This is a genomic window from Brenneria salicis ATCC 15712 = DSM 30166 (assembly GCF_003315515.1).
GTDB lineage: Bacteria > Pseudomonadota > Gammaproteobacteria > Enterobacterales > Enterobacteriaceae > Brenneria > Brenneria salicis.
The window spans coordinates 1-57,671 of record NZ_QNRY01000005.1; the positions used below are offsets into that span (position 1 = coordinate 1).

Here is a 57,671-nt window from a genome sequence, read left to right on the forward strand (position 1 = left end):
TACGCAGGGTGGGCGCAGCTCTGCGCCATACCAGTCCAGCGGCAGGCAACCATCGACGTACGGTGGAAGCATGCAACTGACAGCCGGTTATCTCGCGGACTTTTATCGCCAGAAGCTCGGTACTCCAGCGGGAACGCTGATAACCAAAATCGCCGGGAGAATGCTTTACAAGCTCACGTAACAATGAGCAGATATGTTCAAACGGCCAGCGACGGGAACGCCCTGCGGGTAAAGACTTCAGGCCTTCAACTCCCGATAACGTAAACCAGTTAATCCATCGCCCCACCGATGAGCGTGCGCAACAGAGCGTTCTGGCGACATCGCTGACACGGTCGCCCCGATGCAGCATTAACAGGGCGAGCAGTCTTCGGGCATGATTCTTGTCGCGTGTTTTATGGATGGTTTTCTGCATCCGACGTCGTTCGGTACGGGGTATTGGTGCTATGATCGGCATCGCTCAGTCCGGTTGGTGATTTGTGATTTTTAGCGATTGATCAGATCGCTCAACTCGGACTGAGTTCCCTCAAAGTGATCTACTATTTGGAACAGCTATTTAGCCCTGATATTATGTGGTTAATCATCAAACACTCTTTAGTCATCATGGAGTACGAGAGTACAAATCTTAATGTCTATTAGGAAAATTCCCAACAAACTGAGCATGCTAATAATAAAAAATTATTGTTTAAGATTTTTATTTATGGCGGAATATTATCTCTGTAGTTTTAGTTACCATAACATATATGATATTTCCCTTAGTTCTCTTGCCAAAACGTCTTCATTGATAACCTGCTACAAACTTCATCAAGGCTGACAAAACCCTCTTTGTTTCCACCCACAATATTTTCACCAGCAAGCCACAGCCTTGAGACAGTGAGTTTGAAACCACTGTGTTACAGTAATGTTCGCATATGCCTGTCGAGTTATTGCATCAAAACGGCATTAAATGGTATTACACTTGCATCTATCCGATAGATTTTGGGATGCAGGAAGGCGAAAACAGCATGGTTCCTCTCACTGTTCGAGCCAACAGACCTATAGCCCGCAAGCAAGGTGGGTATAGAATCATGCGTGAGACGACCAAAGTAAAAATACAAGAGCGAGCATCATGACCACCGCAATTTCCGCCAGCCTTAGGGGGCGCCCAATTACCGCACAAGACGATGCCGCGATCGCCCGTGTTATCCGCTGCGTGTCGGCGGAATTCGGTTTGACGTCCGACAAAGGCTACACCGTATCCGATCCCGATCTGGATAATTTGTTTGCCTTGTACAATCAACCAAATAGCGCCTATTGGATTGTGGAATATGCAGGGGAAGTGGTTGGCGGCGTCGGCATTGCGCCCCTGACGGCAAGCGATGATGACGTGTGCGAATTGCAAAAAATGTATTTTTTACCCGTCGCGCGCGGCAAGGGCCTGGCAAGACAACTCGCTTTACAAGCATTGGAATTTGCTCGTCAGCGAGGTTTTGGTCGCTGCTATCTGGAAACCACGGGTCACCTGACCAGCGTCATCCGCCTCTATCAGTCGCTTGGATTCGAACGTATCCCTTATTCTATGGGTAATACCGGCCATACCGATTGTGAAGTGACCATGCTGAAAACGCTGTAATCAGCGCTCAGATCCCAACGGCCACATTTTGCTTTTGGGAATAGGGATACGTCTAATTAAAAGATAATGATAACCACCCCACATAGGGGGTGGTTGAGACACGATAAAATAACAACCGACGGTTAGTCGTTTCTATTCATTAATATTTTTTTATTATCCTGGTAAATTTTTCTTCGTAATTTTCAGCATTGGATATACCTCTGCCTTGAGTGATATTTATCGAAGCAGAAAGAAGATTATTCACTTTACCGCTTCGATCAAACTCAACATATAATCTCTCTGATGCACCAGATTCTGTGCTCTTTGCAAGGTCGTATAACGGGATATATGATGATGCATCTCTTGATATATCTGTTTTAGCATATACCCAAAGCAAGCTGCCCTCATCAGAAAAAAGTTATATCTTTAGGCTCGCCTAGTACCGAAACCATTTTCTCTTTTCCGTCTCCTTTATTAATATCCGAAAAAGCTAAATTTTTCGAATTGACGGGATCTTTCTCAAAAGCATTCTCTTTTCTGAAATCATTTATAACAACATCATGATTAATGGTTTTATTATCATCGCCATATGCGACATAAAGCTTCCTGTGGGCATAAGTACCACCAAAGCTATTAAGATTGCCATGATAAACAGCGATGGACTTTTTACCTTCAGGAAAGGTTTTATTTGTCAGCGCGCGCCCCGTATCTCTTTTGCCAAATATACTGTCAACCGATTCAATCGTTGATTTTCCGTCTATTATCTTGGCGTTTATTTGATTATCACTTAATGCCTTATCAGAAAGCGGTTTACTTCCATTCACCCAGGAGGAACAAGAGGTTAGAGCCAGAGCGAATACAGGTATCGTTAACAGTAAAAATTTTTTCATCTTATAAATCCCTTACATTTTCAATCTATTATATTTATATATTTACGTCAAAACGTAGTGAACAGCTAAATGAAAATTTTACTTAGCTTGCATTCATAATGCATATAAATTATTATCCTTCTAATATACTAAAAACAACCAGAATTATCTTATTAATCATAGATATGTATGACTTTTAATCTGAGGTAAGCATTTATTCAGGATTACTCAGCCTATTATTCTCGGATAGTTATTCGAACCTCGGCATCGTCCCCGTCACCAGTTTATGCATCGCATACTGGCGCTCTTCTTCCGTTATCGGATTCAATACGTTGCCGTTTTCATCCACCATGTTGGTATTGGTGTAAAGCGATGTCATCAATGCCCCTACATCCTGCAATCCTTTCGGCGCAATCGCCCTCAGATTGAAGTTGTTATTCTCGGTTGCATTCCGCCCCGCCTGCGCGCCCGCTACCACGCCCGATGTCGAGTCACCCGCCGTGCCTGCCGCCAGTCCGCCTGCCAGCAGAGACAGCGTTCTCACCATCTGTTTTTCGCTTTCTGTCAGTTCCGCCGCCGCTTTGCCCGGATACAGACGCTCCGTAATAACCCGCGCCGCCAGTTCTCCGCTCGCCGCACCCGCCAGAGCGCTGTTGCCCCCCGCTTCCGCCACGATACCCCCCAGCACCGCATGCGCTATCGTATTCGCCGCCACATTCACTTCGCCCTGCGCGTCCGTCGTCGCCTGCTTGATTACCGTCGCCAGATACGGCGCCGCCCCGCCCGTTATCGCCTGAGCGATGTTGCCCCCCGCCAGGCCCTGCACCGCCGCCGATACCGCCATGATGCCCTGACGTACCGCCCCGCCCGTGCCAAAACCGGTGTCCGCCAACGTCTGATTATAGGCTTTCTTATACTCCGTCTGGTAAATATACCCCCGGATATCCGCCTGTGTCGGGTTCAGATTCGGGTTTTCGCCTTTACCCAGCGCCTCTTGCGCCCATTGCCGGTCTTCGGCCGACAGATTCGAGGCCCGCGCTTCCGCCCTTTCCTTCGCCGCTTTCGTCGCGATTATCGCCCCTTCCGTAGCCGCAATATCTACCGCCTGATTGCTGATTTCCGCTATCAGTTGCATCTGCTGCAATCGGCGCTGCTCTTTCTCTTTATCAAATATCGCACTCAGCGTCTGATTGGCATGTTCGACATCGTTGCTCAACTGCGAGACGTCCTGCCGCTGACCAGCCTGGTCGCGGAGGGTCAGTTGACCGTCGCTCAGCGCCGCACGCGTCATGCTCCCGGCATTGCCGTCGTTGTTCCCGCTTATCAGTGAGTTGGAAGCCAGATTGCTTAACTTCTGCATCCCTATCGGCCCGCCGGTGCTGATGCCCACGCCGCTGTGCGAAGTCTCGAACGACGCTTTGTTCTCAATATCACTGAAGCCCAGCGTTCCCGTCTCCAGCCGGTTTTTCGCCGCCGCCGTCGAGCCGATAACCGCGCCATCCAGTTGAGTATGATTGCCGACGCGGACATCATAACCCCCTTGTCCGGCAAACAGTCCGGTCTGCTCCTGCACGCTTTGATAGTTGCTGCGCATTTTGTCTTTGCTCAGGCTGAAGCTGGCCGAACCACTGCCCGCGCCATAAATCGGGATGCTGACACCCGCGCTCATGCTCTGCTGTTTGCTGTTGTACACATCGCTGTCCTGCTGGCTTTGCAATAGCAAATCACGGCCCACCCGCGCCGTTATCTGTTCGCCGCTAACCTGTGCGCCTTGCAGCGTCGTATCGCGGCCACTGGTCAACTGTACCTGACGCCCCGCGTCCAGCAGCGTTTCCGTGTAACTCAGCCCTTCGCCCAGTTCGCGGCCTTTCGCTTTATTCATGCTGGCGTTCACGCTCAGGCTGGCGCCACCGCCGCCTACCCCAAGCTGAGGCCGATGCTGCCGCCTTTGCTCTGGTTGCTGCCTTGCGTATGCTGACTGTTCTGTGCTGACAACAGATTGATATCGCGTGCGGCATTCAACGTCACATCCTGAGCGGCACGCAATTCGCCGCCCTGCACCAGAATATCGTCGCCGGTGGCCGTCATCGCCAGATTTCGTCCCGCGTTCAGGCTGCTGCCCTGAGCGATATGCTGCTCAGTCGTCTGTTCTGATTTCGATGACTGGCTACCCAGCGAGATACTGACGCCCACCACATTATTATTGTTTGCATCCTTATCGCCCTCCGCCTCGGCCAAACGCCCGGCCTGCAACGCTTGCAGCCGATCATCTTCGGTGGATTTAGCAGTCTGCGCCGTCTGTACCGCCGTATTCAATGCACTGCCCACTGTGCCGCTCAGCGCCAGCGTCAGACCGCTTTGTTTCTGTTCGTCAGTCTGGCGCTGAGTCTGACGGCTTTGCGCAGCGCTGATCGTCACCGCTTTACCGCGCAGCGTGAGATCCTGTCCGGCGACCACATCGCTGCCGCGAATAGTCAATGCGTTACCGGCAATCAGCGTGGCGTCGCCTCTTTCACTGCCTATTGTGCTGGCTTTCTCGCTGTCGCCCTCACTGTCGGTGGTACGCTTCCGGCTGGCCTGACCGATGCTGAAACCGATACCGCCGCTCCCCATCAGGCCGGATTTCTTCTCTTCCCGCAGGTGGGTTTCCTGATGATTTTCGCGTGCGGTGACCACCGTGATATCTCGCCCTGCCGTCAGCGCCACGTCTTGCGTACCGGCCACCGCACCGCCGGAAATTCGCAAATCGTTGCCGGCGTTGAGCGCCACGCTATCGCCGCTGAACGTGCTGCCTGTCGCCGCTTGATCCTGAATGCTGTCATGCCGTTCGCTGGACTGCGCCGAGAAAAGTCCGCGGCTGCTCTGCTTGCTGTGTTCCGTCAGCGAATAAGCGGACTGACCGCTGAGCAGGTTGATGTCATTTCCCGCCTGAGCCTGTAGCCCTTGTTGCGCCGTTATCGAGGCTGCCACGGCATTCAGATCCTGTCCGGCACGCAGCGTAATTTGTCCGTTGGCGACGATCTGGCTGCCGATATCTTCACGGGCTGAATAGTGCCGGTAATTATTGCTGTCCCAATCGCTGTTGAGCGTTTCGGTGGTGGTCAGCGTTGTCAGATTCAGGTTATTGCCTGCGCTAAGGCGCACTGTGCCGTCGGTGCCGGCGTTGATGACCTGACTGGCCGTCAGATTGATATCCTTCCCTGCCGCCAGCGTCAGTTCGCCTTTATCATTCTGAACATACATCCCCGCGACGCGATCGAGGATACGATTGCTCTCACGCCCGTTCAGCGTGCTGGCGCTATTGGCTATTGATAGTGCCGCCCGCCAGCGCCGTCAGGCGGTCTTCCCCCTGGATCGCCCCGCCGATATTATTCAGGTCATCACGAACGCGCAGTTCCACCTGTTTACCTAATAGCGAACCGCCCTGATTGTTCAGCGCAGCCGATGAAATAAACAGCGTATCCCGCGCCGCAATGCGTCCGCTGTTCAACATGCCGCCCGCAAGACCGATGGAAACGTTATTGCCTGCCAGCATGCTGCCCGCGCCGATTTGCTCATTCGAGCGCACTTTGGCGTAAACCTGCGGCACCAATACCGATTGCGAGGTGCCATCCGGCAATGTGACCGATTTTCTGACCATCCACACCATATCCGTGGTGAGCAATGCCATCTGTTCCTGGCTTAACGCCACCCCCGGCGTCAGCGAAAACTGGTGGCCAAACGCGATCCCGGCATCCATCAGCGCCTTATATTGCGCTTCATCGCTGGTATAACCCGCCAGATAACGCTGGCCGGTCAACTGTGCGATCTGCTCGCGCACCTCGCGCTGTTCATAAAAACCGTCGCCCAGCCGCTTATCTTTGCCATCGGTTTGGTCGAAGGCTTTCAGCATATAGTCCGAACTCAGCCATTGTTTCTGGTTGGTAAAGCGCGGATCAGTTTCCACCAGATACCGGCTTTCCGCCGCAGGCTGAAGGGTAAACAGGCTGCTGCCCGGCAGTGTGGCGGTCGGCTGAATAGCATCCTGACCGACCGCGCTGGCGCGCAACGCCGTGACCGCATAACCCGAACCATTGAAGGAGGCGTTCTGCCGCCAGTCGCTGGCTTGTAGATCGATGGTTTCCACTTTCATTTCAGGGGCATAAGTATTGCCGCTGATCCCCTGCGAGGTCTTGGTGACGCCCCGCCAGTTCTTTTTCTTTCGGGCATACCAGCGCTCTTGCCAGCCGACATCGGTGGTGATGCGCTCGCCCGGCGTCGCCAGATTGCTCAGTTCCTTAACGCCGTCCATCAGCAAACCCGCGGCAATGACCCGGCTGTCGCTGTTGGTCATTCGCGCCGCCGTCAGCCACAGGTTGCCGCCGGACAGAATCTGGCCCGGTTCGCTCTCTTTCACCCGCGTCTCGCTAACAGTGCGGGTATACCTGTAGCGATAAAATCGCTCATCAGCGTAGCCATCCGGCATATGCGCGGTGTTGACGCCGTATTTATTGCGGGTGAACCAGATATCGCTCCAGTTATAGCGCGTGGTGTGTCCACTCAGCACCGCTTCGTCGATATAGCGGGTGGTCTTGACCGTTTCCGTGACCAGATGGTCGTTGACGTTATTGATCTGACTGGCGGACAGCGCCATGTCCCCCGCCGATTCAATCGTGGCGCTGTGGTTGTTGATCGTATCAGCCTGCCCCGTCGCCAGTCCCGCCGCTCCAGACTGCCGCCCAGCGCCATCGCGCCGTCGCTGTAGATCAGCGCCTGTTGCCGGTTATTCAATGTGCCGATGCCCAGATTCAATCCCTGCCGCGCCGCGATAGATCCGCCGATGCCGTTTTCATCCAGATTATTCAACGTCTGCGACTGCAGGCTAATCCAGTCGCCATAGACGCGGCCACTGCCGATATTGTTCAGCGTTACGGCGTCGATGCGCGTCTGGCCGCCATCAATCAAACCACAGTTGGTCAGCGTGTCCGTCAGGGTTAGCTGGGTTTTCAGGCTGCTGATTTCCCCGCCTGACTGATTGTCGAGGCGATCAGCGGTGAGCGTTAATGCATTACCGGACTGGATTTTCCGGTGGTTGGTCACCTCGCCCGCCACCGTCAAATCAAGTTTGCCATTGGCGATCACATCGCTGTGATTATCGAAACGCCGCGCGGCAGTCAGCGACATATCGCCGAGCGAGAGCAACTGCCCGTCACCGCTCAGGCTTTCCGCCCTCACCGCCAGCGATTTTCCGGCAATCAGCGTCCCCCCGGCGTTGTTGACGGCTTTCGCCGCCGCCACACTGAGTTGGCTGTCCGCGCTGATTTGCGCCTGACGGCTGGAAACCGATCCGGCGCTGGCGTTGAGCGTTACATTCGTCGCCTGCGTCTGGCTGCCATCGGCATTCACCTCAGCCGCCGCCATGCGCAGCGAACCACCCGCCAGATGCTGGCCGTTTGCCTCAATGCGTTGCGCCGCCGCCAGCGACAAATCGCCGCTATCCGCCACAGAGCCATCGCTATTGATCCCGGCCCCCAGCACCGCGCCTTGTTGGTTGCTGATCTTGTCCGCGGTTAACGCGGTATGGCGCTGCGCCGCCAGCACGCCCCGGTTGGCGGCTTGTTGCCGCGCGTTTACCGTAACGTCCTGCTGCGCATAGACTTTACCGTGATTATCCAGATTGCTTCCCGTGAGTTGGACATTCTGGGAGGCATTGATGCTGCCGCTGTTTTCAATGCGGCCATCCGCCGTGATGGTCACGCTGCCCGCCTGCCCGCCTGCCCGCCTGCCCGCCTGCGCGCCAATCGTCCCGGCGTTGCGCACGCCGACACCTTTTTCCGTGCCGATAAGCTGGATTTTACCGGCGTACATGCCGCCAAGTTGCGCCACATCCACCGCCAGTTTCGGCTGTTCCGGCGGCGTCACCGAGGCTGACGATGCGTTATCCGTCCGCCGCTCAACCTGTCGCAGATCGGCGCTGACGCGGTTGCGTCCGGTGGTCACCGTCAAATCATTGGCCCAAATCCCGGCGTTAATCTCCACCGTCGCGCGATCAGGTCGGTGTATCCCTGACGGCTGGTATCCATGCCCTGGCCCTGGATGCGAATGTTTCCCTTATCAACCTGATAGCCTTTCGATTGGCCGTTTTCCATCAAGGCTTTACCGGTGGTCAGCGTCGCCCGGTTCGCATTGATGAAGCCGCAACCGTCACAACTGATGCCCGCGGGGTTGGCGACCACCACCTGCGCTTTTTTCCCGGCGACTTCGATATAACCGTTAAGCTTGCTGGGATCACGCGAATTGACTTCATTAAGAATGATTTTGGCTTCGCCTTTCGCCAGCCAGGGGTTGCCCGTCACCCAGCCTCCCTGCTGCGTTTGCACCTGCTTCTGCGAATTGTTGAGGATCGCGCCTTGCTGGTTGACATCGAACTGGCTGTAGACATTTCGCGACACGCCGCCCGCGCTGGGCGTCTGAATATTGACCTGCGGCTTACCGTTCGCCGTCTGCAATATCGTCGGTTTCTGGTTACCGGGCGCATTGCGATCCGCCACGATATTCGCCTGCGCCGACGGCGCCAACATGACCAGCCCAACGCGCCGAGCATCAGGAACGTCAGCGGCGAAAGCCGCCCCGTCAGTTGACGTAGCGTCGTTCCGCGTCCGGCAGAAGCGGAACCGCCAACGCAGCCGCGGCAAAGCTCGGAAACCACCATCAAAACGCCACGCGCCCGGTTAAAAACGATGCGATAAAAATGCTTATTCATTTTCGTTATCCCTTAACAGAAAGCATTGCTCAACGAATACGTTAGTACTGCCAGTTCAGGTTGAAACCCAGAACCACCGGGCTGGTATCGAATCCGCCGGGTTTGGAAAACGGGACGCCCGCGAACAGGTCATAACCGGTTTTGAACGCGTTGCCGCGCAGACCAATCACCCCGCCCGCCAGATGACGCCCTGACAATATTTCCGTGCTGTTGTTGCTAATCTCGCCGTAATCCACGCCCAGATACAGTTCCTGATTCTGGAGCGGCGTGCGCCAGGCGAGTTCATTACGCACCAGCCAGCCATCATCGGCGCTGAGCGTCAGTTCACCGTCAAAGCCGCGCACCGTCCAGCGGTTGCCGATGGAAAACTGATCCTGCGGCGTCAGCCACGTGCTGGCGATTTGACGCTGGTATTGCACGTTGTAGCGAAAAGCCTCATCAAACAACGCGAAAGGCACTTCCAGTTCAGTGGAAAACTGCACGATTTTCGCCAGCCCGGTGCCTTCACCCCGCTCATCTTCCGGCGCGGGCCGCGCGCCGAACCAACGGGTGCCTCGCTGGTAGCTGACGGCGGCGTCCAGCGTCGCCTGCGAAATATAGTGGCGATGTTGCAAACCAAGCCGCCAGGCGGAGGTATTGCGCCGCTGCACCTCGACTTCCGTATCATTGATAAAATTACGCGATTCGCGGGTCAGCACCTCGTAACTGATTGAGGTTTTCTGGCTGCCGCTGCGGTGGAGAACACGGCTGAGTTGGACGTTGAGGCTTTCGCTCTCGCCGCGGTAGGTATAGTTTTCATTCAGACCGGCGATGGTCTGGTTATAGTCATAACCGCTGGCGGTGACGCCCGCCTGCCAGTAGCCAAAGGGAAGCAAGTAATGCGCAACGTAGCTTTTGCTGCTTTTCCCGCCGCGGCCTTGCAGATCGCGCCCGCCGTAGAGATAGAACGTATCGCTGAGAGAGAAAGGATTATCGAGGAACAGCGTCAAACCGCCCTGATAGCGACCGGTGCTCCTGGTGCCGGCATCATCCAGCGACGCGCCGATACGCCAGTGACGCGCCTGCTTATAGCTGACCACCACGTCGCTTTCACCCGGATTTTCTCCCGGAACCAGTTGCATGTCAGCCTGTGCGGTGGGGACGCGCTGTAGATTCTCCAGCCCTTGCTCAATATCGCGCAGATCAAGCAATCCGCCTGCACGCGCAGGCAAAGCGCTGTAGAGTTGAATATAACGATCGCTGTCCGGCGACAGCGTGATCTTGCTGACTTTACCGGCCATCACCACCAGTTTCAGCGTTCCGCTTTTTAAATCCTGTGCCGGCGCGAGTACGCGGGCGGTGACGTAACCGTGATCCACCAGACGGTTCTGCAACGCGCTCATCAACAGATTAATCCCCTTCGCGCCCAGACACTGGTTCACGGCCTGATCAGCCAGCCGCTGCAAGGGCAGCCAGCCGGGAAAATCCTGCGTTCCCTGTAATTCGACTTGTTTGATCGGGAAACAAGGGGTCATTTCCACCGGGAAATGTAGTCGGGTGAGGAACGCGCCCGGCGGTTGTAAACGGATGTCCGGCGTCTGAGGCGCCAGTTGCCGCGTCTGCGCGCGCTGCCGTTCCTGCTGATTGATTTGCTGTTGATTAATCTGCCGCTGCTCAATTTGCTGCGGATCGGGCGGGGTTGCCGCATTAACATCAGGCGCCAGGAAAGGTAAAAATATCGTAAGCTAGCGAGGCGTAAAAAATGACTTCCGGTGAAAAAGCAATTAATTAATTTATTGATTTCAAAATAAAAAAATAAAATTGAGCAATCCTTGTCATTTTTTCGATACCGAATGAAGTAAATAATTATTGGGATAAATAATTGGTTACATTTTCGCATCGCCTTTCAGCCTTCGAGAATGGGAAATATCTCATTCAGAGTTAACGACAAAGTAGGATGACAATCCCGCTGGTACATTCGAACAGCCAACAGGTCGCCTGGATTCAAACGCATCCCTTATTCCGGCGCTCAGCGCGTAAAAACAAAAACGCCGCGCATGCTTTCACATCCGCGGCCCTGAATAAGGCTGACAGCAAAGAATTAATGGCGTTTGCCGTCATCATCCTCGTCATAAAAATCTTCGTCTTCGCCGCCCTCACCCTCTTCGCCATCAGGATCTTCAAAGTACGTGCCCCAGCCATCGTAATTCACGCCATGACGTTCCGCCAGCGTCAACAGTTGCTCCACCTGCGCGTCGATTAATTCGGCATTCAAGGCCACTTCGCTGATCGCATCGCAGCACATCAGCAACACGCCGTCTTCCACTTCCAGTTCTTCCGCATCCGTGACTTCGTAGCCCAGTTTGAACACTTCCACGGCGACCTTTTCCAGTACTTCAAACTTCTCTGCTGAAAAATGATGCTCAATGGTATACAGCGCGTCTGGATCGCTGCCATCTTCCAGCAGTTCTTCGATGATCAGGCGTGTCTCTTCACGTTGTTCTTCCAGTAATTCGCGGTTTGCCATGCCTTAGTCCTCATTCAATCGACGTATTATTTCGTCATTGTCCCACAGCGTTGCCGCCGTCTCCACCATAAAGTTTGCTACCGGCACTTGAAATTGAATAATTACACATATAAAGTGAATTTTAATTCAATCAATATATTGGGCCGTATGGAGATGTCCGTCATGAGATCGTTCTACAAGCGTCACTTTTTAAGGTTAATGGATTTTTCCCCGGTAGAAATCGCCAGGCTTTTAACCCTGTCAATCAAATTGAAAGCCGATAAAAAAAGCGGCAACGAAACCCGCCACCTGCAAGGCAAAAACATCGCACTCATCTTCGAAAAAGATTCGACCCGTACTCGTTGCTCTTTCGAAGTTGCTGCATACGATCAGGGGGCGCAAGTCACCTATCTGGCGCCCAGCGGCAGTCAGATCGGTCACAAAGAATCCATCAAGGATACGGCGCGCGTGCTGGGCAGAATGTACGACGGTATTCAATACCGCGGCTACGGTCAGCAAATTGTTGAAACACTGGCGCAATATGCCGGCGTCCCCGTCTGGAACGGGCTGACCAATGAGTTCCACCCGACCCAGTTACTGGCTGATCTGATGACCATGCAAGAGCATTTGCCCGGCAAACCGCTGTCCGCCATGAAACTGGCTTATGTGGGCGATGCGCGCAACAACATGGGGAATACCATGCTGGAAGCGGCGGCGCTGACCGGGTTGGATTTACGTCTGGTCGCGCCCAAAGCCTGCTGGCCGGACGCCGGGCTGGTCGCCGAATGTCAGGCTGCCGCCAAACAAACCGGCGGCGTCATTACGCTGACGGAAGAGATTGCCGCAGGCGTGGCTGACGTCGATTTCATTTACACCGACGTATGGGTTTCCATGGGGGAAGCGAAAGAAGCCTGGCAGGAACGTATTACGCTGCTGAAACCTTTTCAGGTGAACATGGCGATGATTGCCGCCACAGGCAACCCACAGGTGAAATTCCTGCACTGCCTGCCGGCCTTTCATGACGACCAGACCACCCTCGGCAAACAGATGGCGGAACAATACGGTCTGCACGGCGGGATGGAAGTCACGGACGAGGTTTTTGAATCCTCACACAGCATCGTCTTTGATCAGGCGGAAAACCGCATGCACACCATTAAAGCGGTTATGGTGGCGACATTAAGTGAGGATTAGTATTTATCACGCCCTTGCTCAGCCACCTTACCGACACGATATATGTCAGTTCAGTGGGGGTTTCGTGCGCAAGAATAGCGGTATTTCCATGCAACGTCGTCGCACGCGCCCGACAAGGAGCGCTCAATCGCCGCGCTCCTTGACCTGTGGCTTTTGGCGGAACGGGGCCGCTACGCGGTTCCTTCGCCAAGAGTAAACCACGCCTGTAGCCTTCGTTTTTTTCCCTGAGTTATGTACGAGAATGGAATCAGGGAAGAAAATCACATTGTGCCGCATCAATCTTTACCACGGCTTTACGCACCCGCGCAGGTTCACCCACCGCACATAAGGGTTTGTGTACTTCGCCTGGGAAAAAAACCACGAAATCGCCTTCCTGCATCACAAACTGCTTTTCCTGTTCGCCAGAGGGCAAAAATGCGATGTCTTGATCCGCCAGCCAATCGGTATCCGGCTTGCCGCCGGGCAGATTGCTGAACGTCATGCCTTCCACGCCGGACAACACAATCTGGATGTCCAGATATTTGGCGTGATACTCGGCGCGGCGTTTTTCCGGCAAATCCGTGCTGTCGTTGGAAATCAGAATAAATTCGTTATCACCGTCAATGTCATGCTTGCCCAGCGGGGTATTTCCCGTGATGTGCCGTTTAACATATTCTATGGCGGCGCACAGTTTGGCAGGCAGGTAAGGAACCAGTTCAAGATGATGGATATTGCCAGTAATCATATATTCCCCGTTTGAAAGTGAAACCTTATTTTATAAAACAATGGTTTGAAAACGTTATACTCGCCAAATCCGGCGCTCGCCAGCGCCTTAACCCGAAAGAGTGAACCGCATTTCACTCTTCATTGCGAACTTCCTTCCGATCTTCATTTTTTATGTCGATGATATTCATTGCGCAACCGATTGCGATGGGTAAAAAATCACGTTTTCCGCTTGAATTAGCGTCCTTGGCGCGTATAATTTTCGACAATTTGCCGGGAGGGGCCATGCGCTGCTGCATCAATAAATCCGCTGCTTATGTTGGTTATCAACCACAACTGCCATCCGGCAGCCAGTCGGCGTTTTCCTTTCCGTTGCTCAACCAATCATGCAAAAAGGCCCCTCCGTTGAGGGGCTTTTTTTTGTCTGTCATTCATGGAAAACCAGACGCCGCATCTGTTTACTCGTTCTGTGTTTACCGGACCAACCGTCAGGAGAAAAACAAAAATGGTCAATCCGCTTTATCAAAAACACATCATTTCGATTAACGATCTCAGCCGAGAACATCTGGAGTTGGCCTTACAGGTCGCCGCCAGTCTGAAAGCCACACCTCAGCCTGAACTGTTAAAGCACAAAGTGATTGCCAGTTGTTTTTTTGAGGCATCGACACGAACACGTTTATCTTTTGAAACGGCGATGCACCGCCTGGGCGCGTCCGTGGTGGGGTTTGCCGACAGCAATAATACGTCGCTTGGCAAAAAAGGCGAGACGCTGGCCGACACCATTTCCGTCATCAGCCAGTACGTTGACGCCATCGTCATGCGCCACCCGCAGGAAGGCGCCTCCCGGCTGGCGACGGAATTCTCCGGCGGTATTCCGGTTCTTAATGCCGGTGATGGCGCCAACCAACACCCGACGCAGACGCTGCTCGACCTGTTCACCATTCAAGAAACCCAGAGCCGTCTGAACAATATCAATATCGCTATGGTCGGCGATCTGAAATATGGCCGCACCGTGCATTCGCTGACGCAGGCGCTGGCGAAATTCGAGGACAACCGCTTTTACTTTATCGCCCCGGACGCGCTGGCGATGCCGGATTACATTCTGACCATGCTGGCAGAGAAAAACATTCCTTACAGCCTGCATAGCAGTATTGAAGAGGTGGTGGACGAACTGGATATTCTGTATATGACCCGCGTACAGAAAGAGCGTCTGGACCCGTCCGAATACATCAACATCAAGTCCCAGTTTATTCTGCGCGCCGCCGATTTGCAGACTGCCCGCGCCAACCTGAAGGTTCTGCACCCCTTGCCGCGCGTGGACGAAATCACGACCGATGTGGATTCAACGCCCTACGCCTACTACTTCCAGCAGGCCGGCAACGGGATCTACGCACGTCAGGCGTTGCTGGCGTTGGTGCTGAATAGCGAACTGGTTCTGTGAGAATAAAGAGGAATAGCCATGACTCACGATAATAAATTACAGGTAGAAGCCATTAAATGCGGCACGGTAATCGACCATATTCCCGCCCAGGTGGGTTTCAAGCTGCTGACGCTGTTCAGGCTGACCGCCACCGATCAGCGCATTACCATCGGGCTGAATCTGCCGTCAAACTATTTGGGCCGTAAAGATCTGATTAAAATCGAAAATGTGTTTCTGACCGAACAGCAGGCCAATCAACTGGCGATGTATGCGCCGCAGGCCACCGTCAACCAGATTGATAATTATGATGTGGTGCGCAAACTGGTGCCGACGCTGCCGGAACACATCGACGGCGTGCTCACCTGCCCCAACAGCAACTGTATCAGCCGTAGCGAACCGGTGTCGTCCTCGTTTAGCGTTAAACAACGCGCGGGCGAAGTCCACCTGAAGTGCAAATACTGTGAGAAAGAATTCGAGCGCCAGGCCGTATTGCAGGATCACTAACGCCCACTGCCGGTTTTCTTTCATTGCCCCGCTGATGAGCATTGCCTGAGGCGGGGCTTTTTTGAATAATGGCAATGCTTTTTTGAATAATGGAAATGCTAGCGTCCCTTTTACATCCTAATCAGGAGATACCATGTCTCGCACTATCAGCACTGAACACGCGCCAGCCGCCATCGGCCCTTACGTACAAGGCGTCGATCTCGGCAGCATGATCATCACCTCCGGCCAGATCCCGGTAAACCCGAAAAGCGGTCTGGTTGCCGACAATATTACCGCCCAGACGCGTCAGTCGCTGGAAAATGTTCAGGCGATTGTGGAAGCCGCAGGCCTGAACGTTTCCGATATCGTAAAAACCACCGTTTTCGTCAAAGATCTGCACGATTTCACCCTCGTCAATACCGCTTACGAGGCTTTCTTCAACGAACATGAAGCGCCGTTTCCGGCTCGCTCGTGCGTTGAAGTCGCGCGTTTGCCGAAAGACGTCAAAATCGAGATTGAAGCGATCGCCGTTCGTCGTTAAGCCTTTATTGGTCACAACAGCATTCATAACGCTTTAACGCTTTAGAAACGCGCTATTTGGCGTAATGCCGAGCAGTCAGGGATCGGTTGAATGATCCAGTGGTGGTGTAAGAATCCGGGAATCTCAGGGTTTCCGGTTTTTTATGCAAATTGCTCAGGATCTTAACCTTGTCTCCCGCCACGGCGCCATTCATAACCTGGAACGCCATAGGGGTGTTGTCTCTGATAAGCACTTTTCGTGAATGACCGCCGGTTTAAACCGGCTGACTCATCAGCCCGTCATTATCCGCACAGTAAAAACCACGCTTATGTTTATGTCGATCAGTTAAGGAACAGGTGCATCGGCGTCGAAAAAAAGGCGTATACCGCTCTGGCGCCGACGCCTGTTAAGGATTCCCGTGGTGCAACCGACTCACAGAACGCCCCAGTAACAGGCAAAATCTTTTGCAAAATAATGAAAATACCCACTTTGTCGAAATGGCGCATTTTATGCATTAATCTATTATCGCTATTAAGCGAAATGCCTGGGGATGATGATGATAAGAATGAAACTTCCGACCGCGCCTTACTACGATGAGATGATCTCGCTGGAAGGCAAACAACGTCAACACTACAACTCCTATTGGCAATGGTTGCAACAGACCGATCAACAGGCCATCCGGCAGAAAAAGGAACAGGCCGAACTGCTGTTTCATCGTGTCGGCATTACGTTTAATGTTTATGGTGAAGAGGGAGGCACCGATCGTTTAATTCCTTTCGACAGTGTGCCGCGCATTATTCCTGCTCATGAATGGCGACAACTCGATCGCGGTATCCGACAGCGGGTACAGGCGCTGAACGCGTTTCTGTATGACATCTATCATCAGCAACATATTCTCAAGGCGGGCATTATCCCCAGCGAACAGGTGCTGGCAAATGACCAGTACCAGCCTTGCATGCAGGGTGTCAATCTGCACAACAATATCTACGCCCATATCACCGGTATCGATATGGTGCGCAATAGCGACGGCCATTATTATGTTCTGGAAGACAACTTGCGCACGCCTTCCGGCGTCTCTTACATGCTGGAAAACCGTAAAATGATGATGCGGCTCTACCCGGATCTGTTCGCCAGCCAGCATATCGCCCCGGTCGAACGCTACCCCAGCTACCTGTTGCAGACACTGCGTGAAAGCACGCCGGTTGATGATCCGACCGTGGTGGTGATGACGCCGGGCCGTTTTAACAGCGCTTACTTCGAGCATAGCTTCCTGGCCCAGCAGATGGGGGTCGAACTGGTGGAAAGCGCCGATTTGTTCGTCAAGGAAGGCGCGGTCTATATGCGCACCACGGAAGGCCCTTGTCAGGTGGACGTCATTTATCGCCGTGTGGATGATGCCTTCCTTGATCCGCTGGCGTTCCGCGCTGATTCAATGCTCGGCGTGCCGGGATTGTTGTCGGTCTATCGCGCTGGCGGCGTGGTGCTGGCCAACGCCATCGGCACCGGGGTGGCGGACGATAAATCCATCTACCCCTATGTGCCGGAGATGATCCGTTTCTATCTGTCCGAAGAACCGATTCTGGGCAATATTCCCACCTGGCAATGCCGTGATCCCAAAGCGTTGAGCTATGTACTGGATAATCTGGCCAGCATGGTGGTGAAGGAGGTCCACGGCGCGGGCGGCTATGGCATGTTGGTCGGGCCGAAAGCCACACGTCAGGAAATTGATGACTTTCGGCTGCGTCTGCTGACCAATCCGCATAACTACATCGGGCAGGAGACATTGGCGCTTTCCACCTGCCCCACGTTCGTCGAACAGGGTCTGGCTCCCCGCCACATCGACCTGCGTCCGTTCGCGCTGTTCGGCGAGGAAATACGTCTGGTGCCGGGCGGCCTGACCCGCGTGGCGCTCACGGAAGGTTCACTGGTGGTCAACTCATCGCAAGGCGGCGGCACCAAAGATACCTGGGTCATGGAGGAGGATGAATAATGCTAAGCCGCACCGCCAGTGAACTCTATTGGATGGCCCGTTATCTGGAACGGGCGGAAAGTCTCGCCCGCGTGCTGGATGTGACTTACAAACTCTCCATGATGCCGCGTCATAGCCAGCAACAGCACGATTTGGCGTTGCCGTTGAATCTGACTTATACCCACGATCTTTTTCAGCAGCGCTACGCCCGTTTCTCGATGAACAACCTGCTGAATTTCTTCGCGCTGGACAGCCAGAATCCAAGCAGTATTTACAACTGCATCGAAATGGCCTGGAACAATGCCCATGCCGTGCGCGGCAGTTTGTCCTCCGAAGTGTGGGAATGCATTAACACAACCCGTATTGATATCCGAAACCTGCGTCACCAGGGCGTGGATAAAATCGGCATCGATGAATTCTTTGACTGGGTGAAAGAGCGTTCCCACCTGTTTCGCGGCGCGATGTTCGGAACGCTGCTGCGTAACGACGCCCAGTGTTTTATCCGCGTGGGAACGTTGATAGAGCGCGCTTACGCCACCGCTCAGTTGCTCAACGTGAAAGATCAGCAATTGAGCAATGATCCCGATCCGGTGCGCGAATATTACCGGCTGGATACCCTGTTGCGGGCGGTCAGCGCGCGCGAGGCTTATCACAGTATCTATCGCCATCCGATAAGCCGTGAAACCGTGACCGAACTGCTGGTGTTACGCGAGGACGTCCCGCGCTCGCTGCACGCCTGTGTGGGCGATCTGGTTCAGCAACTGGAAGCCATTGGCAGCCAGCGGGCCAAAGTGCCGCAACGTCTCGCGCACCTGCTGCACGTCGAACTGCGCTTCAGCACGCTGGACGATATTCTGGCGGATGATCTGCACATTTATCTGAATAACTTTATAAGTAAAATCAATGAACTGGCTGATAGCATCCGTCATACCTATCTGGAGGCGCTATGAAACTCACCATTAATCACCTGACCCACTATCACTATGATGAGGAAGTGAAATTCAGCACCCAGTACCTGCGTCTGACGCCACAGGACTCCACGCATCAGAAGATACGAGAATGGAAGCTGACGCTGCCAGCCACCGCGGTGGAAACCACCGATGCCTACGGCAATGTGCTGCATGTGCTGACGTTGGATCACCCGCATCATGACATCACCATTCATGCTCAAGGCGTGGTCGAAATCGCCGATAACGCCATAGGAGAGAACACAGCAGAAAGCAGCCTCGGCCCGGAAGATACGCTTTCGCCGCTGGTGTTTCTGCGCGTCACGCCGCTGACCGAGGCCGATGCCGATATCCGCGAGTTTGCGCAGCGCTATTATCGGCCCGATGCGCCGGAGGAAAGCCTGAATACGCTGATGGCGGAATTAGGCCTGAAAATGCCGTATACTCCCGGCGCTACGCAGGTTCAGGATAGCGCGGCGGTCGCGTTCGCCATGCAGAAAGGCGTTTGCCAGGATCATACCCACGTCTTTCTGGCCTGTTGCCGCAGCCTGCATATCCCGGCCCGCTATGTGAGCGGGTATGTGTACAGTCAGGATAGTCAGCACGTGGCGATGCACGCCTGGGCTGAAGTGTGGTTGAATGGACGCTGGCAGGGGTTTGACATCACCAACAACACCCGGCTGCTCCATCAACATCTGTGGCTGGCGATAGGCATGGACTATCTGGATGCCTGCCCGGTACGCGGCACAAGACTTGGCGGCGGGTGTGAAGAGATGTTTTCAGAAGCTGAAGTACGTTTGTTCGAACGGCAACAACAGGTACAGCAGCAACAGTAATTTTTTAACGAGAAGGTTCGCTATGACGTACTGTGTGGCCATGCGTCTGTCCGACGGTTTGGTATTTGCTTCAGACTCCCGCACCAACGCGGGCGTCGATCACATTGCAACGTTCAAGAAACTGCACGTTTTTCATCAGGAAGGCGAACGGGTGTTAGTGATCCAGTGCGCCGGAAATCTGGCCACCACGCAGAGTATCATCAGCCTGCTCAGCGCCCGTATCGACGCGCAGCATACGCCGAACCTGATGCAGGTCACGACCCTGTATGACGCCGCTACGCTGCTGGGAGATACCGTGCGTGAGGTGATCCACCGCGACAGTAGCGCACAGCAGAACAGCAGCAATACCAACTTCGGCTGCAATCTGCTGCTCGGCGGTCAGATTGGCGATGAAATTCCGCGCTTGTTCCATATTTACCCTGAAGGCAACTTCATTGAAACCACCCGCGACAAGCCTTATTTCCAAATCGGCGAAAGCAAATACGGCAAACCGATTATCGATCGGGTACTGAGCATGGATACGCCGCTGGAGCATGCCATGTGTTGCGCATTAATTTCTATCGATTCCACCCTGCGCAGCAACCTCTCCGTCGGGCTGCCGCTGGATGTGATGATTTATCGCAATAACAGCTTTGATATCAGCGAACAACAACGCATCACCGAGGATAACCACTATTTCTCCACTATCCGCAAAGCGTGGTCGGAAGGATTACTGAACACGTTCCGTCAGCTTCCTCCTTTCCCGGCAATATCAAAATAGCGGATTACGCGTCAGCGGCGGCCATCGCCTCCTGTAGCCAGCCGCAACGCATTTCCGGTACGGCCTGCAACAGTCGCTGGGTATAATCATCCAGCGGCGGCGACAACGTTTCGCTCACCGCGCCTTGACGAATAATCCGCCCGTTTCTCAATACCGCCACGCTATCGGCGATTTCCCGGACAACATGCAGATCGTGAGTGATAAACAGATAAGCGACGCCCGTCTCCTGCTGAATCTGCGCCAGCAACGCCAGAACATCACGCGCCACCAGCGGATCCAGCGCCGATGTCGGTTCATCGCAGACAATCACCGCCGGGGACGCCGCCAGCGCGCGAGCGATACAAACGCGCTGCTTCTGACCGCCGGAAAGCGAGGCGGGGTAGCGTTCGGCGATCGTCACCGGCAATCCAACCTGATGGAGCAAATCATCAACACGCGCCCGCCGTTGTGCGGCGGGTAAATCCGTCAGGCAGACGATGACGCGTTCAATTTGCATGCCGACCGTCAAACGCGGATTCAGCGCCGTATCAGGATGTTGATGGATCATTTGTATGGATTGCAAATGCCGACGGGTACGCTGCGCCAATCGAGCGGGCAGACGCTCGCCATTGAGCAAAATGTCGCCGTCGGTCGGCGAGGTAAGGCCGCACACCGCGCGGCCCAGCGTCGATTTTCCCGAACCGGATTCGCCGATGACCGCCAGGGTGCGGCCACGGCTGAGCCGCAGGGAAACCGACTCCAGTACACGCTGATGGCCATAGCGAGCACTGACTGCGCGGATATCCAGCAAGGCGTCGTCCAACGGGGGGTGACGCGGCTTGTGACGGCCCCTTACCTGCAACAATTACCGGGTGTACGCTTCTCCGGGCTGCGCCAGCAATTGCCGCGTTTCGCCTGCTTCCACCTGACGACCGTGACGCAACACCATAATACGGTGACTGAGTTGGGCCACCACCGCCAGATCGTGGCTGATATACAACGCGGCAACGCCGGTTAAACGAATAATATCGTCAATCGCGCTCAGTACCCCCAACTGGGTGGTGACATCCAGCGCCGTCGTCGGTTCATCAAAGATAATCAGTTCAGGCCCGGCGCACATCGCCATGGCAATCATCGCGCGTTGCAGTTGCCCGCCGGACACCTGATGCGGATAGCGTTTGAAAAACACCGCCGGTTCCGGCAAGGAAAGCTGCGCGAACAATATCAGCGCCCGTTCAGTCGCCTGCTGACGCGATAAAATACGATGACGCACGGCGGCTTCCGTCACCTGTTCGCCGATGGTTTGCGCCGGGTTAAACGCGGCGCTGGCGGACTGCGCCACATAAGCGATGCGGCTGCCGCGTATTTTGCGCCGTTGCCGCTCTGAGCACGCCGCCAGATCGGTGTCCTGAAACCAGATATTGCCGTGCTGAATCCGCATGCCATGACGACAATGACCAAGAATAGCCTGGCCGATAGTCGATTTTCCGGCGCCGGATTCACCAATCAGCCCCAACACTTCGCCTTTTTTCAGGCTAAAGGAAATGTCCTGCACCAGCGTCTGGTCGCCTGCGACCACGCACAGTTGCTCGACACGTAATAAATCAACCATGTCGGCCTCCCCGCCAGCGGCGTTCATTACGGTTCAGCAATCCGTCGGCCACCGCATTCAGCGACAGCGCCAGCAGCGCAATCGCCGCGCCCGGCATCAGCGCCGCCCAGACGCCGAACAGGATACCGTCTTTATTATCGCGCGCCAGCCCGCCCCAATCCGCCGTCGGCGGCTGGATGCCCATGCCAAGAAATGACAACGCGGAAAGAAACAGCAGGATGAAAATAAAACGTATGGCAAACTCGGCCACCAGCGTAGTCAGTGCGTTAGGCAGGATTTCCCGCCACAGGATCCAGCGCATGGATTCGCCGCGCATCCGCGACACCTCAATAAACTCCTGTGCGGCGATATCCACCGCCAGTACGCGCGCCACCCGCAAGACCCGCGTAGCTTCAAGCAATCCCAACACCAGAATGATGATCAGAGTGTTCTTCGGCAGCATCGCCAACACCACCAGCGCCAGAATCAGTGTCGGGATCGCCATCAATACATCATTCACGCGGGCGATCAGTTGATCCACCCAACCGCCGCGCACCCCCGCCAGAAAACCCAGCAACGTACCCGACGAAAAGGCCAGCAGCGCCGCCAGTGCGGTAACCGTCAGCGACGTGCGCGTCCCCCAGATCAAGCGGGAGAACAGGTCCCTGCCCAGATTGTCCGTCCCCAGCAACGCATTATCCATCGGCCCCCGCCAGGCGCCGCCGATCACCTGATCCGCCGGATACGGGGCAAGCCACGGCGCCAACAACGCCACCAATACAAAAACGCTCACGCCTGACAGACCGAGCAACGCCGAAAGTTTTATCGCAGGCATTCAGTCGAATCCATTTCTCTTAACATATTATATTTTCAACATATTTTATTTTCACGCAGGGCTTACCTCTATCACGGCAATCAACGCGCATGCCGCAAGCGCGGGTTGGCGCACAGCGCCACCACATCCGCCAGGAGATTGAGCAAGATATAGATCGCCGCCAGCACCAGCGCACACCCTTGAATGACCGGCATATCGCGTTTGCTGATGCCATCGACCATATACTGCCCCAGTCCGGCATAAACGAAGACGTTTTCCACAATCACCACGCCAACCATCAGGTAAGCCAGATTCAGTACGATCACATTGATAATCGGCCCCCAGGCATTCGGCAGCACATGGCGCAGCAAAATACCGGAAGGCGAAATGCCTTTCAGCAACGCGGTATCGACATAGGCGGCATTTTGCGCGTTGATGAGCGCCGCGCGGGTCATGTTGCTCATATGCCCCAGCACCGCCAGCACCAGCGTGATGCCCGGCAAAGCTATCGCGGTCAGCCGTGATGACAACGGCATGCCGTCGCTCACATTGCTGTTACTGGGTAACCAGAACAGCGTGATAGAGAAAATCAGGATCAGAAGATAACCGGAGAAGAACTCCGGCAGCGCCACCGCGGTACGCGTGACCAGACTTAAGCACTGATCGAGCCAACTCTCCTGATAGCGCACGGAAAGAAAACCGATCAGCAAGGCCAGCGGCACCACGACCAGTGCGGCGACGCCGGCCAGAAACAACGAATTCTCAAGGCGGGAGAGCAGAACAGGCGCAATTTCCTGACGGCTGGTAAAGCTCCGCCCGAAATCGCCCTGCAATATCCCGCCCAGCCAGTCGAAATAACGGGATAGCGCGCTGTGATCAAGCCCTAACTGCAAGTTCAGCGCCTTCACCGCTTCAGCCGTGGCGGACTGCCCGAGGATAGCCATCGCCGGATTGCCCGGCAACAACTGAATACCGGCGAAAATCAGCGCCGACACCACGGCAATCATCAATACCCCCGCCAGCAGACGGCGCAGGATCATGGATAATAGTGGAAAACGATCGCTGAAAAACCAGCCGTTACCTGACATCATCATCCTTATATTCAGCTTGCCAGCCACACTTTCTCAGCAGCGCGATTGCCGCTCAGCGGGAAGCCGGGGATCGCCTTCAGCCCCTTGACGCGGGTGCTGCACGCATCCAGCGCATCGGCATACAACGGAATGATCTCGCTGCCTTTATCCACCAACATCCGTTGAATATCGTGGTAAATCTGACGGCGTTTATCTTCATTCGCTTCGCCGCGCGCAGACTGCACCAGTTGGTCAAACGCGGGTTCATGCCAGAAAGACTCATTCCACGGCGCTTTGCTGGTAAAGACCAGCGACAACAGCGCATCGGCGGTCGGACGCATCGACCAGTTGGAAGACACAAAGGTTTTCTTCATCCAGACATTATCCCAGAAGGCATCGTCCGGCACGCGCTCCACCGTCAGCGGAATACCGGCGCGTTGCGCGGATGCCTGATAGAGTTGACCGGCATCCACCGCGCCGGGAAAACCGGCATCGGCGACGGACAACACCAGCGGGCCGCTGAATCCGGCTTTCTGCCAGTGATATTTGGCCTTCTCCGGATCATAAGGACGTTGTGGAATGTCTTTGGCGAAATAGCGGTTCGACGGGAAAATGGGGTTATCGTTGCCTACGCTGGCGTAACCGCCCAGCACGGTATCAATAATCTGCTGGCGATCGATGGCATATTTCAATGCCAGACGGCCATCCAGCGAATTAAACGGCGCTACGTTGCCCAGGCCGGGGAAAGTAAAGATCTGGCTGTCACGCGAACGCAACAGTTGCAGATTCGGCATTTTTTCAATGCGGCCCACAATACGCGGATTCACGCGGTTGATGATATGCGCGGAACCGCTGACCAGCGCGGCCACGCGCGCGGTTGAATCATTCATCGCCAGCGTTTCCACCGAATCGACGTGGCCGCGAGCGCTGTTCCAGTGATTAGGATTACGTTTCACCAGCGTGCGCACCCCTGGCTGGAAGCTTTCCAGAATAAAGGCCCCGGTGCCGATGCCTTTATCAAAGGATTCGTTTTCCGGCGTGATGGCGAAATGCACATCGCTCAATAACGCAATAAATTCGACATTCGGCTCGTTAAGACGAAGGGTCACTTCATGGGTTCCGGTGGCTTCCAGCAACGTGACCGGGTCCAGATAACCTTTCACCGATGAACTGGACTGTTCTCCCCGATGATGGTTGAGCGAGTAAACCACATCTTTCGCCGTCAACGGACGCCCATCGTGGAACTGTACACCGGAACGGATTTTCAACACCCAGACACGACCGCCTTCCGCGCTGCTCCAGGATTCGGCCAGCGAGGGGATAAGTTCGCCGTTTTCATCCAGTTCCACCAGATTATTGAACAACTGGGAACCGACAAAATACATATAAGTTTCAAACCAGAACGCGGGGTCGAGACGGTCGGTGCTGGAGGCGTTGTCCACGCCCACAATCAGATGTCCGCCTTTTTTCGACGTTTCATCGGCTTGTACGCCCAACGGCCAGCCGGCAGTCGCGGCGGCAACGGAAATCGCGCAGGCGCCTTTAATAAAATGACGGCGATTCATGATGTTATATTTCCTTCGTTATTCCATCTTCATAAGGTGGTCTGGTTATTGTGATGCGCGAAAATAAACTGACAGCGTCTCTCTTTACGCCTGATTACCAAACGATCGCGCCAAATACGCAATATGTTCCGGGCCAATGCCGCAACAACCGCCCACCATTGTCGCGCCCTGCGCCACCCACTCTTCAGCCAGTTTCAGATAACCAGCCGGATGCGTATCGGTTCTCAGGCGGCTCAACCCTTCGTTCGCGCCGCGCCGATTATCTTCCGGTTCAAAGGCATTGGCGTACACGCCAATACGCATGGCGGATTGCTGCGGTTGGAGAACGGATTTGGCCTGCTTCACCGCGGGCGCCATCACTTCAGGGCGGCTACAGTTGAACAATAGGCTACTGGCTCCAAGCCGGATCGCGCTTTGTGCGGCGGCGGCGACCGTTTCGCCGGATCGCAAACGCGCCAGCCCCTGTTGATCGGTTTCATCTTGCAGCGTGAAGGATAACCACAGTTCACGCGTGTCGTCAGCCAGCAGTTCGCGCACCAGCGCGACTTCAGCCAGCGAACCCTGCGTTTCCGCCAGCCACACATCCAGATAGGGACTGAGCGCGTCGATCAACACACGCAGGATCGGCGCCGCCGCGTCGGGTTTGAACAAATCGGGACGGTAGGAACCCAGCGCCGGCGGCAGCGAACCCGCCACTCGCACCGGGGCGCCTGCGGCGTCCGCGGCTTCACGCGCCAGTTTACCGGCCAGTTCAGCCAGTTCAGCCAGTTCCCGACCGCGTGCGGAGAACACATCCTCGCCAATATGAAAAGGCACGACCGCATAGCTGTTGGTGGTGATGACCTGCGCGCCCGCCGCAATAAAGCTGTCATGCACCTGACGGACATGCTGCGGCGACGTCATCAGCGCCAATGCCGACCACTCAGGCTGACGAAACGGCGCCCCGATACGCGCCAGTTCACGCCCCATTCCCCCATCCAGAATCAGAACGTTTTCCGCCATCGTCATCACCTTAACTAAATAGAAAAGAAAGCACACATTACTGAAAACACATCTGGATGTCTAGATGCCTTGATAGCTAAATAGCGATAACCTTATGCCGTGCCGTGCGCATCGGGCCTTCACAGCGAACCCCGCTTGATTGGTTGTATTTTGTTCAAGCACGAATTCTCTCCTATAAGCTATTTTCTTTGCTCTACATCAACAAAATGGTGATATGCCTGCACCGAATTCAATATATAGTGTCTATCCTATAAACATTACCCATATATAGTGTTTATCCACAATATCATCCACAGCCGCGGCAGCCCTTGCGCGTTGCGGTTTTCGCCTGTGGATAACCTTGCAAGAGGAACAAAACGTGAAACCAGTAGTGATTAAACGGGACGGTTGTCAGGTGCCTTTTGATGAAGTTCGCATCAAAGAGGCCGTCGAACGCGCGGCGCAGGCGGCGGGCGTTAATGACGCGGATTACTGCGCAACCGTGGCCTGTGCGGTCGCTCAACAGATGCAGGATAAAGCGCGCGTCGATATTCACGACATTCAGAACGCCGTCGAAAACCTGCTGATGTCCGGTAACTATAAGCAGTTGGCGCGTACCTATATCGAGTATCGCCATGATCGTGATGTGGCACGCGAGCGGCAGGGGCGTCTCAATCAGGAAATCCGGGGGCTGGTTGAGCAAAGCAATATGGCGCTGCTCAACGAAAACGCCAACAAAGACAGTAAAGTGATCCCGACGCAACGCGATCTGCTGGCGGGGATTGTCGCCAAACATTACGCCAAACAGTACATTCTGCCGCGTGACGTCGTGCTGGCCCATGAACGCGGCGAAATTCACTACCACGATCTCGATTACTCGCCCTTCTTCCCAATGTTCAACTGCATGCTGATCGATCTGAACGGCATGTTGACCAAGGGATTCAAAATGGGGAATGCGGAAATCGAACCGCCGAAATCGATTTCAACGGCCACCGCGGTGACCGCGCAAATCATCGCGCAGGTCGCCAGCCATATTTACGGCGGCACCACCATCAACCGCATTGACGAAATTCTGGCGCCATTCGTCACCGCCAGTCATGCCAAACATAAAGCCATCGCCGACGAATGGCAGATCCCCGATGCCGACCATTATGCCCGTAGCCGCACGGAAAAAGAGTGCTATGACGCTTTCCAGTCGCTGGAATATGAAGTCAATACGCTGCATACCGCCAACGGTCAGACGCCATTCGTTACTTTTGGTTTTGGGCTTGGCACCCGTTGGGAATCGCGTCTGATTCAGCAATCCATTTTGCGTAACCGCATTGCCGGGCTGGGCAAAAACCACAAAACCGCAGTGTTCCCCAAACTGGTGTTTGCCATCCGCGACGGCCTGAACCACAAAGCGGGCGATCCGAATTACGATATCAAACAACTGGCGCTGGAATGCGCTAGTAAACGCATGTACCCCGATATCCTGAACTACGATCAGGTGGTTAGCGTCACCGGTTCATTTAAAACTCCGATGGGTTGCCGCAGTTTCCTGGGCGTCTATGAAGAGAACGGCGAGCAAATTCACGATGGCCGCAACAATCTGGGCGTGATCAGCCTCAATCTGCCGCGTATCGCGCTGGAAGCCGACGGGGATGAAGCGCGCTTCTGGACGCTGCTCGACCAACGTCTGGCGCTGTCGAAAAAAGCGCTGATGACGCGTATCGCCAGACCGGAGAGCGTGAAAGCGCGTGTCGCGCCGATTCTGTATATGGAAGGCGCCTGTGGCGTGCGCTTAAAAGCAGACGACAACGTGGCGGAGATCTTCAAGCATGGGCGCGCGTCCATTTCGCTCGGCTACATTGGCCTGCACGAAACCATCAACGCGCTGTTCGGCAATGAGGTTCATGTATTCGACAGTGAAACACGGCGTGAAAAAGCCGTGGCGATCGTCGCGCGTTTAAAAGCCGCCACCGATCAGTGGAAAGCGGAAACCGGTTATGGTTTCAGCCTGTACAGCACGCCAAGCGAAAACCTGTGCGACCGTTTCTGCCGTCTGGATACCGCCGAATTCGGCGTCGTACCGGGCGTCACCGACAAAGGTTACTATACCAACAGTTTCCATCTGGACGTGGAGAAAAAGGTCAATCCCTACCAGAAGATCGATTTTGAAGCGCCCTACCCGCCGCTGGCGAATGGCGGGTTCATTTGCTACGGCGAATACCCGAACCTGCAACATAACCTGCAAGCGCTGGAAGACGTCTGGGATTACAGCTACACTCGCGTCCCCTACTACGGCACCAACACGCCGATAGACGAATGCTACGAATGCGGCTTCACCGGCGAATTCGAGTGCACCAGCAAGGGCTTCACCTGCCCGAAATGCGGTAATCATGACTCATCCCGCGTTTCCGTCACGCGTCGTGTTTGCGGTTATCTGGGCAGCCCGGACGCCCGCCCCTTCAACGCCGGTAAGCAGGAAGAAGTGAAACGCCGTATCAAACACCTGGGCAACGGCCAGTTGGGTTGATTATTTCAGGCCGCAAGGAACGCGGCCTCCTTTTCAATAGACGGCTTTACACACATGAATTATCACCAGTATTACCCGGTTGATGTGGTCAACGGCCCCGGCACGCGCTGCACCCTGTTTGTCGCCGGATGTGTGCACCAATGCGCGGGGTGCTACAACAAGAGCACCTGGCGGATTAACTCCGGCCAGCCCTTTACCCAGGCGATGCAGGATCGGATTATTACCGATCTACAGGATACGGTGATCCCCCGGCAGGGCATTTCCCTGTCCGGCGGCGATCCGCTCCACCCGCAAAATATTTCTGAGATTCTGCGGCTGGTGAAACGGATACGGGCGGAATGTCCGGGTAAGGATATCTGGCTGTGGACGGGCTATGTGCTGGCGGAACTCACCGCGGAACAGCAACAGGTGGTGGATCGGATTAACGTACTGGTTGACGGCAAATTTGTGCAGGAACTGAAAGATCCGTCGTTAATCTGGCGCGGCAGCAGCAATCAGGTCATTCATTACCTGCGCTGATACCGCTTTCTGTCGCCATACCGGATGCCAGAGAAAGCGGTTGTCAAAATAATGTCGCTAATGCAGCGATTTCTGCTTACCCAGACTTCTCAATTGGTCGGATTCCAATACCGTGACGCGCGCTTTCGGTTCAGGAGAAAATGCCTGATTCAATAGCGCCTGGGCCACGGTTTTTCCGTCGATGGCGCGCCATTTGGCCGGAAACAGTCGGAACAGCGGCGCGGCGAAGCTTTCCAACGGACGATGCGTTTCCCTTTCTCCCACCAGCAGCGCGGGTTGCGCCAACGTCAGGTGTTGCCAGCCTTGTTGCCGTAAGGATTTCTCCGTTTCACCCTTCACTCTGGAGTAGAAGAACGGTGACGCCGTATTCGCGCTGAGCGCGCTGACAACCAGCAGATGTTTCGCTCCCAATGCCAGCGCAGCCTTTGCGCTGTCCACCACCAACGTGTAATCCACATCACGGAAGGCCTGCTTGCTTCCTGCCGTTTTGAGCGTGGAACCCAGGCAGCAAAACGCGATATCTATGGGAGAAGTCAACTGGGAAAGCGCCACGTAAAGATCGGCGTTATGCGGATTCACCAACTTTTCAGCCGGAGGCAGTGGTTTGCGTGTGGGTGCATAAATCGTTTCAACCCGATGATTTTCTTTTAAAAGTTTCAGAAGTTCACGTCCTACCAGCCCCGTCGCTCCAAATAGCAATACCCGGCTCATTACATACTCCTCTGGTTATCTCTTTTTTAATATCAGGCGTCATGTTCAGTCCGTTGCCAATGGCTTTTCTTGCCAAAACCCAGGGTGTTATCCGTCATTTTCAGTTCGGTTAATTGTAAGCGCCACACTGGAGCCTGTGCGCCGCGGGCCACCGGTAAGCGCGCATGATAACGCGCCCTCGCCTGCTGTTCCTCCTCTCCCTGCAACAACTCGGCCCGCGCCCGAAACTGTACGCCTTTAATCAGCATGATGCTTTTCGGCTGGCCGCTGACCGTCCCGGCGACCCAAGGCTGCCGGCGCATCAGTTCACCATGACGGGTGTGCAACTCCGTCATCAGGTAAAAAGCCACCCGTTGTTCATCGTAAGTATAGAAGCAACTCGCACACCATAAATCCGAATTATCGCCAACACAGACGCTCAGTACGTGCAGCTTTTTCAGATAACGGGAGATAGCACCAAGCGTGTTTTCGTTCTCCATCGGTTCTCCTGGGTAATGGCATAAAAACGGCGGCGCTCGTTAAATGCATCACAGATCATTCAACGCGGCCAACGCCATCAGACTGGTTTTTTACCGCGGTTAACAGGATTAGACCGGCCTGATTTTTTATCCGTTTTGCGGTTTTTCATCGCCGAAGAACCGCCGGATACGACTTTTTTACCTGCCGGTTGCGGCGTTACGACCGGCGCGGCAAAACGCGTCAACGCGGGGCAGCTGGATGACCTGCCCCTGGCGCCTGAACCCGCGCGTTCTCCCGGTTTTTCCGCCGGAACCAGACAATCAGGCCGGTTGCCAATCAGCCGTTGCATGCCCATTGCGCTCAGCGCATCGCGGATCAACGGCCAGTTGGCCGGATCATGGTAGCGGAGCAGCGCTTTATGCAGCCGGCGCTGACGCTCACCGCGCGGCACCACCACATCCTCGCTCTGGTAGTCCACTTTGCCGAGCGGGTTCTTGCCGCTGTAATACATCGTAGTGGCATTCGCCAATGGAGAAGGATAAAAGTTTTGCACCTGATCCAGCCGGAAACGGTTTTCTTTCAACCACAGCGCCAGATTGACCATATCTTCATCACGGGTTCCCGGATGCGCGGAGATAAAATAGGGGATCAGATACTGCTGTTTTCCCGCCTGTTTTGAATAGCTGTCAAAAAGCTGTTTGAAACGATGATAGCTTCCCATGCCGGGCTTCATCATTTTTGACAGCGGCCCGGTTTCCGTATGTTCCGGCGCAATTTTCAGATATCCCCCCACATGATGCTCCGCCAGTTCTTTGATATAGCGCGGATCTTCCACCGCCAGATCGTAACGGACGCCGGAAGCGATAAGGATTTTCCTGATCCCTTTCAGGCTGCGGGTACGCCGATACAATTTGATGGTCGGCTCATGGTTGGTATCCATGTGAGAACAGATTTCAGGGTAGACACAGGAGGCCCGGCGGCAGCTTTGTTCGGCACGCGGGGACTGACAACGCAACATATACATATTCGCCGTCGGGCCGCCTAAATCGGAGATAACGCCGGTGAATCCCGGCACATGATCGCGGATCGCCTCGATCTCTTTGACAATCGATGCTTCCGATCGACTCTGGATGATCCGTCCCTCGTGCTCGGTGATCGAACAAAACGAACAGCCGCCATAGCACCCGCGCATGATGTTGATTGAAAAGCGGATCATGTCGTAAGCGGGGATGACCGCATTGCCGTAAGAAGGATGCGGAACCCGCTGAAACGGCAGCGCAAACACCGCATCCATCTCTTCGGTTGAGAGCGGGATCGCCGGAGGATTAATCCAGACGTAACGGTCGCCATGCTTTTGCATCAAGGCTCTGGCGCACCCCGGATTGGTTTCGTGATGCAATATCCGCGACGCATGAGCGTACATCACTTTGTCGCCCTTCACTTTCTCGAAAGAGGGCAACAGCACATAGGTTTTTTCCCACGGCTTAGGTCGCGGCGCCCGCACGGTGATCGGCTGAGCGGCATCCGGCGCAGGCCGTTCCCCGTCGGCGCAGGGTAAATCTTCGCCGTAAGGATTGATGATAGGTTCAATGCGACCGGGCTTATCCAGCCGGGTCGAATCAACGCCGGCCCAACCAACCAACGCCGTTTTACGCATCACGGCGGTGTTGCGCACATCATGGATATCGCATATCGCTTCACCCGCCGCCAACCGGTGCGCCACTTCCACCAACGGACGTTCACCGTTTCCATAAACCAGCATATCCGCCTTGGCATCCACGAGTACTGAACGCCGCACGGTATCAGACCAATAATCGTAATGTGCGATACGCCGCAGACTGGCTTCGATGCCGCCCAGGATCACCGGAACCTCGCGGTAGGCTTCTTTACAACGCTGGCTATACACCAACGTTGCCCGATCGGGCCGCTTTCCGCCCACATTGCCCGGCGTATAGGCATCGTCATGACGTAATTTGCGATCAGCCGTGTAACGGTTGATCATCGAATCCATATTTCCGGCAGTCACGCCGAAAAACAGATTGGGCTTACCAAGCCGCATAAAATCGTTTTTCGACGTCCAGTCAGGCTGCGCGATAATCCCGACACGAAATCCCTGCGCTTCCAGCATCCGTCCGATAATCGCCATCCCAAAACTCGGATGATCAACATAGGCATCGCCGGTCACCACGATCACATCGCAACTATCCCAGCCCAGCTGATCCATCTCTTCACGCGACATGGGGAAAAACGGCGCAGTAGCGTAACACGCGGCCCAGTAACGCGGGTAAGAGAACAAGGTTCGTTCGGGCTGGATCAAGCTGATTGGCATAGAAATTCTTCGTTATCAGAAAATGGGTTGCGTATACATCTGGTCAACATTTGATAGTTTATTAATCAGAAAGCAAGGGGCAAGGATTATACGCGGACAACCATAACACTGCTGACAAGAGTGGTTCAGATATGCGGTGGATCAAGATTTTCCGTCAGACACGCCGCTTAGGTGTAGAGAATCCCGCTGCATGGTTTATCCCCGCGGACGCGGGGAACACGTTCGGATAAACTGGACATTATCCATTGTCAGCGGTTTATCCCCGCGGACGCGGGGAACACACGATTAACACCACGGGATTAGCGGGGTATTTCGGTTTATCCCCGCGGACGCGGGGAACACGCTAAAAATAGATTATTGTTTTATAAAACGTTTTTCATAATGATAAAATCCACCAAATTTTCCTGATTATTAAAGAACGCTAACTTATTGATTATCAACAGGTGAAAAAGACACCAACCGCAATCCTTCCAAATCCACCGGCATACGGCGATTTTCTCCCCAGGTTTGAAACTCAAACCCGGATTCGGTATTGGTTGCCCACGCCATCACGACATTACCTTGTTCGGCGAGTTCAATAATCTGCTGCCAGATCATTTCTCTCACCCGCTGCGACGTATCACCGACATAAACACCCGCTCGTACCTCCAGCAGCCAAATAGCCAAACGTCCACGCAAGCGCGGCGGAACATTTTCCGTCACCACCATCAGCATGCTCATTCAGCTATTCCCCTGATGCCCGCTGTCGCCAAACGGTTTTGGCTCCGGGATAGCTGGCGGCTGTGCATCATTCGGCGGCAACGGCGGTGTGATGCCCCCAGCCATGAGGATCTCTTCAATCAACGGGATCAGTTTACCAAGCGTTTTCTGGCTGCGAAAAATATTGCGACAGGCGAGACGGACTTCACGATCAGGTTCGGCAGGATTGCGTGCGGCGATCTCAAAAGCTTTGGGAACCACGCCGTCAAACTTGATGATATCGGCAATGTCATACACGAAAGAAAGTGGCTTGCCGCTGTGGACAAATCCGATAACCGCTGTTGCGCAGCTCGCTGCCCAACCAGTCGGCATCAGCCTGCGGTTGCCATTCCGGGGCGAAAACATGGAGTTTGGCGGCAGGACGTTCATCAATCGACGGCTGTTTATCCGTTGCCGTTTTCCGCCGCCCATCACGGCAGCGAATGTGCCGCTGCAACCGTCCGGCCCGTTGGATCAGCAAATCAACCGGCGCCAGATCGCTGATCATGTTATCCACATCGATATCCAGCGATTGTTCGACCACCTGCGTGGCAATCAATACTTTGCCTGCACGCTGTATCGGCGTACTGTCTTTACCAAACCAGCTTAATGCTTGTTCTTCCACCGCCATGCGATCGCAGAAGGCGAAGCGGCTGTGGAACAACAGCATATCGTCCGCTGGCACGCCTTCCGCCACAAGCTGACGATAGAGAGTAATCGCGTCATCCACCGTGTTTCTGATCCAGCAGACCGACTGACCGAGCGCCACCGCCGCTTTGATCACCTCAATCCCTTGCTCTCTAAGCTTCAGCCAGCCGATGTTCACTTCCCGTTTCACTTCCGTGCGGGTTGCCAACGCGGTTTCCTGCAATCCTTCTCGGTTAGCCTGCGTCAGCCACGGATAGCACGCGTCGGGATCGGGTTGCCATGATCCCGCTTCACATCCGATGCCAAGCAGGAAAGCCTGCGTTAGCCTGTCACGCAAACTCAGCGATAAGGTCGCGCTCAGGATGATCACACTTCCGCCATGTCGGGCATGGAAACCAATCAGATGCTCAATAAGCTTGCTCATATAGGCATCACAGGCGTGGACCTCATCCAGAATGAGGATCTTGTTCTGTAGCCCCAACACGCGCAGCGACTGGTGGCGGAACGGCATCACCGCCATCAGCGCCTGATCGAGCGTGCCTACCCCGACATCCGCCAGCAGCGCTTTTTTCCGTGAATCAGCAAACCAGATGTTGCAATCTTCACCGGCGGCGCGTTCTTCTTTGTCGTACTGCGCCTGCCCCTGGCTTTCACCGTCCCACAGCGATTGCGTAAAGGCAGGCGACATAAATGCCGCTGCCTTTCTGCCGCGCCATCAGGCGATGCGCCAGGACCATTGCGGCTTCGGTTTTTCCCGCGCCAGTCACATCTTCCAGAATAAAAAGTTGTGGCCTCTCTGCGGAAATAGCCACCTCCAGCGCCTGCTGTTGTAGCGGCGTCGGCTGCTGAATGAATGGAAATAACTGCTGGATATGTTGAAAAGCAGACGGAGAAGGCGTGCGCGGTAAACGTGATACCACTTTTGCCGCCGTGGGCAACGCATAATGTTGCCAATAATCGCTCAGCGGCATCGGATCGCTGCGATAGTGAAAATCCTGTTGACGTGATCCCAGCCAGTCAGCAAGCACTGTCAGCCCGGCAAGCGCCCAGCTTTGTTGCTTAAACGTCGCCAGCCAAACCTTATCAGAGGACAGAGAGGGGAGAGTGGATGAAAAGGGAAATAAATTTGTTAAATCACAAAGATATTCACTCACGGCCAGATAATCATCCAGGTGGAAAGCAAATTTTCCTTTAACGCCGCTCTCCGGCGGCTTGCCGTGATGTCCGGTCACGATGTTCAGCCAGATATCCAGCGTTTTTTTCTGGTAACGAGAAATCTCACCAAAAGGAAAAATCCGTGGGTTATCATCCCGGTTTTGCCAAAGCCAAAATCCTAATGAATCATGTCGAGCGGAATCAGCCTGACCCGCATTTTGCACCAAGGGGGAATCGGGATTGCTGTATTTCTGTTGAAAACCGCGGGCAAATTTTCCGATATCATGCCACGCCAGAAAATAGGCGAACCACTGTGCGCCTGTTTCATCCGTCAATTTCAGTTCAGCGAATAAATTATTGGCCTGAAAATAATTATTTTTTACTAACCAATAACCACAGGCAGCTACATCAAGGCAATGATAAGGCAATAAATGATAATCATCCCCTGTCGCCATCTCAGCGGATTTACCGGCTTTACCCCAATAACGAAAATAACGCTGACTGGCCGCTTCTTGATTCGTCATTTATATTTATGCCCTGAATAATTAATTCAAATTCCCGTTTATCATGCCACGGAATAATCGCTTTACCACGCATCTACACATTATTTCCCGCCAGCGCCATCAGGTTTTCCTGTTCAGCATGATTTTTATCACTTTTATCTTTTTTCTTTTCCACATAAGTGAGTTTTTCCTGCCGCGGTTTTTCGGGTTTTAACGGATTTGACTGACCGATAAATATGCCGCCTTTTTCGATGGATAACTCATCTGAAAAGATATCGCCGATGACGACGCCCTGCGCCTGAATTGCCACTACGCCGGCGGAAATTCGGCCTTCGACATGGCCATTGATAATAATCTGCTGTGATGTCATTTCGCCTTTTACCTGGCCGCCATGCTCCACTTTGATGGCATTATCACATTGCACATCGCCTTCAATGCGACCTTCCACGGTAATATCGCCATCCACCACCAGTTTCCCCGTCATCTGCGCGCCCTGAGAGATAAACGTATCCTTCTTGACGCGCACAGGGCTTACTGAATTAACCAACTCCGTCGGGTTGTTTATTTCACTATTCTCTTGCGGCGCATCTACGGCCTTTTTGCTTTTATCAAATGAAAACATCCAATGACTCCTTTTAAGGTTATAAAGAAATACCATCAGCACACCTATACCGGCGCCCAGAATAACGGCCAGTATTTGCCTGTAAGCCAGAATGGGTAAATCCAGGTGGATATCGATAAACCAGAGAACGACCAGTAATGCCCATACCGTCCACAGGCCCCATAGCAGATTGTAATTATGCACGGTCATTATACCGCCCGGACAGCGGCCTCAGAGGGGTTCTTCCCAGACGGCACTGCGGGGCGATAATACGGATAGGTTGCGGAGGTTCGCTGATAATGCTGAATGCATTCCGAACCCGGCAAGAAGTGGTTTGGTTCATATCTCGCTCTTCTCCTTTGCGCCATAAATCCTGTCACAGGTCGCGCTATACAGCGCTGCTTTATTAGGTATCGGATAAAACGTTTTTTTATTTAGCCTGACATTATCGGTGATGGGCGTTGGATCGCACAAATTTTCAGCTTACATGACGAGCTAAAAAAGCGTTTCTTGTGCGCTCGCAAACATCTTACGTGAATGAAGTTGATTAGCTAAACCGATTCTACTATGTTAGCAAACAGTTTCAATATCCTTGATAAGAGTAAATGTATGGCACACAAAATTTGGGTGATGGGCGATGCCGTGGTCGATCTCATCCCGGAAGATTCAGAGCGTTATCTCAAATGTCCTGGGGGAGCGCCGGCCAACGTTGCCGTCGGCATCGCCAGACTGGGCGGCGCCAGCGCCTTTATTGGCCGGGTGGGTGACGATGTTTTTGGTCACTTCCTGCAAGACGTGCTGCGCCGGGAAGGTGTTGACACTCACCATATGATTCGGGATAGCCGTCACCGCACCTCGACGGTGGTCGTCAGCCTGGATTCTGTTGGCGAACGTTCATTCACGTTCATGGTTCGTCCGAGCGCGGACTTGTTCCTGCAAACGGAGGATTTGCCCACTTTCCATCGTGGCGAATGGCTACATCTGTGTTCAATCGCCCTGTCGCAGGAGCCTTCACGCTGTACCGCTTTCACAGCCATGCGACGCATCAAAGCCGCGCAGGGATGGGTGAGCTTCGATCCCAATATTCGCGAGGATTTGTGGAGTAACACGCAAGCCTTGCAGGACATGCTTTTTCAGGCATTGGCGCTGGCCGATGTGGTGAAATTATCTCGCGAGGAGTTGAGTTTTCTCAGCGCCACCGACGATCCCAAACAGGGTATCGAACAATTAATGCAACGTTTCCCTATTCAGTTGTTGCTGGTTACGCTCGGTAGCGAAGGGGTATGGCTACATGATCGCCGACAACTTCAGCACTTCAGCGCACCCTATGTCACCCCGATAGATACCACGGGGGCGGGCGATGCCTTCGTCGCCGGTCTGCTGCAAGGTCTTGCCGAATACAACGACTTATCGCAACGCGACTCATGGGACAGCGTGATCGAACAAGCGCAACGGTGCGGTGCGCTTGCCACCACCGCAAAAGGCGCCATGACCGCGCTCCCTTATGCGCAACAGCTTGAGTCCATTCCCCTCGCCAAACGCTAATCTCCTAATTTCAGGGCGGTTGATGGCTTGTTTTGTCGTCAGGATCACAGTTACAGAATCGGGTTGGTAAAATTCCTTGCTAACCCGATTGCCGCCATTTAATTTTCTCGAAAAATCGGTTTAGCCATTTAGCAAAACTACTTTCTGAAACAACAATAAAACTCCTTAAGAAGAGAATGCAATATGAAAACAAGCCATCTTGCCGTAACAATAGGATTATTACTTTCATCCCCTTTATATGTATCCGCAGCCAGTTCAGACAGCGTGGAGGCACGTCTGAATGCGCTTGAACAACGATTACAACAGGCGGAAGCCAGAGCCGCGGCAGCAGAAGCCCGTGCCGATGCAGCGGAAAAACAAACACAGCAACTAGCCACCCGCACGACGCAAACCGAGCAGAAAACCCAGCAGGTTGAACAGCGCACCAGCGCACTGGCCAGCCAGAAATCATTTGCCGATGGTTTCGAGTTCCACGGTTACGCCCGTTCAGGTTTATCAATCAATGATTCCGCCACCAGCGCCAAAACCGATGTCGGGCCAGGCATGTCGCCCGCCGGTCAAACCGGCGGTTACGTTGGTCGCTTGGACAACGAAGACGACACCTATGTCGAATTGAAGCTGGAGCACAAACAGAAGCTGGATAACGGCGCCACCACCCGCTTTAAAGTCATGATGGCCGACGGTCAACGCAGCTATAACGACTGGACGGGCGATGAAAGCGATCTCAATATCCGCGAGGCATTTGTCGAACTGGGTTCGCTGCCGAGCTTCACCGGTGCGTTAAAAGACACCACGCTATGGGCGGGTAAACGTTTTGACCGCGACAACTTTGATATTCACTGGCTGGACAGTGACGTAATCTTTCTGGCCGGCACCGGCGGCGGGATCTATGACGTGAAATGGACGGACAGTTTCAAGAGCAACTTCTCCCTGTATGGCCGTAGCCTGGGTGAAATCACCGCGCTGGATAACGACGTCAAAAACTACGTCTTTACCGCCAACAACTATGTCGGACCGTTCCAGTTTATGCTAAGCGGGTTAAAAGCGAAGAATAACGACGTAAAAGAAAACACCGGTTCGAACCGTGACAACACTTTCGTCACTAACACCAATGCGGGCGATAAAGGTTATCACGCCATGGTCGCCTATCATGGCGATAGCTTCTATGGACTGCGTGAGGGTTCGTCTAAAGTCGCCGTGCTCTATGGGCGTGGGCTGGGCGCGGAAGTTAAAAATATCGGTTCGGACGGCAACCTGACGGATGACGCCAATACCTGGCGTCTGGCAACCTACGGCACCACGCCGATCAGCAAAAACTGGAGCTTTGCCCCGTCGATTTTGGCGCAAACCAGTTCTGACCGCTATGTTGATGGCGACAGTTACAAATGGATCACCTTCAATGCGCGCCTGATTCAGGAAATCACCGAAAACTTTGCTCTGGCCTATGAAGGCAGCTATCAGTACATGGATCTCGATCCTAAAGGCTACACCACATCAAGCGCAGGCCGGTTGAACAGCGTCAGCGGCGGTTTCTATAAGCTGACCTTTGCGCCAACCTTCAAAGTGGGCGATATCGGCAATTTCTTCAGCCGTCCCGAATTGCGCGTCTTTGCCAGCTACATGGACTGGGATAAACGCCTGGATAACTATTCCAGCGAAGACACCTTTGGTTCCACCGGCTTTAAAGCCGGCGGCGAATGGAATTTTGGCGTCCAGATGGAAACCTGGTTCTGACAGAGGATAGCAACAACGTCGGTTATCGAGCCCGGTAGCTGACGTTAATGATATAAACATATCCTATTAATAAAAGAGGAATAAAATGGATATCAACACTACAGCAAATGCGCTTATCCCCCTTCTTGGCGGGAAAGAAAATATCGCCAGCGCCGCCCACTGCGCAACACGTCTACGTCTGGTGCTGACTGACGATAATCTGACCGACAAAAAAGCGATTGAAGCTGTCGACGGGGTGAAAGGCTGCTTTCAAAACGCCGGACAGATTCAGATTATCTTTGGTTCGGGACTGGTTAACAAAGTTTATGCCGAATTCATCAAGGCCGCAGGCATCGGCGAATCCAGCAAGTCTGAGGCTGCTTCGTTGGCGGCCCGGAAACTGAATCCGGCGCAACGCCTGGCGCGCCTGCTGTCAAACATCTTCGTACCGATTATGCCGGCGATTATCGCCTCTGGTCTGTTGATGGGGCTGCTCGGCATGTGCAAAACCTACGGTTGGGTTGACGCCAGCAGCGCGGTTTTCATTATGCTGGATATGTTCAGTTCCGCCGCTTTCATTATCCTGCCAATTCTTATCGGTTTTACCGCCACGCGAGAGTTCGGCGGTAACCCATATTTGGGCGCCACGTTGGGTGGTATACTGACTCACCCGGCGCTCACCAATGCCTGGGGCGTAGCCAGCGGCTTCCAGACCATGAATTTTTTCGGACTGGAAATCGCCATGATCGGCTATCAGGGTACGGTGTTCCCGGTACTACTGGCTGTGTGGTTTATGAGCATCCTGGAAAAACGTTTACACAAAATGGTGCCCGAGACGCTGGATATTATCGTCACCCCGTTCCTGACCGTCATTGTTTCCGGCCTTGTGGCATTACTGATCATCGGCCCGGCGGGGCGTATGCTCGGCGATGGCATATCTATGGTACTGAGTACGTTGATCACCCACGCCGGATGGCTGGCCGGGTTGCTGTTTGGCGGTCTCTACTCGGTGATCGTTATCACCGGCGTTCACCACAGTTTCCATGCGATTGAGTCTGGATTGCTTGGGAATCCATCCATCGGCTTCAATTTCCTGCTGCCCATCTGGGCGATGTCGAATGTGGCGCAAGGCGGCGCGTGTTTGGCGGTGTATTTCAAAACACGTGATGCCAAAATCAAAGCCATCGCCGTTCCTGCCGGTCTTTCCTGCCTGTTGGGGATCACGGAGGCGGCAATATTCGGTATCAATCTGCGCTTCATCAAAGCATTCCTGTCTGGACTGGCGGGCGGCGCGCTCGGCGGCGCATGGGTGGTCTTCAGTCACGTCAACATGACGGCGGTGGGACTGACCGGCTTCCCTGGGTTGGCAATCATACAGGCAGGTTCTATGCTGAATTACCTGATCGGTATGCTGATCGCCTTTAGCGCGGCGTTTATCATCTCATTGCTCCTGAAATATAAAACGGATAGCGAATAATGAAGGAAGTCCACTTATTAAAACGCATGGCGCATGCCCTGATGTCGGGTCGTAACCAGACGCATGATGATCCTTATCGTCCGGCATGGCACCTGTCGCCGACGGTGGGGCTGCTTAACGATCCAAATGGATTTATCCATCACAATGGGCGTTACCATCTGTTTTATCAGTGGAATCCTTTAGCCTGTGCCCACGGAGCAAAATTCTGGGGGCACTGGAGCTCCGCCGATTTGGTGCATTGGAAGCATGAACCTGTCGCCCTGGTTCCCAGCGAAAGCTACGAAACCCACGGTTGCTATTCAGGCTCCGCCGTGGCGGATAACAATACCATCACGCTGATTTACACCGGCAACGTCAAATACGACGACGGTTCACGTACCGCGTTCCAATGCATCGCCCGCGAAAACAGCAAGGGCGAATACGACAAACTGGGACCGATACTCACGCTGCCCGAAGGTTATACCGGCCACGTGCGCGATCCAAAAGTCTGGAAGCATGATGACCGCTGGTACATGGTATTGGGCGCGCAGGATAAAACGCTGCAAGGGAAAGTCCTGCTGTACCGCTCCGACGATCTGCTCGACTGGACGCAAGTCGCCGAAATCGCAGGCTCTCGCCTCGGCGGGCTGGGCGATTTTGGCTATATGTGGGAATGCCCGGACTTATTCCCGCTCGACGGGCGGGAAATCCTCATTTGCTGTCCTCAGGGCCTGGCGCCGGAAGAAGAGCGCTACCTGAATACCTTTCAGGCTGGCTACTTCGTTGGCGATCTGAATTATCAGAGCGGTCACTACCGACATCAAGGTTTTCACGAACTGGATCTTGGCTTTGAATTTTATGCCCCGCAAACGACAGAAAGCGAAGATGGCCGACGCCTGATGTTTGCCTGGATGTCGATCCCTGATGAGAACGAATTTTTCGAACCAACGATAGCGTATGGCTGGCTCCACACAATGACCTGTCCACGTGAACTGACGCTCCGTGGCGAAACGTTGTTCCAACAACCGGCGCGTGAACTGAAACAGTTGCGCGCACAGCATTACACCTGGAGCGGCGCGGCCAATTACGCCCCTGCGCTTCCTATTCACAGCGCAGAAATTTTGCTGGCGGTACAAGGCGAATTCCAGTTGGATGTCGCTTCTCTGCTGGTGCTTTGCTGGGATGGCGAACGGTTGACGTTAAGTCGTCGCAACCTGCGCACCGGTGAGCCGGAACATCGTTACTGGCGGGGAGAACTGAATCAATTGCAGATCCTGTGCGATCATTCCTGCATTGAAATTTTTATCAATGACGGCGCGGCGGCGATGTCAGCCCGTTATTTCCCCGATAACAATGCGATGCTTTCCTTCAGTGGGCCGGGGCGACTGGCGCTGCAACACTGGCTGTTAGCGTCATGCGTGATAGAATAGTGTTACTTTTTTCTGACAGCAGATCCCGTGGTGAATCAGACTAAACGCGTAACAATCAGTGACATTGCCAGGCTTGCAGGCGTATCAAAATCCACCACCAGTCTGGTGTTGAATGGCCGCAGCAAAGAGTTTCGCGTTTCTGATGAAACCCGCGATCGCATTCTGGCGGTCGCCCAAGAGCAACGTTATCAACCCAGCATTCATGCCCGTTCATTGCGTTCCTCCCGCAGCCATACGCTGGGGCTGGTGGTGCCGCAAATGACCAACTACGGCTTTGCCGTTATCTCGCGTGAACTGGAAATGTTGTGCCGCGAAGCGGGGCTACAGTTGCTAATCGCCTGTACGGATGAAAATGCCAGTCAGGAAATGATGGCCGTCAACAGCCTGATGCAACGTCAGGTCGATGGTCTGATCGTTGCTTCCAGCATGTTCAGCGATCACGAATATCAGAAAATCAATCAACAGTTGCCGGTGGTGCAATTTGACCGGGTAATTGGCGACTCCACACTGCCGCTGGTTATCTCCGAAGCGGTGGAATCAACGGCGGAACTGGTGGAACGTATCGCCCGTCAGCATCAGGAAGAGTTCTATTTCATTGGCGGCCAGGCTCGCATTTCCCCTACCCGCGACCGTCTGGCCGGGTTTAAGTTGGGGTTGCAGCGCGCAGGTCTGGAATGTCGGCCTGAATGGATCATTCATGGCAGTTACCACCCCAGTTCCGGTTATGAAATGTTTGCCCAGCTATGCGCCTCGCTGGGCCGTCCGCCCAAGGCGCTGTTTGTTGCGGCCTGTGGCCTGCTGGAAGGGGTATTGCGTTACCTGAACCAGCACAATCTGATGGAAAGCGATATACGGCTGTGCAGTTTTGACGATCACTATCTGTTTGATTGTTTACCGATGAAGATTGATACCATCGCTCAGGACAGTGAGGCGCTGGCAAGACACAGCTTTGACATGATTACGCGCTTAATCGACCAGCAACCGCTGGGGGAAGACAAACGCTATATATCGACGCGTATACACTGGCGGCATCCAGATTCACGTCAGTAAATCAAGCGCCGCCAGCGCTGTACATCAATTATGTACATTCAACTATTTAGCGGCGGATTCCGCGCCAACCAATCCAACTTTGAGATAACCGGCTTTGCGCAGCGTATCCATGACGCTCATCATGGTTTCATAATCCACGCTTTTATCTGCCTGAAAGAAGATGGTGGTTTCTTTATTAGCGCTGGTTTTGGCATCCAGCGCCTGGGCCAGCGACTGCTCATTGACCGCGTCGTCGCCCACATAGAGTTGCTTATCCGCTTTCACCGTCAGATAAACCGGTTTTTCCGGGCGCGGCTGCGGCACGGCGGAAGAAGCAGGCAGGTCGACGCGAATATCCACCGTCGCCAGTGGCGCCGCCACCATAAAGATGATGAGCAACACCAACATGACATCGATAAACGGCGTCACGTTGATGTCATGCATCTCGCCATTTTCACTCACATCATCATTCAAATGCATGGCCATGGTTTATCCCACCCGCAGTTTATGCGCCGATGACGCCACCCGGTTGTCATTGCTGGCGGCAACATCCAGATCGCGGCTCAACAGCAGCAGCACCTGCGCGGCAACGTCTCCTACCTGCGCTTTATAGCTGGTGATCCAACGAGCGAAGACATTATAAATCACCACCGCAGGGATAGCCGCCACCAAACCAATCGCCGTCGCCAGCAAAGCTTCGGCGATACCCGGCGCAACCACCGCCAGATTAGTGGTCTGCGTCTGCGCGATGCCGATGAAGCTATTCATGATGCCCCATACCGTACCAAACAGCCCGACAAACGGCGCCACCGCGCCAACCGTCGCCAGATAGCCATTGCCCCGGCCCATATGACGCCCGGTCGCCGCTACGCGACGCTCCAGACGGAACGCGGTACGTTCTTTAATACCATTGTTATCATCAGAACGGGCTGACAGTTCCATCTCATTCTGCGCATCCATCAGCAGTTGCTGCGCAACGCTGCCCGCTTTGAAAGTTTCTGCGGTTTCCACCGCATCATCAAGTGTTCTGGCCTGCTCCAGCGCCTGAAATTCACGACGCAGGCGGCGTCTGGCGCCGGTTATCTCAACCGTTTTGCTGAAGAAAATCGCCCAGGTGATAACGGATGCCAGCAGAAGACCGATCATCACCGCTTTCACAACGGCATCCGCATGTTGATACATTCCCCAGATAGACAAATCCGTTTTCATCAGATTGTCGGTGCCGGGCGCGGCGTTGGCAGGAAGGGAGAGTGATGAAACCGGAGCGGGAGCCGATGCCTCCGGCTGCGTCATTTCCGGGGCTGGCTGCGAGGCAGGCGCGCCTGCGTTATCGCCAGAAAGCGGCGTTGTCGCAGGGGCCGCAAACGCATTTCCACTCAGGCCGGCGCTAACCAGCAGGATAATCAGCACGCTACGGGTAAATGCGCTGAACACGCCACGTTTTTTTTGCCAGGCTGAGCACGCCTGTTGAGTAATGTTACTGACAGCCGTATTCACGCTGTGCCTCCACCGTTTATTCAGTACTGTTTGCGACGCAAGAAATCAGCCTGAAATAATATCAGACCTTCAGTTAATTGATAGTCGTTCTCATTATTATTTACACTCAAAAAGACGCTTTTTGTCGCCTCACTTCGTGCGGATAGCGGCATCGCAAACCAATAAGGCATTAAAAATAGGTTTAGTATTATTTTTTTGCATACTGAAAAGCCCATCCACGCATCGTCCAAGGTGTGATAACGTATAAAGTCTGCAATAACAGAGAGGCTTCCGTTAACATTCGGTCATACAAGCGTTTTCAATAACCCGGCGAGACTTGAACAGAGAAAAGGTGATATTGGTTATGACAAGCAAAAAAACGGCAACGACACTGGTCGCCGCAGGACGCAGCAAAAAATTCACGCAAGGTTCTGTAAACCCCATTGTCCAACGCGCTTCCTCCCTGGTATTTGATACCGTTCAGGATAAAAAACACGCCACTGTCAACCGGACGAAAGGCGCACTGTTTTATGGCCGGCGCGGTACGCTGACCCACTTTTCCTTGCAGGAAGCCACGACCGAACTGGAAGGCGGCGCTGGTTGCGTACTCTATCCCTGCGGCGCGGCGGCAATCGCCAACGCCATACTTTCCTTTGTATCGACCGGCGATCATGTACTGGTCACCGGTTCCGCCTATGAACCGACCCAGGATTTTTGCAACACCGTTCTCAGTAAGCTGAATATCGGTACAACCTATTTCGATCCCATGATTGGGGCCGGTATCAGCACGCTGGTGCAGGAAAACACCAAGGTAGTGTTCCTGGAGTCGCCGGGCTCCATCACCATGGAAGTGCATGATGTCCCGGCGATTGTGCAGGCGGTGCGGCGCATTAATCCAGACATCGTCATCATTATGGATAATACCTGGGCGGCGGGCATCCTGTTCAAGGCGTTGGCGTTTGATATCGATATCTCCGTGCAGTCCGGCACTAAGTACATTGTCGGTCATTCCGATGCCATGCTGGGGACGGCGGTTGCCAACGAGCGTTGCCTGGAGCAGTTACGTGAGCACTCCTATCTGATGGGACAAATGGTTGATGCCGACACCGCCTATGTCGCCAGCCGCGGTCTGCGAACGCTGGGCGTGCGTTTGAAACAGCATCAGGAAAGCAGTATTCGCATCGCCAAATGGCTGTCGGCGCGCCCCGAAGTCGCCGTCGTTAATCATCCGGCCCTGCCTGAATGTAAAGGCCATGCCTTCTATGCGCGCGATTTTTCAGGATGCAACGGCCTGTTCTCCTTCGTTCTGAAAGCGCATCTGAGCAAAGAACAACTGGCGAACTATCTGGACCATTTCGAGCACTTCAGCATGGCGTATTCATGGGGCGGATTTGAATCGTTGATTCTGGCTAATCAGCCTGAAGATCTGGCTGCTATCCGTCCAGTCGCCGGGGTTGATTTTACCGGTACGCTGATTCGGTTGCATATCGGGCTTGAAGATAGTGACGATCTGATTGACGATCTGGCCGCGGGCTTTGACAGAATTCAGGAAGTGTGACGTCCATAGGCCCGCCGTTCCTTGATTTCTCTGCATTGGCGCGGGTAAAGGGTGTATGATGGTAAGCGATAAAAGCTTACTAAAAATCATTTTATCTTAACCGGAACGTAGCGTTTGCCCGGTGTTTATCTTTGTGACAGGCTGCGGGCGTTTTGCCCTGTTTCTTTCTGTTTTTTAGGGCTTCAGTCATCTGGCAGGACGTAATATGAGCGTGGTTCACGACATTATTCAGGCGCTATGGCAGCAGGATTTTAGCGCTCTGGGCGACCCCAAAGTCATATGGGTGATTTACGGTATTTTGTTTACCACCCTGTTTCTGGAAAATGGCTTGCTGCCAGCCTCTTTTCTGCCCGGCGACAGTCTGCTGTTGCTGACGGGCGCCATGATTGCCAAAGGCGTGATGAGTTTTCTCCCCACCATGATTCTGCTGACCGTGGCTGCAAGCCTCGGTTGCTGGTTCAGTTATCTGCAAGGACGTTGGCTGGGTGATACCCGGCTGGTCAAAAGCTGGTTGTTGCAGTTGCCCGCGCACTATCACCAGCGGGCCTACCGCCTTTTTTATCGTCACGGCCTGGTCGCCTTACTGATCGGTCGTTTTCTGGCCTTTATCCGCACGCTGTTACCGACGATGGCGGGGATTTCCGGGCTGAACAACACCCGTTTTCAGATATGTAACTGGCTTAGCGGTTTCCTCTGGGTCGGCGGCATTGTGTCATTGGGTTACGCCATGAGCCATATTCCGCTGGTCAAACGCTATGAAGATCAGGTGATGACCGGACTCATCATTCTTCCCATCATTCTGTTGCTGTGCGGATTAATCGGCATGGTGGCGGTTGTGTGGCGCAAACGTCTGACACGCTGTCGGCATTGATTCACAACCCTGCCCGCTTTACTGAAAACCTTAGACGTGTTTTTCGACTAGAATGAAACGACATGCCCCTTATTGCGGGGAGATCGCTATCGCGTCGCCGCATCAGCGGGCTGTGCCACCCTCCGCTAAACACCAACTATTATATTGATTAATGGTCGAAAAAGGAGAATGACATGACGCAACCCAAGATTAAGCTGGCTGACGGCAATATTATGCCGCAGCTGGGTCTCGGCGTCTGGCGGGCAAGTATTACAGAAACGGTGACCGCCGTGACCGAAGCCCTGAATATCGGCTATCACGCCATTGACACCGCGTCAATTTATAAAAATGAAGAAGGTGTCGGTCAGGCATTACATGAGGCGCTAGTCGCGCGTGAAGCGCTATTCATCACCACCAAACTCTGGAACAGCGATCACGCCGATCCACAGCGCGCGCTGGAAGAGAGCCTGAGAAAACTGCAACTGGATTACGTGGATTTGTACCTGATTCACTGGCCATTGCCGCATCAGGACACCTATGTCAATGCCTGGCGCGGACTGATTAAACTTCAAGAGCAGGGACTGACCAAAAGTATTGGCGTCAGCAACTTCCATAGCCACCATTTGCAACGGCTGAAAGTGGAAACCGGCATCCTGCCCGTTATTAACCAGATCGAACTGCATCCGTTGTTACAACAGCGTCCACTGCATATCTGGAATGTGAACCACCATATTCAAACCGAATCCTGGAGTCCGCTGGCCCAAGGCGGCGAAGGTATCTTCGATCAGCCCATTATCCGCAAACTGGCGACGAAATACGATAAAACGCCAGCGCAGATCGTCATCCGCTGGCACCTGGATAACGGACTGGTGGTGATCCCTAAATCGGTTACGCCTTCACGCATTCGGGAAAATTTTGACGTGTTCGATTTCAAGCTGGATAAAGATGAACTCGCCGAAATCGCAAAACTGGACAGCGGCAAGCGTCTCGGCCCCGATCCTGACGCGCCCTGAATCAGCGCATTTTCTTTTCCGCCGGCAAGCTGATGACGCTTGCCGGTAAGCCCTCTCGACCCGGTTTTAGTCCGTCACCTGAAATTCATACACATCACTGCGACAGTAAACCTCACAGTACTCCAGTAAATCGCCATGCATATTGTAAGTGTGTTGTCGGGACAGCAACACCGGCGACTCCGCGGGAATGTGCAAATGTTCGGCAATGTCAGCCGGGCAAGCCAATGCCTTCAAACGATAACGTTTTTTATCCGGGTAGATATTGCGGGCGGCCCAATACTGATAAAGCGAGTGATCCAGTTGTTCCGGCTCCGGCAATAACGTCAGCGGGATCCATGTGATCTCCAACGATACCGGTTCACTGTTGATTAAACGAACGCGCCGTAACTTGGTGACCAGTGTATCTTGCGGCAACGACATTTCCGCCGCTATCGACGCGGGCGCTGTTTTTTTGACCCGCTCAAGCCACAGATTACCGGCTACCCCGCCCAGACGCAGAACCAATGATGTGAAGCCCGCTTCATCCGAATCCAGAGAATAGTCCAGGTGTTGACTGATTCGGGTTCCCACGCCTTGCTGTCGAACAATCAGTCTTTTTTCTTCCAACAACGCCATCGCGCGGGAAACCGTAACGCGTGATAACCCGGTTTGTTGAGCAATCAACCTTTCAGCAGGCAAAAACTGACCTGACAGTTCCTTACGCCGACCGATTTCCGTTTCAAGTAACGAAGCAAGCTGCATATAACGAGGCGCTGAAGAAGGTTCACTCAGCTTATCCCGTATCCAAAGAAGTAATTCCCACATATCGCATGCCTTTTACTGTTTTACGCTGCTTTCAGCATACGCAATTGTTAAACACAAACATTGAGCCAAAATTAGTTTGTCCGATAATTTCTTAGGACTTAGATTGGCATCATAAAGGTATTAAATTGGACTTGCACGCTTCGCGTAATTTTCGTACACTTTAGTCAGAAGTGCCAACACCAGGGGTCATACAAGTGACCAAACAAAAAACACCTCACGACATCATTTTGGCCGTCTTTGTTGTCAGCCAGTGGCGCGATGAGAGTGGATTAACTGAAGTCGGTAATGCGGCTGTATCCCAAATATGTTGCCCGTTTTGTTTGGGCCTGGGGTTACAGCCGCATCATTTTTTCATCTGCGCTTTTCATTTCTGATTTACGCCATACTCATCGCCTTTCAAGCTAAGTTATTACCAGCCGTTAATATTGCATCGGCTAGTATTGATATAACTTTATGATACGCTGAGTGTTGATGTGGATATGCAGGAACAGGTGATAACAGCCGTTGTCAGTTGACGTGATGGATTTCACCTTCTTGTCGCCATTCGTTGTGAACCTGGGCAAAAAAGGAGCAAGCCAGCATGGGTGAAACACCGCAACAAGATAACTATTCATCAGAAAACAACACCGCCTCAAACGAGACACTCTCACCAGGCAAAACATGGAAAGTAGAAAATACCGGTATTGATTTGGTTCCAGAATCAGAGCGTACCGGTAAGCCACTGGAATTATTCTGGATTTGGTGCGCGGCGAATATCGGTATCCTCGGTATTGTTTACGGCGCAATTATCGTGTCATTCGGTCTTTCTTTCATTCAGTCCCTCCTTGCCGCCATTATCGGCGTCACCAGTTTTGCGTTGGTAGGTTGCACCTCTTTTGCCGGACAAACCGGACGAACAGCCACCCTGACGCTCTCCCGTACCATTTTCGGCTTTAAAGGCAACATTGCTCCCACCGCGTTAAGCTGGTTTACCCTGATGGGCTGGGAAGCGGTGAATCTTATTACCGGCACACTGACGCTCACCGCGTTGTTTGAAGCCTTAGGGTTCAACGCCAGCACCATACTGACGGCGGTCTGTCTGGCGCTGTTCGGCGGATTGACCATCGCCGTCAGTATTCTGGGGCAGAGCACGCTGATCTTTTTGCAGAGTTGGATCACGCGTATTTTCGGGACGATGACCCTCGTAGTCGTCATCTATATTCTGTTCAACACGCCGTGGCATACCGTGCTGTCGCTGCCGTCAGGCGACTGGCTGACCGGCTTCCTGCCCGCGGTTTCCGTCATCGCGGCCGGCACCGGCGTAGGCTGGACCATCGCGGGCGCGGACTACAGCCGCTACCAAAGTCCCGCTTCCAGCCGCCGCCGCGTCTTTGCCGCAGTGGTCGGCGGCGCGGCGTTGCCGTTGGTGCTCTTGATGCTGGCCGGCATTCTGCTGTCATCGCAATTGCCTGATCTCGCCAGCTCCGCCAACCCTATTGCCCTGATCGGCACCGTTCTTCCCCCCTGGATGTCCGTGCCTTATCTGCTGACCGCCACCGCTGGCATTGTGACGATTGCCGTGCTCAGTCTCTACTCCGCCAGCCTCAATCTGCTGACCATTGGCGTCAAAGTTCCCCAGTCGGTCGCGGTCGCCTTTGATGCGTTGCTGGTCGTCGGCGTCGCCATTTATGTGCTGTTTATTTCCGGTGATTTCCTGACGCCATTTATCTCTTTCCTGATTTTCTGCGGCCTGTTTCTCGGCCCGTGGTCTGCGATATTCATCCTCGACTACCTGTGGCTCCGTCAGCATCACGGTTACAACCACGACGCCGTGTTCGGCCTGAACGGGAAAAACCTCGGCGTGCGCTGGGTGCCGCTGATTTGCTGGCTGTTGGGCGCCATTTCCGGTTTGATGGTCACCAAAACCGGCTTCATTGACGGGCCGCTGGCTATCGGGATTTTTGCCAACTCCAGCCTCGGCCTGTTTGTCTCTTTTGGCATTAGCCTGATCACCTACTGGCTTTATCTGCTGATCAACCCGCAAGCGAAACAGCTATGACCGCCTTCATACCTGAACGCCCGATAGTGGTGATTGGCGGCGCTTGCGGCGATATGCTGCTGGCGCTGCCGCGCCTGCCCGTCAGCGGAGAGGATATCGAGGGCAAAGATCTGGGCCAACAGATCGGCGGCTGCGCCTTCAATGTGGCCAGGGTGCTGTTTCGACTCAACGTGCCGATCATTAACGGCATGCCGGTCGGTAATGGTTCCTGGGGCAAAGCCGTGGAAGCCGCCATGACGGAGATGAATCTGCCGGTGCTGTTACGCAATACGGAAATGGACAATGGCTGGTGTCTTGCTTTGACCGAACCTGACGGCGAGCGAACCTTTATCGGCATCACTGGCTGCGAAGCGCATTGCAGCCGTGAACTGTTGCAACAGCTTACGCCGCCGGACAATGCCTGGATCTATGTAAACGGCTACGAGTTGTTCGGCGAGGGGGGAAAAGCATTACGCGAGTGGATATTGGAACAGCCGCAGAAAAAACTGGTGGATTTCGGGCCGCGTCTGCCGTTCATCCCGGCGGATTTCATTACCGCACTGTCTGGTACCGACGTCATACTGACTTTAAACCGCGACGAAACCAGACAGTTATGCGGCGATGGCGATCCGGTCGCACAGGCGCTGCGTTATGCGCAGCACAGCGGATTAACGCTGATCTGTAGACTGGATAAGGAAGGGGCCTGGATTTGTCCGCCAGCCGGTGAACCAACAGCCATCGCCGCCTATAAGGTCGATGTCGTGGATACCATCGGCGCGGGCGATGCGCACAGCGGCGGTCTGTTGGCCGGGCTGTCGGCAGGCTGGCCGCTGGCTGATGCCGTCGATCTGGCTAACCGGGTCGCGGCCTGCGTGGTTGCCAGCCAGGGCGCGGCGGGCGCGCCCGACTGGGACACACTACGCCGCTACTTTCCGGCTGCACGGTTGCCGTAAGCCAACCCGATTTCGCTCAATCATTACGGCACAAGCAGACGGCGTTTTTACCCGGCTGCGCTGGATAAGCCCCTGATCAAACGGGCGGTTGCACGATAAGTTGCCCCGCAGATCCCCGGTCAGCCATTTCCAGCGTCTGGCTGTAATACAGGAACGGGAAAGCCTGCGATGAAGGCTGAGTGAAATAAACCAGCAATTCGACATCGTTATCAACCCAGACGGTATCTTTCCAGCCGCTGTCCTCAACCGGCACCGCGCCGCCGTTCACACTGCGCACCAGAAACTTCACGCCTTCTATATGGAACGGCTGCGGCGTATCGGCATGGATCAGCCAGCGCTCGCAGCGACCAACCTGTGTTTGCACATCCATGCGGGTCATATCCCACATGGCGCCGTTGATCCCCGGCAGACTGTCGCCCAGACGAAACTCGCGTGTACGGCTGATGCTGCCTTCAATGATGTTATCCGCCAGCAAGCGCATCGGCAGATTGTCCGTCACCAGCGGCAGTAATCCTGTTGGTTTAAGCGTTAAGATCTGAGTCGAAATCAGCATGCCGGATGGCTCAAACAGACCGCGCAAGCGATCCATGATCCCGGCGGATTCGCCCGCCGTCAGCGTCACCTCGCCACCTTCAGCCATATCAACCAGAATCTCCCGCCGTTCGCCAGGCGCCAGCGAGATCTGATTCACCGCCATCGGTGCCGGCAGAAGCCCCTGATCGCTGGCGATCACATGCATCGGGCGTCGATCGCTCAGATACATCACATAGCGGCGGGCATTTGATGCATTCAGCAGTCTCAAACGCACCCAGCCGCGCGACACTTCCACGAACGGATTATGAACGCCATTCACCAGCAGCGTATCGCCCAGAAAACCCCCGTTTGCCGGGCTGTAAATCGGCGCGCCGAAATTATCCAGCCGTTTGTCCTGAATGATCAGCGGGAAATCATCAACGCCGTAGTGATTAGGAAGCGGAAGCGATTTACTGGTACTGTCTTCAACCAGCCACAGCCCGGCCAATCCGTTATAGATATGGGGAGCCATGCGGTTCGGCGTATTGGCATGATACCAACAGGTCGCGGCAGGCTGGCGGATCGGCAGCACCGGCGACCAGTCCATCCCCGGCGAAATGATGCGAGCCGCGCCGCCCATCAGCGAACCGGGAACCTGCAACCCGCCAATCGTCATCGCCACCGGTTCAGTAAGCCGATTGCTGTAAATCAGCTTGACGTCATCGCCGTCATACACCCGTACCGTGGGGCCTAAATACCGGCCATTGATCCCCCAGACCGGGGTTTTGTGAGTATCAATAAAAGCCCAATGGGTACGTTGCATCGTCAGAAACAGAGGTTGACCCCGGCGCGACTCCAGTAACGGCGGTATCGGTAATGCGCCGGGAAGTCCATCCCCTTTCGCCGTCAATGGCGTCATCCCCGCGCACAACGCAAGACCCGATGCCTGAATAAACTGACGTCGGCTGAATGACATAATGTCTCCGTAAATCTGTTAAACCGTTTGCAAAGTGTAGCTTCCGACGAGTTACGCGGAAGAAATAACGATTTTGGTTTGGCCTGAGGAAGGCTTATTTTTTTCCCGCCGCTTCGCGTGCCGCAACCTCGGCATCCAGTTGCGCCAGTTTAGCGGCCATCAGATCGTGGCAATGTGCGGCCAGTTCACGCACCTGCTCTTTGGTGTAAGCGCGCGTATCGACAGGCGGCAGCATTTCCACGATAACGAGGCCGTTGTTCCAACGATTCAGCTTCACCTTGTTGCTGGTGTTCGAAATGCAAATCGGCACTATCGGCACGTCCGCGCCAATCGCCGCATGAAACGCGCCGGTTTTAAACGGCAGCAGACCACGCCCCCGGCTGCGCGTCCCCTCAGGGAACATCCAGATGGAAATATTGTGTTCTTTAATATGCTTCACCACCTGCGCGATAGTGCCGTGCGCCTTAGCGCGGTTTTCACGGTCAATCAGCAGGTTGCCCGTCAGCCAGTAAAGCGGGCCGAAAAAGGGGATCCACAGCAGACTTTTTTTCCCGACGGTCACGGTACGCGGTTGCACGGCGTTCGATGCGGTGACCATATCGTAATTATTCTGGTGGTTAGCGATATAGATGAAATTACCGTAATGCGCCGCTTCTTCCGGTATGCGTAATTCAACCTTCAGGCCAAACACCACTGACAGCCGACCGAAAAGACGACCAAATGTCGACACATGTCCGGGGTTTTTCGGGCTGAACAGACAGTAAATAGAGCCAAAAATACAGATCAGGATCGATAATACGACCACCACAATAAAACGAACAATGAATAGCATAGCAACCTCATTAGCCAACCGCGCCGCCAGTATAGCGATTTCGCCATAAAAAACACGGTGATTCCGTTGTCGCAAATTGGCGTTCTGGTTATCAGATAATATCGAAGGGATCAGGCGCGGCGGGATGATATAACCTCGTCCCGGCGCGAATGACTCATTCTTCACTGGCGCCGTCGCCAACCGGTTTGGGCGCATCCACATCAATACGATCGATGCGTTGCAGACCGCGCAGCAGCGTGCCTTTACGTCCGCGTTCTCCCTGATATTTCTGTAGGTCGTTAGGGCGCAGCACCAGTTTGCGTTTGCCAAAGTACAGCGTGACCGAGGCCTGCGGCGGCAATAGCAGCAGCCAGGTCAGGCGATCTTTGCCGCCGGCGAAATCCGCGGACGAAATCGACACGATCTTGTTGCCTTTGCCTTTCGACAATTGCGGCAAATCGGAAACCGGGAACAGCAGCATTCTGCCGGCGGCGGTGATCGCCATCAGCAGGTTGTCGTCGCCTTTGATTTCAATCGGCGTCAGCGCTTTCGCGTTATCCGGCAGCGTGATAATCGCTTTACCCGCACGGTTGCGCGCCACCAGATCATTGAAGGTACAGACAAAGCCGTATCCGGCATCCGAGGCCATCAACAGCGGCTGATCGTCCGCCGCCATCAGCGCCTGCTCAATCGTCGCTCCCGGCGGCGGCGTCAGTTTACCGGTCAGCGGTTCGCCCTGCCCGCGAGCGGAAGGCAGCGTGAGCGGATCAAGCGCATAACTGCGTCCGGTGGAGTCGATAAACACCACCGGCTGGTTGGTTTTCCCTTTCGCCGCGGCGCGGAAGCTATCGCCCGCCTTATAACTCAGTCCGGCGGGATCGATATCGTGTCCTTTGGCGCTGCGCACCCAGCCCATTGCCGATAACACAATCGTCACTGGCTCGGAGGGCACAAAATCGTGCTCGCTCATGGCTTTCGCTTCGCTACGCTCATGCAGCGGTGAACGACGCTCGTCGCCATAGGCCTGCGCATCCGCCTGAATTTCTTTCTTCAGCAGGTTGCTGAGCTTACGCTCTGACGCCAGCAGCGCCTGAAGCTGATCGCGCTCTTTCGCCAGATCGTCCTGCTCGCCGCGGATTTTCATCTCTTCCAGTTTGGCCAAATGACGTAATTTCAGTTCCAGAATCGCTTCGGCCTGGGTTTCGCTCAGGCTGAACTGGCGCATCAGCACCGGTTTTGGTTCATCTTCCGTGCGGATGATATGAATGACTTCATCGATATTCAGGAACGCCACCAGCAAACCTTCAAGGATATGCAGGCGCTTGAGCACTTTCTCCAACCGGTAATTCAGACGACGACGCACCGTGTCGCGACGAAATACCAGCCATTCGCTCAGGATCTCGACCAACCCTTTCACGCTGGGACGACCATCCAGACCGATCATGTTCATGTTGATGCGGTAACTTTTTTCCAAATCGGTGGTGGCGAACAGGTGGTTCATCACCTGATCGAGATCGATACGGTTGGAGCGCGGCACCAGCACCAGGCGCGTGGGGTTTTCATGATCGGATTCATCACGCAAATCTTCAATCATCGGCAGTTTCTTGGCGCGCATCTGGCTGGCTATCTGCTCCAGCACTTTGGCGCCCGAAACCTGATGAGGCAGCGCCGTGATGACCACATCGCCCTCTTCTTTCTTCCAGATCGCGCGCATGCGCACCGAACCGCGTCCATTCTGGTAAATTTTGCGCACTTCATCGCGCGGGGTAATGATTTCCGCTTCGGTGGGGAAATCAGGCCCTTGAACGTGCTGTAACAACGCATCCAGCGACGCGTTCGGTTTATCAATCAGCGTCACGGCAGCGGCGGCCACCTCACGGATATTGTGCGGCGGAATGTCCGTCGCCATACCGACCGCGATCCCCGTCGTACCGTTGAGCAGGATGTTCGGCAACCGGGCGGGCAGCATCTTCGGTTCCTGCATCGTGCCGTCAAAGTTCGGCACATAGTCGACCGTCCCCTGGCCCAGTTCGCCGAGCAGCACTTCCGCATATTTGGACAGCCGCGATTCGGTGTAACGCATGGCGGCGAATGACTTCGGATCATCCGGCGCCCCCCAGTTTCCTTGCCCATCCACCAGCGGATAGCGGTAGGAGAACGGCTGCGCCATCAATACCATCGCTTCGTAACAGGCGCTGTCGCCGTGCGGATGATATTTACCCAATACGTCACCGACGGTACGGGCGGATTTTTTGAATTTGGCGCTGGCATTCAGGCCCAGTTCCGACATGGCGTACACGATACGGCGTTGTACCGGTTTCAGACCATCGCCGATGAATGGCAATGCCCTGTCCATGATCACGTACATGGAATAATTCAGATACGCATTTTCGGTAAAGGTATGCAGCGCAAGACTTTCTACGCCGTCATGAGTCATCTCACTCATTTATCTCACTTTCCTCACATCGCGGCGCGATTATTACGCTTCCCGACACGCCATACGGCGGTATGTTTGGTGGGAATAGTACCGCAAGCGCTGTGCAAAAACACTCATGCGTTTTTTTCGCAGGCATGCCTGTCATTGCCTGCGGATGAAAGAGTGAATCGGCATGATAAATACTGGGGATTTTATATTAACCATGCTAACTATTTCACTCGTAACCATACGGTATCGACCTTAAAAAAACCGATCTGGACGCCAGCTAAAAAATTATTAATTTATTGTATTTAATTGATTTAATAACTGTTCGCTTTTTATTTCCCTGCCGTTCCCCTCTGTTTTTTAATTATGACTATACTTTAGCTTGATTAATATTAACACCTTGTTCAACAAG

43 protein-coding genes and 4 pseudogenes are annotated in these 57,671 nt (G+C 54.1%); 22 read left to right on the forward strand and 25 right to left on the reverse strand.

Annotated elements, in window-relative coordinates; all coding sequences use genetic code 11:
- Window positions 1-454: helix-turn-helix domain-containing protein (locus DES54_RS03845; RefSeq protein WP_147247255.1), on the reverse strand; the 454-nt coding region annotated here is incomplete at its 3' end.
- Window positions 455-1,105: 651 nt separating this feature from the next.
- Here DES54_RS03845 and DES54_RS03850 point away from each other — a divergent pair.
- Window positions 1,106-1,609 (forward strand): GNAT family N-acetyltransferase, encoded by a 504-nt coding sequence (locus DES54_RS03850; RefSeq protein ID WP_113865297.1) that lies wholly within the window; start codon window positions 1,106-1,108, stop codon window positions 1,607-1,609.
- Window positions 1,610-1,748: 139 nt separating this feature from the next.
- Here DES54_RS03850 and DES54_RS18795 read toward each other — a convergent pair whose 3' ends face one another.
- From DES54_RS18795 to rraB, 5 genes and pseudogenes are all read right to left on the reverse strand, one after another.
- Entirely contained in the window at window positions 1,749-1,985 is a 237-nt protein-coding gene (locus tag DES54_RS18795) for a hypothetical protein (protein WP_240634921.1), read from the reverse strand.
- A gap of 10 nt (window positions 1,986-1,995) precedes the next feature.
- Window positions 1,996-2,478: a hypothetical protein gene (locus tag DES54_RS03855; RefSeq protein WP_240634922.1), complete on the reverse strand. Its 483-nt coding sequence runs from the start codon at window positions 2,476-2,478 to the stop codon at window positions 1,996-1,998.
- Between the two features lie 412 nt (window positions 2,479-2,890).
- Window positions 2,891-9,199: pseudogene (locus DES54_RS19340) on the reverse strand (hemagglutinin repeat-containing protein); the annotation flags it as partial.
- 41 nt (window positions 9,200-9,240) lie between these two features.
- Complete coding sequence (locus tag DES54_RS03865) at window positions 9,241-10,857, reverse strand: ShlB/FhaC/HecB family hemolysin secretion/activation protein (RefSeq protein WP_240634932.1); 1,617 nt, start codon at window positions 10,855-10,857, stop codon at window positions 9,241-9,243.
- 422 nt (window positions 10,858-11,279) lie between these two features.
- The gene (gene rraB, locus DES54_RS03870; protein ID WP_113865299.1) at window positions 11,280-11,705 is read right to left on the reverse strand and encodes a ribonuclease E inhibitor RraB; all 426 of its coding nucleotides are present in this window, start codon (window positions 11,703-11,705) and stop codon (window positions 11,280-11,282) included.
- A gap of 162 nt (window positions 11,706-11,867) precedes the next feature.
- Between rraB and argF the strand changes: the two genes are divergently transcribed.
- Window positions 11,868-12,875, forward strand: coding sequence for an ornithine carbamoyltransferase (argF, locus tag DES54_RS03875; protein WP_113865300.1), 1,008 nt, complete (start codon window positions 11,868-11,870; stop codon window positions 12,873-12,875).
- Window positions 12,876-13,122: 247 nt separating this feature from the next.
- Here the strand turns inward: argF and DES54_RS03880 are convergent, their stop codons facing one another.
- Window positions 13,123-13,599 carry a NanQ anomerase/TabA/YiaL family protein gene (locus tag DES54_RS03880; protein WP_113865301.1) on the reverse strand — a complete coding sequence of 159 codons (477 nt, stop codon included), beginning with the start codon at window positions 13,597-13,599 and terminating at the stop codon, window positions 13,123-13,125.
- 152 nt (window positions 13,600-13,751) lie between these two features.
- Between DES54_RS03880 and DES54_RS18460 the strand changes: the two genes are divergently transcribed.
- The 8 genes from DES54_RS18460 (at window position 13,752) to DES54_RS03915 (ending at window position 20,512) form a co-directional block, all read left to right on the forward strand.
- Window positions 13,752-14,123, forward strand: a complete 372-nt coding sequence (locus DES54_RS18460) for a hypothetical protein (RefSeq protein WP_147247257.1) — start codon at window positions 13,752-13,754, stop codon at window positions 14,121-14,123.
- Window positions 14,083-15,018, forward strand: coding sequence for an aspartate carbamoyltransferase (gene pyrB, locus DES54_RS03885; RefSeq protein ID WP_113865302.1), 936 nt, complete (start codon window positions 14,083-14,085; stop codon window positions 15,016-15,018). The genes DES54_RS18460 and pyrB overlap by 41 nt, the downstream gene beginning before the upstream one ends.
- 18 nt (window positions 15,019-15,036) lie before the next feature.
- On the forward strand, window positions 15,037-15,501 hold the full coding sequence (gene pyrI, locus DES54_RS03890; protein ID WP_113865303.1) for an aspartate carbamoyltransferase regulatory subunit: 465 nt from the start codon (window positions 15,037-15,039) through the stop codon (window positions 15,499-15,501).
- Window positions 15,502-15,634: 133 nt separating this feature from the next.
- Complete coding sequence (gene ridA / locus DES54_RS03895; RefSeq protein ID WP_113865304.1) at window positions 15,635-16,021, forward strand: 2-iminobutanoate/2-iminopropanoate deaminase; 387 nt, start codon at window positions 15,635-15,637, stop codon at window positions 16,019-16,021.
- A gap of 535 nt (window positions 16,022-16,556) precedes the next feature.
- Window positions 16,557-17,990 (forward strand): circularly permuted type 2 ATP-grasp protein, encoded by a 1,434-nt coding sequence (locus DES54_RS03900; RefSeq protein ID WP_113865305.1) that lies wholly within the window; start codon window positions 16,557-16,559, stop codon window positions 17,988-17,990.
- The gene (locus tag DES54_RS03905; protein ID WP_113865306.1) at window positions 17,990-18,919 is read left to right on the forward strand and encodes an alpha-E domain-containing protein; all 930 of its coding nucleotides are present in this window, start codon (window positions 17,990-17,992) and stop codon (window positions 18,917-18,919) included. The genes DES54_RS03900 and DES54_RS03905 overlap by 1 nt, the downstream gene beginning before the upstream one ends.
- On the forward strand, window positions 18,916-19,752 hold the full coding sequence (locus DES54_RS03910; protein ID WP_113865307.1) for a transglutaminase family protein: 837 nt from the start codon (window positions 18,916-18,918) through the stop codon (window positions 19,750-19,752). The genes DES54_RS03905 and DES54_RS03910 overlap by 4 nt, the downstream gene beginning before the upstream one ends.
- Window positions 19,753-19,774: 22 nt before the next feature.
- Window positions 19,775-20,512 carry a proteasome-type protease gene (locus DES54_RS03915; RefSeq protein ID WP_113865308.1) on the forward strand — a complete coding sequence of 246 codons (738 nt, stop codon included), beginning with the start codon at window positions 19,775-19,777 and terminating at the stop codon, window positions 20,510-20,512.
- Window positions 20,513-20,516: 4 nt separating this feature from the next.
- Here the strand turns inward: DES54_RS03915 and DES54_RS03920 are convergent.
- The 5 genes and pseudogenes from DES54_RS03920 to DES54_RS03940 all read right to left on the reverse strand — a co-directional run bounded on the left by DES54_RS03920 (window position 20,517) and on the right by DES54_RS03940 (window position 26,533).
- Window positions 20,517-22,103, reverse strand: a pseudogene (locus tag DES54_RS03920) (ABC transporter ATP-binding protein).
- Complete coding sequence (locus DES54_RS03925; protein ID WP_113865309.1) at window positions 22,096-22,917, reverse strand: ABC transporter permease; 822 nt, start codon at window positions 22,915-22,917, stop codon at window positions 22,096-22,098. Before DES54_RS03925 ends, DES54_RS03920 begins: the two are co-directional and overlap by 8 nt.
- Before the next feature lie 80 nt (window positions 22,918-22,997).
- Window positions 22,998-23,984, reverse strand: coding sequence for an ABC transporter permease (locus DES54_RS03930; protein WP_427846344.1), 987 nt, complete (start codon window positions 23,982-23,984; stop codon window positions 22,998-23,000).
- Between the two features lie 14 nt (window positions 23,985-23,998).
- Entirely contained in the window at window positions 23,999-25,531 is a 1,533-nt protein-coding gene (locus tag DES54_RS03935; RefSeq protein ID WP_113865311.1) for an ABC transporter substrate-binding protein, read from the reverse strand.
- An 84-nt stretch (window positions 25,532-25,615) separates the two neighbouring features.
- On the reverse strand, window positions 25,616-26,533 hold the full coding sequence (locus tag DES54_RS03940; protein ID WP_113865312.1) for a homocysteine S-methyltransferase family protein: 918 nt from the start codon (window positions 26,531-26,533) through the stop codon (window positions 25,616-25,618).
- A 358-nt stretch (window positions 26,534-26,891) separates the two neighbouring features.
- Between DES54_RS03940 and nrdD the strand changes: the two genes are divergently transcribed.
- Window positions 26,892-29,030, forward strand: coding sequence for an anaerobic ribonucleoside-triphosphate reductase (gene nrdD, locus DES54_RS03945; protein WP_113865313.1), 2,139 nt, complete (start codon window positions 26,892-26,894; stop codon window positions 29,028-29,030).
- A gap of 54 nt (window positions 29,031-29,084) precedes the next feature.
- Entirely contained in the window at window positions 29,085-29,549 is a 465-nt protein-coding gene (nrdG, locus tag DES54_RS03950) for an anaerobic ribonucleoside-triphosphate reductase-activating protein (protein ID WP_113865314.1), read from the forward strand.
- A 57-nt stretch (window positions 29,550-29,606) separates the two neighbouring features.
- Here the strand turns inward: nrdG and DES54_RS03955 are convergent, their stop codons facing one another.
- The 7 genes and pseudogenes from DES54_RS03955 to DES54_RS03985 form a co-directional block, all read right to left on the reverse strand.
- The gene (locus DES54_RS03955; protein WP_113865315.1) at window positions 29,607-30,260 is read right to left on the reverse strand and encodes an NAD(P)H-binding protein; all 654 of its coding nucleotides are present in this window, start codon (window positions 30,258-30,260) and stop codon (window positions 29,607-29,609) included.
- Between the two features lie 32 nt (window positions 30,261-30,292).
- Window positions 30,293-30,739 carry a YhbP family protein gene (locus DES54_RS03960; protein WP_113865316.1) on the reverse strand — a complete coding sequence of 149 codons (447 nt, stop codon included), beginning with the start codon at window positions 30,737-30,739 and terminating at the stop codon, window positions 30,293-30,295.
- A 77-nt stretch (window positions 30,740-30,816) separates the two neighbouring features.
- Complete coding sequence (locus tag DES54_RS03965) at window positions 30,817-33,048, reverse strand: YgiQ family radical SAM protein (RefSeq protein WP_113865317.1); 2,232 nt, start codon at window positions 33,046-33,048, stop codon at window positions 30,817-30,819.
- Between the two features lie 426 nt (window positions 33,049-33,474).
- Window positions 33,475-33,768, reverse strand: a complete 294-nt coding sequence (gene cas2e / locus DES54_RS03970) for a type I-E CRISPR-associated endoribonuclease Cas2e (protein WP_113865318.1) — start codon at window positions 33,766-33,768, stop codon at window positions 33,475-33,477.
- Window positions 33,769-34,104 (reverse strand): annotated as a pseudogene (locus DES54_RS03975) (type I-E CRISPR-associated endonuclease Cas1e); the annotation flags it as partial.
- Window positions 34,079-36,113 (reverse strand): annotated as a pseudogene (gene cas3 / locus DES54_RS19345) (CRISPR-associated helicase Cas3'); the annotation flags it as partial. The pseudogenes DES54_RS03975 and cas3, both read right to left, overlap by 26 nt.
- 73 nt (window positions 36,114-36,186) lie before the next feature.
- Window positions 36,187-36,903, reverse strand: a complete 717-nt coding sequence (locus tag DES54_RS03985) for a bactofilin family protein (protein ID WP_240634930.1) — start codon at window positions 36,901-36,903, stop codon at window positions 36,187-36,189.
- A 399-nt stretch (window positions 36,904-37,302) separates the two neighbouring features.
- Here DES54_RS03985 and cscK point away from each other — a divergent pair, with 399 nt between their 5' ends.
- From cscK to DES54_RS04010, 5 genes are all read left to right on the forward strand, one after another.
- On the forward strand, window positions 37,303-38,238 hold the full coding sequence (cscK, locus tag DES54_RS03990) for a fructokinase (protein ID WP_113865319.1): 936 nt from the start codon (window positions 37,303-37,305) through the stop codon (window positions 38,236-38,238).
- Between the two features lie 183 nt (window positions 38,239-38,421).
- On the forward strand, window positions 38,422-39,972 hold the full coding sequence (locus tag DES54_RS03995) for a carbohydrate porin (RefSeq protein WP_113865320.1): 1,551 nt from the start codon (window positions 38,422-38,424) through the stop codon (window positions 39,970-39,972).
- An 85-nt stretch (window positions 39,973-40,057) separates the two neighbouring features.
- Window positions 40,058-41,428, forward strand: coding sequence for a sucrose-specific PTS transporter subunit IIBC (locus DES54_RS04000; protein WP_113865321.1), 1,371 nt, complete (start codon window positions 40,058-40,060; stop codon window positions 41,426-41,428).
- Complete coding sequence (locus DES54_RS04005; RefSeq protein WP_113865322.1) at window positions 41,428-42,837, forward strand: glycoside hydrolase family 32 protein; 1,410 nt, start codon at window positions 41,428-41,430, stop codon at window positions 42,835-42,837. The genes DES54_RS04000 and DES54_RS04005 overlap by 1 nt, the downstream gene beginning before the upstream one ends.
- 30 nt (window positions 42,838-42,867) lie before the next feature.
- On the forward strand, window positions 42,868-43,887 hold the full coding sequence (locus DES54_RS04010) for a substrate-binding domain-containing protein (RefSeq protein ID WP_113865404.1): 1,020 nt from the start codon (window positions 42,868-42,870) through the stop codon (window positions 43,885-43,887).
- Between the two features lie 42 nt (window positions 43,888-43,929).
- Here DES54_RS04010 and exbD read toward each other — a convergent pair whose 3' ends face one another.
- Window positions 43,930-44,352 (reverse strand): TonB system transport protein ExbD, encoded by a 423-nt coding sequence (gene exbD / locus DES54_RS04015; protein WP_113865323.1) that lies wholly within the window; start codon window positions 44,350-44,352, stop codon window positions 43,930-43,932.
- Window positions 44,353-44,355: 3 nt separating this feature from the next.
- A complete protein-coding gene (exbB, locus tag DES54_RS04020; RefSeq protein ID WP_113865324.1) occupies window positions 44,356-45,363 on the reverse strand; it encodes a tol-pal system-associated acyl-CoA thioesterase in 1,008 nt (335 codons plus the stop codon).
- Between the two features lie 343 nt (window positions 45,364-45,706).
- Between exbB and metC the strand changes: the two genes are divergently transcribed.
- From metC to dkgA, 3 genes are all read left to right on the forward strand, one after another.
- Window positions 45,707-46,900, forward strand: a complete 1,194-nt coding sequence (metC, locus tag DES54_RS04025) for a cystathionine beta-lyase (protein WP_113865325.1) — start codon at window positions 45,707-45,709, stop codon at window positions 46,898-46,900.
- A gap of 205 nt (window positions 46,901-47,105) precedes the next feature.
- On the forward strand, window positions 47,106-47,771 hold the full coding sequence (locus tag DES54_RS04030) for a DedA family protein (protein WP_113865326.1): 666 nt from the start codon (window positions 47,106-47,108) through the stop codon (window positions 47,769-47,771).
- 173 nt (window positions 47,772-47,944) lie between these two features.
- The gene (dkgA, locus tag DES54_RS04035) at window positions 47,945-48,763 is read left to right on the forward strand and encodes a 2,5-didehydrogluconate reductase DkgA (RefSeq protein WP_113865327.1); all 819 of its coding nucleotides are present in this window, start codon (window positions 47,945-47,947) and stop codon (window positions 48,761-48,763) included.
- Between the two features lie 66 nt (window positions 48,764-48,829).
- Here the strand turns inward: dkgA and DES54_RS04040 are convergent, their stop codons facing one another.
- A complete protein-coding gene (locus DES54_RS04040) occupies window positions 48,830-49,567 on the reverse strand; it encodes a GntR family transcriptional regulator (RefSeq protein WP_113865328.1) in 738 nt (245 codons plus the stop codon).
- A gap of 580 nt (window positions 49,568-50,147) precedes the next feature.
- Between DES54_RS04040 and DES54_RS04045 the strand changes: the two genes are divergently transcribed.
- Window positions 50,148-51,605, forward strand: a complete 1,458-nt coding sequence (locus DES54_RS04045) for a purine-cytosine permease family protein (RefSeq protein WP_113865329.1) — start codon at window positions 50,148-50,150, stop codon at window positions 51,603-51,605.
- Window positions 51,602-52,537, forward strand: coding sequence for a PfkB family carbohydrate kinase (locus DES54_RS04050; RefSeq protein WP_113865330.1), 936 nt, complete (start codon window positions 51,602-51,604; stop codon window positions 52,535-52,537). The genes DES54_RS04045 and DES54_RS04050 overlap by 4 nt, the downstream gene beginning before the upstream one ends.
- A 76-nt stretch (window positions 52,538-52,613) precedes the next feature.
- Here the strand turns inward: DES54_RS04050 and ftsP are convergent, their stop codons facing one another.
- From ftsP to parC, 3 genes are all read right to left on the reverse strand, one after another.
- The gene (gene ftsP / locus DES54_RS04055; RefSeq protein ID WP_113865331.1) at window positions 52,614-54,026 is read right to left on the reverse strand and encodes a cell division protein FtsP; all 1,413 of its coding nucleotides are present in this window, start codon (window positions 54,024-54,026) and stop codon (window positions 52,614-52,616) included.
- A gap of 94 nt (window positions 54,027-54,120) precedes the next feature.
- Window positions 54,121-54,858, reverse strand: coding sequence for a 1-acylglycerol-3-phosphate O-acyltransferase (locus tag DES54_RS04060; RefSeq protein ID WP_113865405.1), 738 nt, complete (start codon window positions 54,856-54,858; stop codon window positions 54,121-54,123).
- 154 nt (window positions 54,859-55,012) lie between these two features.
- Window positions 55,013-57,283: a DNA topoisomerase IV subunit A gene (gene parC, locus DES54_RS04065; protein WP_113865332.1), complete on the reverse strand. Its 2,271-nt coding sequence runs from the start codon at window positions 57,281-57,283 to the stop codon at window positions 55,013-55,015.
- Window positions 57,284-57,671 lie beyond the last annotated feature (388 nt).

Coding starts and splice junctions, on each gene's coding strand:
- DES54_RS03850 (WP_113865297.1), top strand. CDS start 1,106: ATGACCACCGCAATTTCCGCCAGCCTTAGGGGGCGCCCAATTACCGCA.
- DES54_RS03855 (WP_240634922.1), bottom strand. CDS start 2,478: ATGAAAAAATTTTTACTGTTAACGATACCTGTATTCGCTCTGGCTCTA.
- rraB (WP_113865299.1), bottom strand. CDS start 11,705: ATGGCAAACCGCGAATTACTGGAAGAACAACGTGAAGAGACACGCCTG.
- argF (WP_113865300.1), top strand. CDS start 11,868: ATGAGATCGTTCTACAAGCGTCACTTTTTAAGGTTAATGGATTTTTCC.
- DES54_RS03880 (WP_113865301.1), bottom strand. CDS start 13,599: ATGATTACTGGCAATATCCATCATCTTGAACTGGTTCCTTACCTGCCT.
- DES54_RS18460 (WP_147247257.1), top strand. CDS start 13,752: ATGTCGATGATATTCATTGCGCAACCGATTGCGATGGGTAAAAAATCA.
- pyrB (WP_113865302.1), top strand. CDS start 14,083: ATGGTCAATCCGCTTTATCAAAAACACATCATTTCGATTAACGATCTC.
- pyrI (WP_113865303.1), top strand. CDS start 15,037: ATGACTCACGATAATAAATTACAGGTAGAAGCCATTAAATGCGGCACG.
- ridA (WP_113865304.1), top strand. CDS start 15,635: ATGTCTCGCACTATCAGCACTGAACACGCGCCAGCCGCCATCGGCCCT.
- DES54_RS03900 (WP_113865305.1), top strand. CDS start 16,557: ATGATAAGAATGAAACTTCCGACCGCGCCTTACTACGATGAGATGATC.
- DES54_RS03905 (WP_113865306.1), top strand. CDS start 17,990: ATGCTAAGCCGCACCGCCAGTGAACTCTATTGGATGGCCCGTTATCTG.
- DES54_RS03910 (WP_113865307.1), top strand. CDS start 18,916: ATGAAACTCACCATTAATCACCTGACCCACTATCACTATGATGAGGAA.
- DES54_RS03915 (WP_113865308.1), top strand. CDS start 19,775: ATGACGTACTGTGTGGCCATGCGTCTGTCCGACGGTTTGGTATTTGCT.
- DES54_RS03925 (WP_113865309.1), bottom strand. CDS start 22,917: ATGCCTGCGATAAAACTTTCGGCGTTGCTCGGTCTGTCAGGCGTGAGC.
- DES54_RS03930 (WP_427846344.1), bottom strand. CDS start 23,984: ATGTCAGGTAACGGCTGGTTTTTCAGCGATCGTTTTCCACTATTATCC.
- DES54_RS03935 (WP_113865311.1), bottom strand. CDS start 25,531: ATGAATCGCCGTCATTTTATTAAAGGCGCCTGCGCGATTTCCGTTGCC.
- DES54_RS03940 (WP_113865312.1), bottom strand. CDS start 26,533: ATGGCGGAAAACGTTCTGATTCTGGATGGGGGAATGGGGCGTGAACTG.
- nrdG (WP_113865314.1), top strand. CDS start 29,085: ATGAATTATCACCAGTATTACCCGGTTGATGTGGTCAACGGCCCCGGC.
- DES54_RS03955 (WP_113865315.1), bottom strand. CDS start 30,260: ATGAGCCGGGTATTGCTATTTGGAGCGACGGGGCTGGTAGGACGTGAA.
- DES54_RS03960 (WP_113865316.1), bottom strand. CDS start 30,739: ATGGAGAACGAAAACACGCTTGGTGCTATCTCCCGTTATCTGAAAAAG.
- DES54_RS03965 (WP_113865317.1), bottom strand. CDS start 33,048: ATGCCAATCAGCTTGATCCAGCCCGAACGAACCTTGTTCTCTTACCCG.
- cas2e (WP_113865318.1), bottom strand. CDS start 33,768: ATGAGCATGCTGATGGTGGTGACGGAAAATGTTCCGCCGCGCTTGCGT.
- DES54_RS03985 (WP_240634930.1), bottom strand. CDS start 36,903: ATGACCGTGCATAATTACAATCTGCTATGGGGCCTGTGGACGGTATGG.
- cscK (WP_113865319.1), top strand. CDS start 37,303: ATGGCACACAAAATTTGGGTGATGGGCGATGCCGTGGTCGATCTCATC.
- DES54_RS03995 (WP_113865320.1), top strand. CDS start 38,422: ATGAAAACAAGCCATCTTGCCGTAACAATAGGATTATTACTTTCATCC.
- DES54_RS04000 (WP_113865321.1), top strand. CDS start 40,058: ATGGATATCAACACTACAGCAAATGCGCTTATCCCCCTTCTTGGCGGG.
- DES54_RS04005 (WP_113865322.1), top strand. CDS start 41,428: ATGAAGGAAGTCCACTTATTAAAACGCATGGCGCATGCCCTGATGTCG.
- exbD (WP_113865323.1), bottom strand. CDS start 44,352: ATGGCCATGCATTTGAATGATGATGTGAGTGAAAATGGCGAGATGCAT.
- metC (WP_113865325.1), top strand. CDS start 45,707: ATGACAAGCAAAAAAACGGCAACGACACTGGTCGCCGCAGGACGCAGC.
- DES54_RS04030 (WP_113865326.1), top strand. CDS start 47,106: ATGAGCGTGGTTCACGACATTATTCAGGCGCTATGGCAGCAGGATTTT.
- dkgA (WP_113865327.1), top strand. CDS start 47,945: ATGACGCAACCCAAGATTAAGCTGGCTGACGGCAATATTATGCCGCAG.
- DES54_RS04040 (WP_113865328.1), bottom strand. CDS start 49,567: ATGTGGGAATTACTTCTTTGGATACGGGATAAGCTGAGTGAACCTTCT.
- DES54_RS04045 (WP_113865329.1), top strand. CDS start 50,148: ATGGGTGAAACACCGCAACAAGATAACTATTCATCAGAAAACAACACC.
- DES54_RS04050 (WP_113865330.1), top strand. CDS start 51,602: ATGACCGCCTTCATACCTGAACGCCCGATAGTGGTGATTGGCGGCGCT.
- ftsP (WP_113865331.1), bottom strand. CDS start 54,026: ATGTCATTCAGCCGACGTCAGTTTATTCAGGCATCGGGTCTTGCGTTG.
- DES54_RS04060 (WP_113865405.1), bottom strand. CDS start 54,858: ATGCTATTCATTGTTCGTTTTATTGTGGTGGTCGTATTATCGATCCTG.
- parC (WP_113865332.1), bottom strand. CDS start 57,283: ATGAGTGAGATGACTCATGACGGCGTAGAAAGTCTTGCGCTGCATACC.